The 56,864-nt window shown below is 71.2% G+C and carries 54 protein-coding genes and 2 tRNA genes (2 of these 56 cut by a window edge); 22 read left to right on the forward strand and 34 right to left on the reverse strand.

Translation table 11 applies throughout. The features are described 5' to 3' along the window. Nucleotides 1-74, forward strand: partial view of a hypothetical protein gene (locus FHX45_RS13055; RefSeq protein ID WP_167100599.1) — the final stretch only. The gene continues 355 nt to the left of window position 1, outside the view; 74 of the gene's 429 nt are visible here — the last part of the coding sequence; the start codon falls outside the window, past its left edge; the stop codon is at nt 72-74. A gap of 19 nt (nt 75-93) precedes the next feature. On the opposite strand, the gene rpmG is transcribed toward FHX45_RS13055, so the two are convergent. From rpmG to FHX45_RS13075, 4 genes are all read right to left on the reverse strand, one after another. Continuing rightward, complete coding sequence (rpmG, locus tag FHX45_RS13060; protein ID WP_005453176.1) at nt 94-258, reverse strand: 50S ribosomal protein L33; 165 nt, start codon at nt 256-258, stop codon at nt 94-96. A gap of 176 nt (nt 259-434) precedes the next feature. Continuing rightward, nucleotides 435-507 (reverse strand) — tRNA-Met (locus tag FHX45_RS13065). 54 nt (nt 508-561) lie between these two features. Beyond that, nucleotides 562-634, reverse strand: a tRNA-Thr gene (locus tag FHX45_RS13070). A gap of 76 nt (nt 635-710) precedes the next feature. Next, nucleotides 711-3,335: a putative bifunctional diguanylate cyclase/phosphodiesterase gene (locus FHX45_RS13075; RefSeq protein ID WP_167100602.1), complete on the reverse strand. Its 2,625-nt coding sequence runs from the start codon at nt 3,333-3,335 to the stop codon at nt 711-713. A 449-nt stretch (nt 3,336-3,784) separates the two neighbouring features. Here FHX45_RS13075 and lon point away from each other — a divergent pair, with 449 nt between their 5' ends. Then, entirely contained in the window at nt 3,785-6,196 is a 2,412-nt protein-coding gene (gene lon, locus FHX45_RS13080; protein ID WP_167100605.1) for an endopeptidase La, read from the forward strand. 299 nt (nt 6,197-6,495) lie between these two features. Here the strand turns inward: lon and FHX45_RS13085 are convergent, their stop codons facing one another. Continuing rightward, on the reverse strand, nt 6,496-7,134 hold the full coding sequence (locus FHX45_RS13085; RefSeq protein ID WP_167100608.1) for a TetR/AcrR family transcriptional regulator C-terminal ligand-binding domain-containing protein: 639 nt from the start codon (nt 7,132-7,134) through the stop codon (nt 6,496-6,498). Between the two features lie 53 nt (nt 7,135-7,187). On the opposite strand from FHX45_RS13085, the gene FHX45_RS13090 reads away from it, so the two are divergent. The 4 genes from FHX45_RS13090 to FHX45_RS13105 all read left to right on the forward strand — a co-directional run bounded on the left by FHX45_RS13090 (nt 7,188) and on the right by FHX45_RS13105 (nt 12,728). Then, a complete protein-coding gene (locus FHX45_RS13090; protein WP_167100611.1) occupies nt 7,188-8,528 on the forward strand; it encodes an MFS transporter in 1,341 nt (446 codons plus the stop codon). Between the two features lie 161 nt (nt 8,529-8,689). Continuing rightward, nucleotides 8,690-9,853, forward strand: a complete 1,164-nt coding sequence (locus FHX45_RS13095; protein ID WP_167100614.1) for a glycosyltransferase family 4 protein — start codon at nt 8,690-8,692, stop codon at nt 9,851-9,853. After that, complete coding sequence (locus FHX45_RS13100; protein WP_167100617.1) at nt 9,850-11,970, forward strand: glycogen debranching N-terminal domain-containing protein; 2,121 nt, start codon at nt 9,850-9,852, stop codon at nt 11,968-11,970. Before FHX45_RS13095 ends, FHX45_RS13100 begins: the two co-directional genes overlap by 4 nt. Before the next feature lie 185 nt (nt 11,971-12,155). After that, complete coding sequence (locus FHX45_RS13105; protein WP_167100620.1) at nt 12,156-12,728, forward strand: GNAT family N-acetyltransferase; 573 nt, start codon at nt 12,156-12,158, stop codon at nt 12,726-12,728. A gap of 146 nt (nt 12,729-12,874) precedes the next feature. Here the strand turns inward: FHX45_RS13105 and ligD are convergent, their stop codons facing one another. Both ligD and FHX45_RS13115 read right to left on the reverse strand, forming a co-directional pair. Beyond that, entirely contained in the window at nt 12,875-13,870 is a 996-nt protein-coding gene (ligD, locus tag FHX45_RS13110; protein ID WP_167100623.1) for a non-homologous end-joining DNA ligase, read from the reverse strand. Further along, a complete protein-coding gene (locus FHX45_RS13115; protein WP_341771446.1) occupies nt 13,867-14,940 on the reverse strand; it encodes an ATP-dependent DNA ligase in 1,074 nt (357 codons plus the stop codon). The genes ligD and FHX45_RS13115 overlap by 4 nt, the downstream gene beginning before the upstream one ends. Nucleotides 14,941-15,044: 104 nt before the next feature. On the opposite strand from FHX45_RS13115, the gene FHX45_RS13120 reads away from it, so the two are divergent. From FHX45_RS13120 to FHX45_RS13130, 3 genes are read left to right on the forward strand one after another with little or no spacing between them, the layout of a single operon-like run. After that, a complete protein-coding gene (locus FHX45_RS13120; RefSeq protein WP_167100626.1) occupies nt 15,045-15,395 on the forward strand; it encodes a YciI family protein in 351 nt (116 codons plus the stop codon). Beyond that, nucleotides 15,392-16,612: a sigma-70 family RNA polymerase sigma factor gene (locus tag FHX45_RS13125; RefSeq protein WP_167108868.1), complete on the forward strand. Its 1,221-nt coding sequence runs from the start codon at nt 15,392-15,394 to the stop codon at nt 16,610-16,612. Before FHX45_RS13120 ends, FHX45_RS13125 begins: the two co-directional genes overlap by 4 nt. Nucleotides 16,613-16,641: 29 nt before the next feature. Next, nucleotides 16,642-17,583, forward strand: coding sequence for a pyridoxal-phosphate dependent enzyme (locus tag FHX45_RS13130; RefSeq protein WP_167100629.1), 942 nt, complete (start codon nt 16,642-16,644; stop codon nt 17,581-17,583). 9 nt (nt 17,584-17,592) lie between these two features. On the opposite strand, the gene FHX45_RS13135 is transcribed toward FHX45_RS13130, so the two are convergent. Then, a complete protein-coding gene (locus tag FHX45_RS13135) occupies nt 17,593-18,732 on the reverse strand; it encodes an MFS transporter (RefSeq protein WP_167100631.1) in 1,140 nt (379 codons plus the stop codon). Nucleotides 18,733-18,896: 164 nt separating this feature from the next. Beyond that, nucleotides 18,897-19,508, reverse strand: coding sequence for a hypothetical protein (locus FHX45_RS13140; RefSeq protein WP_167100634.1), 612 nt, complete (start codon nt 19,506-19,508; stop codon nt 18,897-18,899). Nucleotides 19,509-19,725: 217 nt separating this feature from the next. Here FHX45_RS13140 and FHX45_RS13145 point away from each other — a divergent pair, with 217 nt between their 5' ends. From FHX45_RS13145 to FHX45_RS13160, 4 genes are all read left to right on the forward strand, one after another. Beyond that, nucleotides 19,726-20,382 (forward strand): hypothetical protein, encoded by a 657-nt coding sequence (locus tag FHX45_RS13145; protein WP_167100637.1) that lies wholly within the window; start codon nt 19,726-19,728, stop codon nt 20,380-20,382. After that, nucleotides 20,379-20,792, forward strand: coding sequence for a phage holin family protein (locus FHX45_RS13150; RefSeq protein ID WP_167100640.1), 414 nt, complete (start codon nt 20,379-20,381; stop codon nt 20,790-20,792). Before FHX45_RS13145 ends, FHX45_RS13150 begins: the two co-directional genes overlap by 4 nt. Beyond that, nucleotides 20,789-21,367 carry a DUF3618 domain-containing protein gene (locus FHX45_RS13155; RefSeq protein WP_167100643.1) on the forward strand — a complete coding sequence of 193 codons (579 nt, stop codon included), beginning with the start codon at nt 20,789-20,791 and terminating at the stop codon, nt 21,365-21,367. Before FHX45_RS13150 ends, FHX45_RS13155 begins: the two co-directional genes overlap by 4 nt. Before the next feature lie 303 nt (nt 21,368-21,670). Continuing rightward, complete coding sequence (locus FHX45_RS13160) at nt 21,671-22,297, forward strand: TetR/AcrR family transcriptional regulator (RefSeq protein WP_167100646.1); 627 nt, start codon at nt 21,671-21,673, stop codon at nt 22,295-22,297. On the opposite strand, the gene FHX45_RS13165 is transcribed toward FHX45_RS13160, so the two are convergent. From FHX45_RS13165 to FHX45_RS13185, 5 genes are read right to left on the reverse strand one after another with little or no spacing between them, the layout of a single operon-like run. Then, on the reverse strand, nt 22,269-23,852 hold the full coding sequence (locus FHX45_RS13165) for an AMP-binding protein (protein ID WP_208405910.1): 1,584 nt from the start codon (nt 23,850-23,852) through the stop codon (nt 22,269-22,271). The genes FHX45_RS13160 and FHX45_RS13165 overlap by 29 nt on opposite strands. A 1-nt stretch (nt 23,853) precedes the next feature. Next, the gene (locus tag FHX45_RS13170) at nt 23,854-24,624 is read right to left on the reverse strand and encodes an ABC transporter ATP-binding protein (protein WP_167100649.1); all 771 of its coding nucleotides are present in this window, start codon (nt 24,622-24,624) and stop codon (nt 23,854-23,856) included. Then, nucleotides 24,624-26,414, reverse strand: coding sequence for a branched-chain amino acid ABC transporter ATP-binding protein/permease (locus FHX45_RS13175; RefSeq protein WP_167100652.1), 1,791 nt, complete (start codon nt 26,412-26,414; stop codon nt 24,624-24,626). Before FHX45_RS13175 ends, FHX45_RS13170 begins: the two co-directional genes overlap by 1 nt. Continuing rightward, complete coding sequence (locus FHX45_RS13180; RefSeq protein WP_167100655.1) at nt 26,407-27,291, reverse strand: ABC transporter permease subunit; 885 nt, start codon at nt 27,289-27,291, stop codon at nt 26,407-26,409. Before FHX45_RS13180 ends, FHX45_RS13175 begins: the two co-directional genes overlap by 8 nt. Beyond that, nucleotides 27,288-28,523, reverse strand: coding sequence for an ABC transporter substrate-binding protein (locus tag FHX45_RS13185; RefSeq protein ID WP_167100658.1), 1,236 nt, complete (start codon nt 28,521-28,523; stop codon nt 27,288-27,290). Before FHX45_RS13185 ends, FHX45_RS13180 begins: the two co-directional genes overlap by 4 nt. 172 nt (nt 28,524-28,695) lie before the next feature. Here FHX45_RS13185 and FHX45_RS13190 point away from each other — a divergent pair, with 172 nt between their 5' ends. Beyond that, complete coding sequence (locus FHX45_RS13190) at nt 28,696-29,916, forward strand: acetyl-CoA acetyltransferase (RefSeq protein WP_167100661.1); 1,221 nt, start codon at nt 28,696-28,698, stop codon at nt 29,914-29,916. Between the two features lie 11 nt (nt 29,917-29,927). On the opposite strand, the gene FHX45_RS13195 is transcribed toward FHX45_RS13190, so the two are convergent. The 19 genes from FHX45_RS13195 to FHX45_RS13285 all read right to left on the reverse strand — a co-directional run bounded on the left by FHX45_RS13195 (nt 29,928) and on the right by FHX45_RS13285 (nt 50,899). Further along, complete coding sequence (locus tag FHX45_RS13195) at nt 29,928-31,415, reverse strand: SDR family NAD(P)-dependent oxidoreductase (protein WP_167100664.1); 1,488 nt, start codon at nt 31,413-31,415, stop codon at nt 29,928-29,930. Between the two features lie 112 nt (nt 31,416-31,527). Next, nucleotides 31,528-32,388, reverse strand: a complete 861-nt coding sequence (locus tag FHX45_RS13200) for an SDR family NAD(P)-dependent oxidoreductase (RefSeq protein ID WP_167100667.1) — start codon at nt 32,386-32,388, stop codon at nt 31,528-31,530. Between the two features lie 95 nt (nt 32,389-32,483). Continuing rightward, on the reverse strand, nt 32,484-33,227 hold the full coding sequence (locus FHX45_RS13205) for an SDR family NAD(P)-dependent oxidoreductase (RefSeq protein ID WP_167100670.1): 744 nt from the start codon (nt 33,225-33,227) through the stop codon (nt 32,484-32,486). An 80-nt stretch (nt 33,228-33,307) separates the two neighbouring features. Continuing rightward, complete coding sequence (locus FHX45_RS13210; protein ID WP_167100673.1) at nt 33,308-34,273, reverse strand: amidohydrolase family protein; 966 nt, start codon at nt 34,271-34,273, stop codon at nt 33,308-33,310. 40 nt (nt 34,274-34,313) lie between these two features. Beyond that, a complete protein-coding gene (locus FHX45_RS13215) occupies nt 34,314-34,931 on the reverse strand; it encodes a TetR/AcrR family transcriptional regulator (protein ID WP_167100676.1) in 618 nt (205 codons plus the stop codon). A 166-nt stretch (nt 34,932-35,097) separates the two neighbouring features. Then, on the reverse strand, nt 35,098-36,315 hold the full coding sequence (locus FHX45_RS13220) for a serine hydrolase domain-containing protein (protein ID WP_167100679.1): 1,218 nt from the start codon (nt 36,313-36,315) through the stop codon (nt 35,098-35,100). A gap of 43 nt (nt 36,316-36,358) precedes the next feature. Further along, on the reverse strand, nt 36,359-37,909 hold the full coding sequence (locus FHX45_RS13225) for a serine hydrolase domain-containing protein (RefSeq protein ID WP_167100682.1): 1,551 nt from the start codon (nt 37,907-37,909) through the stop codon (nt 36,359-36,361). A gap of 244 nt (nt 37,910-38,153) precedes the next feature. Beyond that, nucleotides 38,154-39,266 carry a CoA transferase gene (locus tag FHX45_RS13230; RefSeq protein WP_167100685.1) on the reverse strand — a complete coding sequence of 371 codons (1,113 nt, stop codon included), beginning with the start codon at nt 39,264-39,266 and terminating at the stop codon, nt 38,154-38,156. Between the two features lie 41 nt (nt 39,267-39,307). After that, complete coding sequence (locus FHX45_RS13235; RefSeq protein WP_167100689.1) at nt 39,308-40,585, reverse strand: beta-ketoacyl synthase N-terminal-like domain-containing protein; 1,278 nt, start codon at nt 40,583-40,585, stop codon at nt 39,308-39,310. Between the two features lie 29 nt (nt 40,586-40,614). Beyond that, nucleotides 40,615-41,460 (reverse strand): SDR family oxidoreductase, encoded by an 846-nt coding sequence (locus tag FHX45_RS13240; RefSeq protein WP_208405911.1) that lies wholly within the window; start codon nt 41,458-41,460, stop codon nt 40,615-40,617. Continuing rightward, a complete protein-coding gene (locus FHX45_RS13245; protein ID WP_167100695.1) occupies nt 41,435-42,250 on the reverse strand; it encodes an SDR family NAD(P)-dependent oxidoreductase in 816 nt (271 codons plus the stop codon). The genes FHX45_RS13240 and FHX45_RS13245 overlap by 26 nt, the downstream gene beginning before the upstream one ends. Then, complete coding sequence (locus FHX45_RS13250) at nt 42,250-43,230, reverse strand: ketoacyl-ACP synthase III (protein WP_167100698.1); 981 nt, start codon at nt 43,228-43,230, stop codon at nt 42,250-42,252. Before FHX45_RS13250 ends, FHX45_RS13245 begins: the two co-directional genes overlap by 1 nt. A 34-nt stretch (nt 43,231-43,264) precedes the next feature. Next, a complete protein-coding gene (locus tag FHX45_RS13255) occupies nt 43,265-44,278 on the reverse strand; it encodes a 3-oxoacyl-ACP synthase III family protein (RefSeq protein ID WP_167100701.1) in 1,014 nt (337 codons plus the stop codon). After that, nucleotides 44,275-45,927: a CoA-transferase gene (locus tag FHX45_RS13260; protein WP_167100704.1), complete on the reverse strand. Its 1,653-nt coding sequence runs from the start codon at nt 45,925-45,927 to the stop codon at nt 44,275-44,277. Before FHX45_RS13260 ends, FHX45_RS13255 begins: the two co-directional genes overlap by 4 nt. Continuing rightward, nucleotides 45,924-47,219: a beta-ketoacyl-[acyl-carrier-protein] synthase family protein gene (locus FHX45_RS13265; protein WP_167100706.1), complete on the reverse strand. Its 1,296-nt coding sequence runs from the start codon at nt 47,217-47,219 to the stop codon at nt 45,924-45,926. The genes FHX45_RS13260 and FHX45_RS13265 overlap by 4 nt, the downstream gene beginning before the upstream one ends. Nucleotides 47,220-47,282: 63 nt before the next feature. Beyond that, entirely contained in the window at nt 47,283-48,077 is a 795-nt protein-coding gene (locus FHX45_RS13270; RefSeq protein WP_167100709.1) for an enoyl-CoA hydratase/isomerase family protein, read from the reverse strand. Nucleotides 48,078-48,196: 119 nt separating this feature from the next. Beyond that, nucleotides 48,197-48,862: a response regulator gene (locus FHX45_RS13275; protein WP_167100712.1), complete on the reverse strand. Its 666-nt coding sequence runs from the start codon at nt 48,860-48,862 to the stop codon at nt 48,197-48,199. A 269-nt stretch (nt 48,863-49,131) separates the two neighbouring features. Further along, a complete protein-coding gene (locus FHX45_RS13280) occupies nt 49,132-50,043 on the reverse strand; it encodes an AraC family transcriptional regulator (protein ID WP_167100715.1) in 912 nt (303 codons plus the stop codon). A 343-nt stretch (nt 50,044-50,386) separates the two neighbouring features. Continuing rightward, a complete protein-coding gene (locus tag FHX45_RS13285; RefSeq protein WP_167108874.1) occupies nt 50,387-50,899 on the reverse strand; it encodes a F0F1 ATP synthase subunit B in 513 nt (170 codons plus the stop codon). Between the two features lie 406 nt (nt 50,900-51,305). Here FHX45_RS13285 and FHX45_RS28610 point away from each other — a divergent pair, with 406 nt between their 5' ends. Both FHX45_RS28610 and FHX45_RS13295 read left to right on the forward strand, forming a co-directional pair. Beyond that, entirely contained in the window at nt 51,306-52,736 is a 1,431-nt protein-coding gene (locus tag FHX45_RS28610) for a helix-turn-helix domain-containing protein (protein WP_167100718.1), read from the forward strand. Between the two features lie 4 nt (nt 52,737-52,740). Next, nucleotides 52,741-53,679 carry an NAD-dependent epimerase/dehydratase family protein gene (locus FHX45_RS13295; RefSeq protein ID WP_167100721.1) on the forward strand — a complete coding sequence of 313 codons (939 nt, stop codon included), beginning with the start codon at nt 52,741-52,743 and terminating at the stop codon, nt 53,677-53,679. 97 nt (nt 53,680-53,776) lie between these two features. Here the strand turns inward: FHX45_RS13295 and FHX45_RS13300 are convergent, their stop codons facing one another. Then, nucleotides 53,777-54,115 carry a GntR family transcriptional regulator gene (locus FHX45_RS13300; protein WP_167100724.1) on the reverse strand — a complete coding sequence of 113 codons (339 nt, stop codon included), beginning with the start codon at nt 54,113-54,115 and terminating at the stop codon, nt 53,777-53,779. Between the two features lie 120 nt (nt 54,116-54,235). Here FHX45_RS13300 and FHX45_RS13305 point away from each other — a divergent pair, with 120 nt between their 5' ends. The 6 genes from FHX45_RS13305 to FHX45_RS13330 form a co-directional block, all read left to right on the forward strand. Further along, nucleotides 54,236-54,553 carry a hypothetical protein gene (locus tag FHX45_RS13305; RefSeq protein WP_167100727.1) on the forward strand — a complete coding sequence of 106 codons (318 nt, stop codon included), beginning with the start codon at nt 54,236-54,238 and terminating at the stop codon, nt 54,551-54,553. After that, entirely contained in the window at nt 54,553-55,020 is a 468-nt protein-coding gene (locus tag FHX45_RS13310; RefSeq protein WP_167100730.1) for a Pycsar system effector family protein, read from the forward strand. The genes FHX45_RS13305 and FHX45_RS13310 overlap by 1 nt, the downstream gene beginning before the upstream one ends. Nucleotides 55,021-55,063: 43 nt before the next feature. After that, a complete protein-coding gene (locus FHX45_RS13315) occupies nt 55,064-55,903 on the forward strand; it encodes a hypothetical protein (protein ID WP_167100733.1) in 840 nt (279 codons plus the stop codon). A 123-nt stretch (nt 55,904-56,026) separates the two neighbouring features. Further along, complete coding sequence (locus FHX45_RS13320; RefSeq protein WP_167100736.1) at nt 56,027-56,410, forward strand: hypothetical protein; 384 nt, start codon at nt 56,027-56,029, stop codon at nt 56,408-56,410. After that, nucleotides 56,410-56,853, forward strand: a complete 444-nt coding sequence (locus FHX45_RS13325; protein WP_167100739.1) for an SsgA family sporulation/cell division regulator — start codon at nt 56,410-56,412, stop codon at nt 56,851-56,853. Before FHX45_RS13320 ends, FHX45_RS13325 begins: the two co-directional genes overlap by 1 nt. Beyond that, nucleotides 56,850-56,864: the beginning of an RRQRL motif-containing zinc-binding protein gene (locus FHX45_RS13330; RefSeq protein WP_341771447.1), read on the forward strand. Its footprint extends 549 nt past the window's final position; 15 of the gene's 564 nt are visible here — the first part of the coding sequence; the start codon lies at nt 56,850-56,852; the stop codon falls past the right edge of the window. The genes FHX45_RS13325 and FHX45_RS13330 overlap by 4 nt, the downstream gene beginning before the upstream one ends.

A 56,864-nucleotide genomic window follows, 5' to 3' on the forward strand; every position in this document is an offset into this window, starting at 1 on the left:
TGGAGCACCGCGGCTCGCGCCGGCCGCCGGAAACGCACGAAGGCCGTTCCGGCGAACCGGAACGGCCTTCGTGAAAACTGAGGGATGCTGGCGTCAGCGGGTTTCCTTGTGAACCCGGTGCGTACCGCAGTTCGGGCAGAACTTCTTCATCTCCAGGCGATCCGGGTCGTTGCGCCGGTTCTTCTTGGTGATGTAGTTGCGGTGCTTGCAGACCTCGCACGCCAGCGTGATCTTCGGTCGCACGTCGGTGGCAGCCACAGCAAAGCCTTTCTCTACACAACGAACCCCCCACAGGCGACTGTAACCTCATCAGCCGCCCCGCGTGGGGGTCCAGGGGGCTCGCCCCCTGGCGGGGGCCCGGGGGTCAGACCCCCGAGGAAATGGCGAAGCGGATCAGGCTCACGCAGTCCGTGAGCATAGTCCGCCCATCCGCGTAGCGGTGGCCGGACTTGAACCGGCGACACAGCGATTATGAGCCGCTTGCTCTACCGACTGAGCTACACCGCCTTGACCCGGCCGTCAGGCCCTCCCACCGGAGCGGGAGCGTCCTGCTGACCACCGAGCCCCAATACGGAATCGAACCGTAGACCTTCTCCTTACCATGGAGACGCTCTGCCGACTGAGCTATTGGGGCGAGTCCAACGCGTGAACGTTGAAGCCTCGAAGAGATTACATGGCCCGGTCCGGGGCTCCCGCAGGGGGGTCCCCTTTCACGTGAGCAGGGTCAGGACGGTCTCCATCTTCCGTCCCACCGACCGGGCGGTGCGCGCCTGCAGCCAGGCTTCCAGCCGGTCCTCGGCCAGCGGGCGGGAGATGAGGTAGCCCTGGGCCACGTCACACCCCATCGCCTCCAGCTGGTCCCGCGCGACGTCCTCCTCGACGCCTTCCGCGACCACCGCGAGGCCCAGCGAGTGGCCCAGCTCGACGATCGAGCGCACGACCGCCAGGTCGCCCAGATCGGTACCCATGCCGAGGACGAAACTCTTGTCGATCTTGACCTCGTCCACCGGCAGCTGCCGCAGGTAGGCCAGCGACGAATAGCCCGTGCCGAAGTCGTCGACCGCGAGCACGATGCCGAGGCCGTGCAGCTCACGCAGGATCGGCAGCGCCTTCTGCGGATCGGCCATGACACCGGACTCGGTCAGCTCGAACGTGAGCAGCTCCGGTGGCACGTCGAACCTGCGCAGCGCCCGCACGACCTTGGCCGGGAAGTCCTCGTCGGCCAGGTTGCGCACGGACAGGTTGACCGCGACGGAGATCCGCAGCCCCTCGTCCATCCACTTGCGCACCCGGATCAGCGACTGCTCCAGCACGAACCCGGTCAGCACGCCGACCAGCCCGGCCGCCTCGACGGCGGGCACGAACTCGTCCGGGTCGAGCCGGCCGAACTCGGGGTGCTGCCAGCGCACCAGCGCCTCCACGCCGAGGACCTGCTTGCTCGGCAGCGACACCTTCGGCTGGTAGTGGACGCTGACCTGACCCTCCTCGATGGCCTGCCGGAACTGGGTGACCATCTGGAACCGGCGCAGGAAGATCTGCCCCATGCTGGGCACGTACCCGCGGACCTCCTCGCCGCCGCGGGTGGCGCGGACGGCGACGTCGGCCCGCTGGAGCAGGGCGTCCACGTCGCCGGGGTCGACGGTGTCGTCGTCCGCGATGGCCGCGTAGCCGACCATCGCGTTCGCCTCGACGGTGAGCCGGTCGACGGGGTAGGGCACGGACAGCTGGGCGCGCAGCCTGCCGGCGGCGTCGTGCACGGCCTGTCCGCGCACGCCGGTGAGCAGCGCGGCGAAGGACGCGCCCTCCAGCCTGGCCAGCGGCACGTCCGGGCCGAGGGCGTCCCGCAGGCGGCGTCCGGCAGCCATCACCATGCGGTCGGCCCAGGCGTAGCCGAGGGCGTCGCTGACCGTCGAGAACACATCCAGGTCGATGCGCAGCACCGCGGCGTCGGCGGAGCCGGCGTGCTCGGCCAGCGGTTCACGCGCGACCTGCCGGAAACCGGGCCGGTTGAGCAGGCCGGTGAGCGGGTCGTGGTAGGCGTCGTGGCGCAGGGTGGCGAGCAGGCGGCGGTTGTCCAGCGCGGTCGCCAGGTGGCTGGCCATGGTGCCGAGCAGCTGGATGTCGTACTTGCCGAAGCCCCGCCAGCGGGACAGGCGGTCGTGCGCCTCGACGACGCCGAGCAGCTGGTTCGCGGTGCGCAGGGGCACCACCAGCGCTTCCTGCGCACCGCGGGTGATCAGGCCGGCGGCGATGTCGCCGTTCGCCTCGGTGACGCGGAAGTGCCGCACGTGCGACCCGGGCAACCGCAGCATCGGGTCGTCGGCGGGTGGGTCGGCCGAGGGCATCGGCTCCCCCGCGACGACGGTCCGCATGTCCGCGGTCGGTTCCAGCCGCAACCGCAGCACCACGCGACCGGCGGAGAGCTGGTCCTTGATGCGTTCGGCGATGGTCTGCCACTCGCTGACGTTGACGCCGGCCGCCAGGTCGTCGGCGCCGCTGGCCGGGCGGGCGGCGGCCTGCTGGCCGGACCGCGCGACCATCAGGCTCACGTCGGAGAGCGCTTCCATGTCCCGCTGCTCGCGCAGCAGGTCGGAGTAGGCCCAGTAGAGCGCGGACAGCCCGGCGAAGACGGCGAGCACCAGCGGCCAGGCGTTGGCGGTGCCCTCGATCACCAGGTAGCCGCTCAGGCCGACCGAGGCGTTGACGAACCCGACGACCAGGATGCGGCCGGTGAGCCGCAGCGCCGTGCCGATCCGCATGCGGCGGCGCAGCACCCGGACGGCGGCCAGGGCCAGCAAGGTGCTGGTCAGCGGCGCCGTCAGGGTGCCGGCGAGCGCGGCCGGCCAGCTCATCTCGGTGGTGCCCGCGATCAGCTGGACCAGGCCGGCCACGGCGAATGCGCTGGTGATCTCCAACAGGAACGCGCCGGCGTTGTAGAGGACGCGCCCGGAGACGCGACGGACCACGAGCGTGCTGATCCCGGCCACCAGGTGCGCGGCGAGCACGACCTCGAAAGGTGCCACGAAGAAACCGATGACCAGCGGGATCTCGGTGAAGGAAATGGTCCAGGAGATGCCCGACCGGACGTCGACGTTGATGCCGAGCTGCTCGGCGAGCAGGAAGGACAGGGCCAGCACCGGACCGATCCACCACAGCTCCGCCGAGCCGTGGAACGGCAGCCACAGCGCGACGGCCGCGGCGGTGAGCACACCGACGGAGAAGACGGTCAGCGTGTAAAGCCGGAAGCGGCGCTCGTCCGCCCGCGCCTCGGCACCACCAGAATTGGCGGCTGCCGCCGGGATGGGGCCGTCCGGCTTGCCATCGGAGTCCGGCATGCAACCTCCTTCCACCCACTCGCCCCAGTGCGCCCGCCGGTACCCATCGCACACGGAACCGTGATCCCGGTGCGAATGAGGGGATCACTGTACCCCGGAGGGCTTACTTGAGCCTCTTTCCGGCCACGATGAGATCAGCTCATGGTTAACAGCGTGCCAACTGCGGTGACCAGCGGAGACTTCCGGGTGACGGCAGCATTTCGCCGGTCGCTCCGGGTAGCCACCGTTCCGTACTAGTCGCCCACGCGATGACAGTGCGTAATTGGCCCAGCGGCATCGGGAAAAGATTCGCGGCAATGCGACGAGGCTCTCACTCCTGGGATCCGCAACGGCCACCGCTGCCCCGGTTTATTCCCGATTGCCGTCCGCTGCAAGCGAACTACCTGCGGAAACAAACCAGCCGTCGAGAAAGTTGAGCTATGCAGACTCAACCAGGTAGGGAGCAAACGATGACCGAAACCAGGCTCCTCCCCGTACTGCCCCTCGACGGCGACGTGGTGCTGCCCGGCATGATCGTCCCGCTCGAGCTCGACGGCGACTCCGGCGGCGAGACGCGCGCGGCGGTTGACTCCGCACAGGCGAAGGCACCGAGCACGTCGTCCTTCCCGGGCATCCGGTCGCTCCCGGCCGCGCAGGCCGAGGTCCTGATCGTCCCGCGGGTCCACGGGGAGTACGCCGAGCTGGGCGCGGTCGCGACCATCGAGCGCGTCGGCCGCATTCCCGGCGGCAAGGCCGCCGTCCTGCTGCGCGCCACGCGGCGCGCACGGGTCGGCCAGACCGGCGACGGCCCCGGCGCCGCGCGATGGGTGTACGCCGAGCCGGTGACCGAGCTCGCCGGCGAGCGCGCCCAGGCGCTGGCGGCCGAGTACAAGACCGTCGTGATCTCGATCCTCCAGCAACGCGGCGGCTGGCAGATGATCGACGCCGTGCAGCAGCTCGAGGACCCGTCGGCGATCGCGGACCTCGCCGGGAACTCGCCGTTCCTGAGCACCGGGCAGAAGCTGGAGCTGCTGAGCACGCTGGACGTCGCGGCGCGGCTGGAGAAATCACTGGAGTGGAGCCGGGAGTACCTGGCCGAGCTCGAGGTCACCGACACCATCCGCAAGGACGTCGCCGAAGGCATGGAGAAGCAGCAGAAGGAGTTCCTGCTGCGCCGCCAGCTGGAGGCCATCCGCAAGGAACTGGGCGAGCTGGACGGCACCGCCGACTCCGACGACTACCGCGCCCGGGTGGAGAAGGCCGACCTGCCGGAGCACGTCCGCACGGCCGCTCTGGCCGAGGTGGACAAGCTGGAGCGCACCTCCGACGCCTCGCCGGAGGGTGGCTGGATCCGCACCTGGCTGGACACGGTGCTGGAACTGCCGTGGCGGACCCGGACCGCCGACGTGCACGACATCACGGCGGCGCGGGCCGTGCTCGACGCCGACCACGCGGGCCTGGACGACGTGAAGGAGCGCATCATCGAGTACCTGGCCGTGCGGGCCCGCCGCGCGGGCGCGGGCAAGGGCCAGGTCGGCGGGCGCCACTCCGGGGCGGTGCTGGCGCTGGTCGGTCCGCCGGGCGTGGGCAAGACCTCGCTCGGCGAATCGGTCGCGAAGGCGATGGGCCGCGAGTTCGTCCGGGTCGCGCTGGGCGGGATCCGGGACGAGGCGGAGATCCGCGGCCACCGGCGCACGTACGTCGGCGCCCTGCCCGGCCGCATCGTCCGGGCGATCAAGGAGGCCGGCTCGATGAACCCGGTGGTCCTGCTCGACGAGGTGGACAAGGTGGGCGCCGACTACCGCGGCGACCCGACCGCGGCGCTGCTGGAGGTGCTCGACCCCGAGCAGAACCACACGTTCCGCGACCACTACCTCGAGGTCGAGCTGGACCTGTCCGACGTGGTGTTCCTCGCCACCGCCAACGCGCTGGAGACCATCCCCGGCCCGCTGCTGGACCGGATGGAACTGGTCACGCTGGACGGCTACACCGAGCACGAGAAGATCGTCATCGGCCGCGACCACCTGCTGCCGCGGGAGCTGGAGCGGGCCGGGCTGGGCCCCGACGACGTGCGGTTCACCGACGCGGCGCTGGGCCGGATCGCCGCCGAGTACACCCGCGAGGCGGGCGTGCGCAACGCGAACCGCACCATCGCGAAGGTGCTGCGCAAGATCGCGACCCGGGTCGCGCTGGACGAGGCGACGCTGCCGGTGACCGTCGACGCGGCCGACCTGGAGGGCTACCTCGGCCGACCGCGGCACCTGCCGGAGTCGGCGCTGCCCGCGTCGACCCAGCGGACCGCGATCCCCGGCGTCGCCACCGGTCTGGCCGTGACCGGCGCGGGCGGTGACGTCCTCTACATCGAGGCGTCGCTGGCCGACCCCGAATCGGGCAGCTCCGGGCTCACACTTACCGGTCAGCTGGGTGAGGTGATGAAGGAGTCGGTGCAAATCGCGCTGTCCTACCTGCGCTCGCACGGCGCCGAACTGGAACTGCCGGTCGGCGACCTGAAGGACCGTGGCGTGCACGTCCACGTCCCCGCGGGCGCGGTCCCCAAGGACGGCCCGTCCGCCGGCATCACGATGACCACCGCGCTGGCGTCGCTACTGTCCGGCCGGGTGGTGCGGGCCGACGTGGCGATGACCGGTGAGGTGTCGCTGACCGGCCGCGTGCTGCCGATCGGCGGGGTCAAGCAGAAGCTGCTCGCCGCCCACCGGGCCGGGATGAAGACGGTGATCATCCCGCAGCGCAACGAGCCGGACCTGGACGACGTCCCCGCGGACGTGCTGGCCCAGCTCGACGTGCACCCGGTGTCGAACGTCCGTGAGGTGCTCGACCTGGCGCTGGCGCCGGCCACCTCCCCGGTGGCACAGGCCGCCTGACGTGCTGCCGAGAGGCCGCCCTCCATCCCCCGGGAGGGCGGCCTCTTGTCATGCGACGGGTGCGTTTCGCGGCCGGATCGAGGACCGCGGACGCCCGGCACCACGCGGCCGGAGAACCCTGCGGTGCCGGGCGATGCGCGGTGATCACCAGGTGATTCCGGAGGTGGCGGGGCGCTCACGGGAGCGGCGGGTAGCGGGGCCGGCCCGGGAGCATTGCTTGTCGTCGCCGGCCCCGGGCGTGGTGCGGCGGGAGCGGTCCGCGCCGACCGTCCACAGTGTCCGGATCTCGCCGGTCTTCGTCATGGTCCGGGTCGCGCGCCGGCCTCGGCCTCGCCGCGCTGGTGGCACCGTCGCCATTCCACTGTCGCCACGCCACCGAGCACCACGTCCACCACCCGTTCCGCCAGATCGTCGGTGACCGGGAGGTGTCCGAACAGGACACGGTAGTAGGTGGTGGACGCGAGCATGTCCAGCACCAGATCGAGGTCGAGCTCCGGGTCGAGGTCACCGCGGTCGATGCCGCGCCGCAGCGCCGCCGCGGTGGACGACCGTCGCTTGTGGAAGTACTCGCGCAGGAACAGCTCGGCCAGTTCCGGGTCGTCGGCGAGGTCGGCCACCAGCGCGGGCAGCACGCGGCGCCCGATCCTGGTGGTGAACGCCTCCGTCAGCGAGTGGATGCCCGCGATCAGATCGCAGTGCGTGCAGCCGGTGTCGGGCGTCGGCGCGGCGCCGACCGTGGTCACCAGGGCGTCGACGACCAGGTGCTGACGGCCGCGCCAGCGCCGACGCAGCGCGGGCTTGCTGGTGCCGGCCCGTGCAGCCACCGCTTCCAGGGTGAGCCCCGCGTAGCCCACCTCGTTCAGCACGTCGACGGCGGCATCGCGCACGGCGACGTCGATGCGGTGGTCGCGCGGCCTGCCGGCGCGGCTGTTCGTCACGGCGCCCAGTCTACCACTTGCGTTCCGTTCCGGAACGGAACATAATCGCTTCCGTGTCCATCACCTCGACATCAGAAGGCGTGTTCTCGCCCCGCTACCGCGCCCGCACGGCCGGCATCGTGCTCACCGTCGGACTCGTCGCGCTCGAATCCCTGGGCGTGGCGACCATCCTGCCGGACATCGCGCGCGGGCTCGGTGGCCTCGGCTCCTACGGCTGGGGCCTGGCGGCGTTGATGCTGGCGAACATCGTCGGCACCGTGCTGGCCGGGCACGCCGCCGACCGCGGCGGTCCGGGCCGGCCGCTGGCGCTGGGGCTGGTGTCGTTCGCCGCCGGCAGCGTGGTGGCCGGGCTCGCCCCGACGTGGCCACTGTTCCTGGTCGGCCGGTTCGTGCAGGGGCTGGGCGTGGGCGCGGTGATGGCGATGGCCTACACGCTGATCGGCCTGGTCTACCCGGAACGGCTGCGCGCCCGGATGTTCGCGCTGCTGTCCTCGGCGTGGACCATTCCTTCCCTGGTCGGCCCGGTGATCGCCGCGACGGTCGCGAGCACGATCGGCTGGCGGTGGGTGTTCCTGTTCATGATCCCGCTGGCCGCGGTGGCCGCCTGGGGCACGCTGCCCGGCCTCGAGCGGCGGGAGCCCGGCCCCGCGGTCACGTCCCGGTGGCGCCCGCTGATCGGCAGCATCGCGCTCACCGCCGGCACCGGCCTGCTCCTGGCCGCGCTGGAGCTGCGCACGATCGCCCTGCTGGCCCCGCTCGCCGTGGCCGGGCTCGCGGTTGCCGTGGTCGCGCTCCGGCAGATCACCCCGGCCGGGACCCTCGCCGTCCGACGGGGCGTACCCGCCGGGGTGGTCGTCCGGTTCCTGCTGTGCGCGGTGTACTTCGGCACCGAGGCGTTCCTCCCACTGGGGCTGACCCAGCTGCGGCACCTCGACGCGTTCGAGGCGGGACTGGGCCTGTCGGCGGGTGCGCTCACGTGGGTGGCCGGTTCCGCGCTGCAGGCCAAGTGGGATCGCCACCGGCGGGTCACCGTGGCGCTGGGTTTCGCGGTTCTGGTCGCCGGAGTCGCGGTGCTGGCGTTCGGTGTGCTCGTGGGGCCGGGACTGCTCGCCGTGCTCGGCTGGGCGATCGGCGGCGTGGGCATGGGTGCCGCGTTCAACGCCGCCACCACCGAGACGCTCGGCCGCACGCCGGAGGAGCAGCAGGGGTCGGTCAGCGCGTCGCTCCAGCTGGCCCAGACACTCGCGACCGCCGTCGCGAGTGGACTCGGCGGCGCGCTGATCGCCCACCAGGGTCCGGTACCGGGCGCGTTCCTGGTGGTCTTCCTCGGCACCGCGGTCCTCGGTCTCGCCGGGGTCGTCGCGGCCCGGCGGCTCAGCGGAGCTGAGGTGTGATGCAAATCTCCCTCGTTCGCCGCTTGCCGCGATGATCCCTCCTGGGTTAGCACTCTTAGCAGGAGAGTGCTAACTGAAGAGAGGCCTTGACGGTCCGAGGAGGCAGCTTGAGCAGCGCGCATCGTCCTGCGTGGAAAGCCCGATCTGTTTCGCACCCCGCCGTGCACCGGGACAGCCATGATCGCCCGCTCCGGGTGGCGATGATCGTCCCGCCCTACTTCGACGTTCCGCCGAAGGCGTACGGCGGAGTCGAGGCGGTGGTGGCCGATCTCGCCGACGCCCTCGTCGACCGCGGGCACCGGGTCACCCTCATCGGCGCCGGCCACACCGGCACGAAGGCCGGGTTCGTCCCGGTGTGGGAGCGCACCGTCCCCGAACTGCTCGGCCAGCCGTACCCGGAAGTCATGCACGCGATCGCCGCGCGCCGGGCCGTGCAACGTCTCGCCGCGAGCGAGGGGGTCGACGTGGTGCACGACCACTCGCTGGCCGGACCGCTCAACGCACCCGCCTACGGGGTGCCGACGGTGGTCACCGTGCACGGGCCGGTGGGCGAGGACATGGCGCGCTACTACGGGGAACTGGGCGACGACGTGCACCTGGTGGCGATCAGCGACCGGCAGCGGGAGCTGGCGCCGGGTCTGAACTGGATCGGCACCGTCCACAACGCACTGCGCCTGGCGGACTGGCCCTACGAGTCCGAAAAGGACGACTACGCGCTGTTCCTCGGCCGGTTCCACCCGGACAAGGCGCCGCACCTCGCGCTCGAGGCCGCGCACCGCGCGGGGCTGCGGCTGGTGCTGGCCGGCAAGTGCGCCGAGCCGATCGAAAAGGAGTACTTCGAGCGGGAGGTCCGGCCACGCCTGACGGACAACGACCACGTGTTCGGCGTCGCCGACGCGAGCGCGAAGCGGGAACTGCTCGCCAAGGCCCGCTGCCTGCTCTTCCCGATCCAGTGGGAGGAGCCGTTCGGCATGGTCATGATCGAGGCGATGGCGTGCGGCACCCCGGTTGTCGCGCTGCGGTCCGGGGCGGTGCCGGAGGTCGTGGTGGACGGCGTCACCGGCCTGGTGCGCGACGATCCGGCCGACCTGGTGCAGGCCCTGCACGACGTCCGGCACCTCGACCCGGCCAAGTGCCGCACGCACGTCGCGGAGCACTTCGACGTCGGCGGGCTCGGCGCCGGCTACGAGACGGCGTACCGGCGGGCCGTCGAGGTCAGCAGTCTCCGCCGCGACTACGCCGCGCTGGACTCGGCGCTCGACCGCGCCTACGACCAGATGGACAACGGCGGCCCGGCGTTGCAGCCGTCCGGAGGCCGGTCGTGACCCCGGAAGCGTTCAACGCGGGCGAGCCGGTGCCGGTGACCAGCGCGGGCGGCACGGTCACGCTCGTCGAGGGCAGCACGTTCTGCCTGTCCGGGCCGGGCGGCGACATCCAGCCGGGCACCTCGCACGGCCTGTTCTTCCGGGACGCGCGGCTGATCTCGCGGTGGGAGCTGCGGCTGGACGGGCAGCCGCCGCACCCGCTGTCGGTCATCTCGCCGGAAGCGTTCGCGGCGCAGTTCGTGCTGCGCCGCAATCCCAAACCGGGGCAGGCGGACAGCACGCTGCTGCTGGTGCGCGAACGCCTCGTCGGCGACGGTCTCCGGGAAACGATCACCCTGCGGAACCTGGGCCGGGAGAACACGGTCGCGAACCTGACGCTGCACGTCGACGCGGACTTCTCGGACCTGTTCGCGGTGAAGGAGGGCCGGCCCGCGCACGGCGGGGCGGACGCCACGGTCGCCGGCTCGGAACTGCTGCTGCGGGACCGGTCCGACGGCTCCCGCGGCCTGTCGGTCAGTGCCACCGCCGATCCGCTGGCCGCGCCCGGAGTGCTGAACTGGCGGGTCGTCGTGCCCGCGCGCGGCGAGTGGTCGACCGAGATCGTGGTCCAGCCCACCGTCGGGAACCGGCGGGTGCGGCCGCAGTTCGATCGCGGCGAGGAGGTCGCGGCCAGCGGGCCGGCCCGCAAGATCCGGGCGTGGCGCGACGTGAGCACGATGATCGCGGCCGACGATCCGGTGCTCACCCAGGTGCTGCAGCGGACCGAGAGCGACCTCGGCGCACTGCAGATCCACGACACGAGCCAGGACGGACGGCCGTTCGTCGCCGCCGGCGCACCGTGGTTCATGACCCTGTTCGGGCGGGACAGCCTGCTCACCGCGTGGATGGCGCTGCCGCTGGACGTCGGCCTCGCGCTCGGCACCCTGGAGACCCTCGCCGAGTTGCAGGGCAAACGGGTCGACCCGCTGACCGAGGAGGAGCCCGGCCGGATCCTGCACGAGCTGCGCCTCGGCCCGGACAGCGACCAGGTGCTCGGCGGCAGCCACTACTACGGCACGGTGGACGCCTCGCCGCTGTTCGTCATGCTGCTGGCCGAATGCTGGCGCTGGGGGGCGGACGAGACCGCGGTGCGGGCTCTGCTCCCGGCCGCGGACGCGGCGCTGGACTGGCTGGAGCGCTACGGCGACCGCGACCGCGACGGGTTCGTCGAGTACCGGCGCGCAACCGACCGCGGCCTGCTCAACCAGGGGTGGAAGGACAGCTTCGACGGCATCAACGACGCGGCCGGGCGGCTGGCCACCACGCCGGTCGCGCTGTGCGAGGTCCAGGGGTATGCCTACGCGGCCTGGCTGGCGCGCGCCGAACTGGCCGACGCGTTCAACGACCCGGCCACCGCCACCCGCTGCCGGGAACGGGCCGATCAGTTGCGCGAGCGGTTCGCGGAGACGTTCTGGCTGCCCGAGCAGGGCTGGTACGCCGTGGCACTGGACGGGCGCAAGCAGCCGCTGGACGCGTTGACCAGCAACACCACTCACTGCCTGTGGTCGGGCATCGCCACCGACGAGCACGCCGCCGTGCTGATCGAGCGGCTCAGCCGGCCGGAGATGGACAGCGGGTTCGGGTTGCGCACGCTGTCCTCGGCGATGGGCGCCTACAACCCGATGAGCTACCACAACGGCTCGGTGTGGCCGCACGACACGGCGATCGCCGTGGCCGGCTTGCTGCGCTACGCGCACCTGCCGGGCGCGGTGGAGCTGGCGCAGCGCCTCGCGACCGGACTGCTGGACGCGGCGGCCGCGTTCGGCGGGCGGCTGCCCGAGCTGTTCTGCGGTTTCTCCCGGTCGGAGTTCAGCCCCCCGATCCCCTATCCGACGTCGTGTTCGCCGCAGGCGTGGGCGAGCGCGGCACCGCTGCTGCTCGTGCGGTCGTTCCTCGGGCTCGAACCGCACGTCCCGCAGCGGCGGCTGGCGGTTCGCCCGCACCTGCCCGAGCGGTGGGGCCGGCTGCGCCTGTCGGACCTGCGGCTGGGCGAGCTGACCGTGCACGTCGAGGCGGACCACGACGTGGCGAAGGTGCGGGGGCTGCCGGAAGGGTGGGACCTGCGGATCACCGGGTGATCCGGATCCCCACGGGCTCGTCGCCGGCATCACGGGCGGGAACTACCTGGTCGTCGACGTGGGGAGTCCGACGCATTGGACATCCCGTGGGGCTGGCGAAGCTGGAGCCGGGCCTGGCCAAGCTCCGACCGCGACCGGGAAACAGTCTTCCCCGTTCCGGCGGGGAAGGCTCTTTACTGGTGTGCATGCTGTCGCTGCCGGATCCCCTGCCCGAGTTCGGTGACGTGCGGTTGCGTCCGTTCGACGACGGTGACGCCGACATGCTGATCGACATGTCGTCGGATCCGTACGTGCCGTTGACCGGGACGCTGCCCGCCAACGCGACGCGGGACGAGGCGCTGGCCTACATCCGGCGGCAGCACGGCCGGTTGCGGACGGGGTACGGCTACTCGTTCTGCATCGCCGACCGGCGCAGCGGCGAGCCCTGGGGGCAGATCGGGCTGTGGCTGGCCGGGCTGGACCAGGGGCGGGCATCGGCCGGGTACTGCATCGCGCCACGCAGCCGGGGGCGCGGGCTCGCCGGACACGCCCTGCGCGCGCTGACGCGGTTCGCCTGGACGATCGGCGAGGTGCACCGGGTGGAGCTGTTCATCGAGCCGTGGAACGCGGCGTCGGTGCGCACGGCGGAGGCCGCCGGGTACGAGCGGGAGGGGTATCTGCGCAGTTACCGCGAAATCGGCGGGAAACGCGTGGACATGCTGTTGTACGCGGCGGTGCGCGGGCGGCACGCGGGCACCCGGCGGCAGGCGCCCGCGTAGCCGGGCGTCACAGCTGCGCGTTGATGTCCTCCTCGGACAGCGCGTCCACCTCCAGCTAGATCTGCTCCAGCGCGCCAGCAACGGCAAACACGGTGCCCGGGACGGCAGACACGGCGGCCGGAGCGGCGAACACGGCGCGCTGTGGGCTAGTCCTTCTTCGCCCGGCTGGGTGCGACCCGGGGCGGCTCGTTCGGCTGTTTCGGGTACACCGGTGGCCAGGGTGCGTCCATCAGGCCCGCCGCCATGTCCCGTTCGGACATCTCCAGCAGCGGCTCGATGGACTGCGGCCGCGAGTACATCCCGGCCCACGGGTCACCGCGCCGGGACACCAGCTCCGGTACCGTCGTGAGGGTCAGCTCACCGGGCTCCACAGTGGACAACTCGTCCCAGCCGATGGGTGCCGACACCTGCCCACCCGGCCGTGGTCGCACGCACCAGGCACCGAACACGGTCTTGTGCGGTGCGTTCTGGTTGAAGTCCACGAAGACCCGCGCCCCGCGTTCCTCCTTCCACCACTGCGCGGTGATCAGTTCCGGGTGCCGCCGCTCCAGCTCCCGCGCGAGCGCGACGGCGGCGGCACGCACCTGGTACGAGTCCCACCGGGACTCCAGCGCCACGTACACGTGCAGCCCGCGCGAGCCGGTGGTCTTCAGGAACGATGCGATGCCCAGCGAGTCGAGCCGGTCCTTGGCCAGCACCGCCGCTTCCCGGACCTGCGCGAAGCTCACCCCCGGCGACGGGTCCAGGTCGATCCGCAGCTCGTCGGTGTACGAGGGCTCCGACGCGCGGTAGGGCCACACGTGGAACCCGATGCACCCGAGGTTCACCGCCCACAGGATGTGCGCCAGGTCCGCCGCCACCAGCGCGTCTGAGGTCGTGCCGTTCGGCGTCGACACGACCGTCGTCCGCGCCCAGGACGGAGTGGACTTCGGCACCCGCTTCTGGAACCACGACTTGCCACTCGCACCGTCCGGGTACCGCTCCAGCAGCAGCGGCCGGTCCCGCAACGTGTTCATCAGCGGGCCCTCGACCGCCTGGTAGTACCGCACCAGGTCGAGTTTGGTCTCGCCGCGTTCGGCGAAGTACACCTTGTCCGGCGACGAGATGCTGACCTCGGTGCCCTCGATGGGAACGGCGCTCACGCTTTCACCTCGCTGAACAGGGCGGTCAACTCCGCCGGCGGTACCTCTTCCAGCTGGTCGTAGCGGCACGACCCGGGTGTCCGGTCGGGACGGAACCGCACCAGCCGGGTGGCGTGCCGGAACCGGGCGGCCTGCAGGTGGTCGTAGCGGACCTCGGCGACCAGCTCGATCCGCACCGGCTCCCAGGACAGGTCCTTGCCGGCGTTCCACCGGCTCTGCGCGCCCGGCATCCGGCGCCCGTCGGGAACGAACGACGCCCATTCGCGCCACGGGTGCTGCTCCATCGCGCCCTCGCGCAGCGGTGCCAGCTCGCCGGCCAGCTCACGGCGCCGGGCGGCGGTGAAGCTGCTGGCGACGCCCACGTGGTGCAGCCGCCCGCTGTCGTCGTAGAGACCGAGCAGCAGCGACCCGACACCGTTGCCGTCCTTGTGCCACCGGAACCCGGCGACCACGCAGTCGGCGGTGCGCTCGTGCTTGACCTTCCACATCACGCGCTTGTCCTGCTCATACGGCAGGTCGCCGGGTTTGGCCATCACCCCGTCGAACCCGGCGCCCTCGAACCGGGTGAACCAGTCCTGCGCCACGTCCGGGTCCAGCGTCATCGGGGTCAGGTGCACCCGGGCGAGGGAATCGTCGAGGACTCCGTCGAGGACGTGCCGGCGGCGGTGGAACGGCTCGCCGGTGAGGTCGCCGTGGTCGAGGGCGAGGATGTCGAACGCGACGAAGCTGGCCGGTGTCTCCCCCGCGAGCTTGCGCACCCGGGACGCGGCGGGGTGCAGGCGCAGCTGGAGGCTGTCGAAGTCGAGGCCGTCCCGGGTGACGATGACGATCTCGCCGTCGACCACGCAGCGCGGCGGCAACGCGGCCTTGAGCAGGTCAACCAGTTCGGGGAAGTACCTGGTCAGCGGCCGGTCGTTGCGCGAACCCAGCTCGACCTCGTCCCCGTCGCGGAACACCACGCAGCGGAACCCGTCCCACTTCGGCTCGTAGTGCAGGCCCGGTTCGCGGGGCATCTCGTGCACGGCCTTCGCCAGCATCGGCTTGACCGGTGGCATCACGGGCAGGTCCACACGCAAGACTCTAGGCCGGAAAAATCCCGCGCGCGCCATGTCGAAAACGGCGGATCCGCTCCGGACCTCCTTCCGAAACCAGCCCGACCAGGAAGGATGAGCCCATGAAGTACATGGCGATTCTCTACGGCAACCAGGAGTTGTGGGACTCGATCACGCCGGCGCAGTGGCAGGAGGCCATCGCCGCGCAGGATGAGTTCAACCGGAAGTACTTCGCCACCGGTGAGCTGCTCGGCGTCTACGGGCTCGGGGACGCGCCGAAGGTGGTCCGGGTGCGTGACGGCCAGCCGGCCGTGACCGACGGGCCGTACCTGGAAACCAAGGAGTACCTGGGCAGCGTGGCGATGCTGGAGGTGGACAGCGAGGAGCGGGCGCTGGAGATCGCGGCGGACAACCCGTTCGCCGCGTTCCGCCAGGTGGAGGTGTGGCCGGTGCTGCACGGCGGCGAAAAGTGATCGAGGACCTGCTGCGCGACCTGGCGCCGCAGGTCCTCGCCATCCTCATGCGCCGCTACGGCGGGCTCGACACGTGTGAGGACGCGGTGCAGGAGGCGCTGCTCGCGGCCGCGACGCAGTGGGCCGGGAGCGGGGTGCCGGACAACCCGCGCGGCTGGCTGCTGACGGTCGCGACGCGGCGCCTCACCGACTGGATGCGCAGCGACAGTGCCCGGCGCCGCCGGGAGGACGAGGACCTGATGGCCACCCCGGCGGCGCGGCTCGTCGCACCGGGCGCGGACGAGCGCGGCCCCGGCGACGAGGACGACACGCTGACGCTGCTGTTCCTGTGCTGTCACCCGGCGCTGTCGGTGCCGTCGCAGATCGCGCTGACGTTGCGGGCGGTCGGTGGCCTGACCACGGCGGAGATCGCGAAGGCGTTCTTCGTGCCGGAGGCGACGATGGCGCAGCGGATCAGCCGGGCCAAGCAGAAGGTGAAGGGCGCCCGGTTCGCGCTCCCACCCGCGGAGGAGCGGGATGAGCGGCTGGCCGCGGTGCTGCACGTGCTGTACCTGATGTTCAACGAGGGGTACACCGCCACGGCCGGACCGGAGTTGCAGCGCGAGGACCTGGCGGCGGAGGCGATCCGGCTGACGCGCCTGGTGCGGCGGCTGCTGCCGTCGGACTGGGAGGTCGCGGGCCTGCTGGCGCTGATGCTGCTGACCCATGCCCGGCGTACGGCCCGCACCGCCGCCGGCGAGCTCGTGCCGCTGTCCGAACAGGACCGCCGGTTGTGGGACCGGGCGCTGATCGAGGAGGGCACCGCGCTGGTGAGCGAGGCGCTGGCGCGGACCCGCCGCCTCGGCGCCTACCAGCTGCAGGCCGCGATCGCCGCGGTGCACGACGAGGCGGCGAGCGACGAGGAGACGGACTGGCCGCAGGTGCTGGCGCTGTACACGGTGCTGGAGCGGGTTGCCCCGAACCCGATGGTGACGCTGAACAAGGCGGTGGCGGTGGCGATGACGTCCGGACCGCACGCCGGGCTCGAGCTGGTGGACGCGCTGGCGTCGGACGACCGGCTGGCCAGGCACCACCGGTTGCACGCGGTGCGCGCTCATCTGCTGGAACGCGCGGGGCAGCCCGCGGCGGCGCGGGAGGAGTACCTGCTGGCCGCCAGGTACACGACGAGCCTCCCGGAGCAGCGGTACCTCCACCGGCGGGCGAGACGAACTGTCTAAGCGATGGACAGCTCGTATAAACTGCTGCCATGCTCGATCTCGAAGCCATCAGGAGCGCCGCCAAGCGGATCGACGGCGTGGCTCATCGGACGCCGGTCCTGACCTCCACCACCCTCGACCACCGCAGCGGCACGACAGCGTTCCTCAAGGCCGAGAACTTCCAGCGCATCGGCGCGTTCAAGTTCCGCGGCGCCTACAACGCGATCTCCCAGCTGACGCCGGAACAGCTCAGCAAGGGCGTCGCGGCGTACTCGTCCGGCAACCACGCCCAGGCGGTCGCACTGGCGGCCCGGCTGACGGGCACGACCGCGGTCATCCTGATGCCCGAGGACGCCCCGGCGTCGAAACTCCAGGCCACCCGCGAGTACGGCGCCGAGGTGGTCACCTACGACCGCTACACCGGCGACCGCGAGGCGATCGGCGCGGAGCTCGCGCGGGAACGCGGCCTGACCCTCATCCCGCCCTACGAGCACCCGCACATCATGGCCGGGCAGGGCACCGTCGCGCTCGAACTGCTCGAGGAGACCGGTTCGCTGGACACCCTGGTCGTGCCGATCGGCGGCGGCGGGCTGATGGCCGGGTGCGCGACCGCGGCCAAGGCCCTGCAGCCGGGTATCCGGGTGATCGGCGTGGAGCCCGAACAGGCCGACGACACCCGGCGGTCCCTGGCGGCCGGTGAACGCGTGCGCATCCCGGTGGCCCGCACCATCGCCGACGGGCTGGCCGCCGACGTCCCCGGCGAACTGACGTTCTCCGTCAACCAGCGACTGGTCGACGACGTCCTCGTGGTCGGGGAGGACGAGATCCGCGAGGCGATGCGGTTCGCGTTCGAGCGGCTGAAGATCGTCCTCGAACCGAGCGGGGCGACCTCGCTCGCCGCGGTGCTCCAGGGCACCCTGTCCGGCCGCGCCGGGGTGGTGCTCTCCGGCGGCAACATCGGGGTCGAGCGGTTCCGCGAGCTGCTGGCCTGATCCGCGGCGCTACCGCCGGTCCCGCAGCGCCGCCGCCGGCCCCGCCACCGCGGCGGTCACCAGCACGGCCGACAGCAGCGCCCAGCGCAGCCCGACCCACCCGGCCAGCACCCCGATGATCGCCGGCTCGATCAGGAACCCGGCGTATCCGCAGGCCGCCACCGCCGCGACGGCCCGGCCGGGCGCGTCGGCCCGCTCGCGTCCGGCCGCGCTCCAGGCGACCGGCACGATCCCCGCCACGCCGATGCCGACCACGGCGAACCCGAGCAGACCGGCGATCGGTACCGGCACCCCGATCACGATCACGAACCCGACCACCGCGACCGCGGACGCCAGCCGCAGGAAACGCACCGGCCCGGCCCGGGCGACGACCCGGTCGGTCCCCAGCCGCACCACGACCATCGTCAGCGAGAACGTGAAGTAGCCGAGCGACGCGACGGCGGGACCGGCCGCCGTGACGTCGGTCAGGTACACGGCACCCCAGCTGTTGACCGCACCCTCGGCCACGAACCCGCAGAACGCCACCACCCCGAGCGGCACCAGCGCCCGGCCGGGCCAGGCGAAGGCCGGGCCGCCCTGACCGCGATCGGGTCCGCGGAGGAACCCGGTGCGCACCGCCCACGACGCGACCGCCAGCAGAACCGCCCCCGCCACCGGGAAGTGCGTGGTCACTGGCACGTGCCAGGCCGCCATGAGGGCGTCGGCCCCGGATCCGGCGAGACCGCCGATGTTCCAGAACGCGTGGAACCCGGCGAAGATCGGCCGCCCGTAGCCGTCCTCGACGCGCGCGGCGTGGGCGTTCATCGCGACGTCGAGGGTGCTGTTGCCGATCCCCAGCACCACCAGCGCGGCGACGAACACCGGCACGCTCGGGGCGAACGCCACCAGCGGCAGCCCGCCGCAGAGCACGACCGCGCCGAGCAGGGTCGCCGCCCGGCTGCCCGTGCGGGTGATGAGCGCGCCGGCGAGGAGCAACGCCACCACCGACCCGGCGGCGAGCCCGAACAACCCGGCCGCGAGCTGTCCGGTGCTGAGCCCGAGCCGCTCCTGGACGGCCGGCACCCGCGCGAGCCAGGTCCCGAAGGCCGCGCCGCAGACCGCGAACACCACCGACACCGCCCGGCGGGCGCGCACGAGTTCCCCGTTCATGATCAAAACGTTAGTGCTCCAGCCGGAATTGGTTGTCCTGGCTGATGACGGCGCCGGAAGACGAGTGCGGATTCCACACGATCACCAGCAGTTGCGTGGGCCACTCAAGATCAGGTGGGAGCCATCGTGGGCGCACCGTTGCGGCACATTCCTGACCAAAGAGATCATGATGCAGGTGGAGTACTGGCCTCCAGGACGGAGGCGCTCCGCTTCGCCAGCTTTCTGATTCTCCTGCTGGAATCCCTCTTGGCCGTGGCCCTGAGCAGCTCAGCGAAGCATGGCCGGCCCGTGTGCATGATCGCCTCGATCCCGGCAGTTCGTACCTCCTCCGAGGGATGCTCGACGGCAGTGGAGAAGGCGTGCACCCACGGCTCGGTGATTTCCTCCGGTGCGCCGAGGCCGGCCCGGATCAGAGCGGTTGCGTGCTCGCCCGGGTCTGAGGCGGCGGACACGGCGCCGATCAGCTCCTCATCGGTCCACACGTCGAGCCCAGCGAACTCCAGGCTCACACGTGGCAATTCCAAGAAGGCGCCAGCGACTTCCCGGCCGAGGATGCTCAACACGGCCAGGTATGCGAGCTGACGCTCGGGGGATTGGAACAGTGTGACGAACACGCCCGCGGTGAGCTGCCACGACGACCGCCGCGGCGTGCCCGTCGAGGGCTCGGCGGGCAGTTCTCCAGCGACGGGCCAACCGACCTCGGCGGCATTCGCGGCGAACTGCTCCGCGGAGTCGTACTCCTTCAGGACCAGCCGGCGAGACCGGTACCACCTCATACCTAGCTCCTCGCTCACAGCCTGGGCACGCAGAGCGGTGATCTTCGCAGATCCTCGGTGGGCCGCGGTTACCGCCTCTTCGCCGGTCCGCACAACCGAAAATGATCAACAGCCGGAGATTCACTTTTGCCCGAGCCGCCGAGAAGGGGATTTGTTTTCCTCGTTTGCCGGGAATTGACCCGGGTAGTCGCGCGAAATCGGATTTGGAGGAGGACGGATGAGCCAGCAAACCAGCAGTTCGCCGCCGCAGGCCGTGCGTGATCAAGCCACGGAGTCCGGCAGCCACGTGGCCGGAACCGCGGCGGATCAAGCGAAAGAGGTCGCGTCGGAGGCGCAGCGGCAGGCGCGGAATCTGACCGAACAGGGTGCTGATCAATTACGCGAGCAGGCACGGAAAAGCCAGCAGAAAGCGGCTGGGAATCTGCATTCGATCGCCGACCAGCTGGGCCAGATGTCGGACCGTTCGGACTCGGGGATCGCGCAGGACGTCGTCCGCGAGGTCGCGCAGCGGGCGAAGAAGGTGGCGTCCTGGCTCGACTCGCGCGAGCCGGGTGATCTGGCCGACGAGGTGCGTGACTTCGCGCGGCGCAAGCCCGGCCTGTTCCTCGCCGGTGCGGCCGTCGCGGGCCTGCTCGCGGGCCGGCTGACCAGAGGCGTCGCGGCGGCGGTGAGCGACCAGGGCGGCGGCAGCGCGCCCCAGCCGCGCACGCCGGCGGACACCCCGGCGACCACCGGTACGCCGGCCCAGGCCGCCACACCCCCAGCGGCCGCACCCACACCGACCACACCGGCCACCGGCTACCCGGCGGAAGGCGCGTACGCCCCTCCGGGGACCGGTGAGTACGGCGGACAACACCGGGCGGAGCCCTCATGACCTACTCACAACCACCCGGGCAGGGCCCGGACGTCGGCGACGTGTCGGTCGGCCGCCTGATGAGCAACATTTCGCAGGACCTGTCGACGCTGGTGCGCCAGGAGCTGGAGCTGGCGAAGGCCGAGGTGAAGGCCGAAGCCAAGCAGGCGGGGAAGGGCGCGGGCATGCTCGGCGGCGCGGGTTTCGGCGGCTACATGGTGCTGCTGTTCCTGTCGATCGCGTTGTGGTGGGGCTTGTCGAACGTGATGGACCAGAGCTGGGCGGCGCTCATCGTCGCCGGGGTGTGGGCCGTGATCGCCGGTGTGCTGTACGCGCTGGGCCGCAACCGGATGCGCCGGGTGGAGCCGGTGCCGGAGCGGACCGTGGACAGCCTGAAGCAGATGCCGGACCAGTTGAGGAGGACGACGTGAGCACGGATCCGGATCGCCTTCGGCAGGAAATCGAAGGCACCCAGCAGAATCTCGGCAGGGACGTGGACGCGCTGGCCGAAAAGGTCACGCCGAGCCGCGTCGTGCAGCGGCGGGTGCACCACGCGCGCGGTCTGGCGCAGAACCTGAAGGAGCGGGTGATGGGCAGCACCTCCAGCGGCGTGCAGGCGGCCACCGACCGGATGCACCAGGCGGCGGACACCGCGACGTCCTCGGCTTCCGAGGGACTCCAGGAGGCACCGCGGGCCGTGCGGCGCCAGACCGAGGGCAACCCGCTGGCGGCGGGACTGATCGCGTTCGGCGCCGGGTGGCTCGTGTCGTCGTTGTTCCCGGCCAGTCGCCCGGAGCGGGAACTGGGCGGGCAGGTCAAGGACACGGCGCAGGGCATGGCGGGACCGCTCGGTTCCGTGGCGCAGGACATGAAGGAGAACCTGCGTGACCCGGCGCAGCAGGCGGTCGAGTCGGTGAAGTCCACTGCCGGTGACGCCGCCTCGACCGTGGCGGACGAGACCAAGTCCGCCGCGCAGGACGTCAAGGAGACGGCGCAGAACCGTTAGTGCGGCTGCGCGAACGGTGCCTGGTGGGCGAGGGCCACCAGGCACCGTTCGCGTCCGGACGGCGTCGGCCACCCGGCGCGTCGTCCCGCCACGAGGCAGGTCCGGCAGATGGTCGTCGTCGAAATGCCCGACCGGACATGCCTCCCCGCTGCCCCGGCCGGGTCAACGAGGACACCCCGACGGGCGTCGTGACCGCCGCCGGTTCGACCCTCCGCAAAACCGCTCCACACCGATCGGTCAGTCCTTGGTACCTCAGGTACTCAATCAGGCAACGAACGTTCATTTGCGCAGTACGCTCGGCTCATGGGGACCTCCACAGCGCGCACCACCGCGGCCGACCGCGTCCGTGCGGCGGCGGTCGACCTGTTCTTCGAGCAGGGCTACGGCCGCACCAGCGTCCGGCACATCACGGCGGCGCTGCGACTCACCTCGGGCGCGCTCTACAACCACTACCGTTCGAAGGAAGAGCTGCTCTACTCCATCGTTTCGCGCACCCACGCCGATGCGGAGCGCGTCACCGCCGACGCGATCCTGCGCGCCGGTGACGACCCGGCCCGTCAGCTCGCGGAAGTGGCCCGGGCGCTGACCACTTTCTCGGCCACCTACCGCAAGGAAACCTCGATCAGCCACGCGGAGTGGCGCAACCTGCCCGAGCCGCAGGCAGCCGAGATGCGGGGCAGCCGCCTGCGGCTCGGTCACCTCGTCGAGCGGCTGCTGGAACGCGGGATCCGCACCGGCGTGTTCCAGGGCACGGCCGACAACGCCCTGCTCGCGAAGATGCTGCTGAGCACGTGGACCGAGGTGGGCCGCTGGTACCACCCCGGCGGCCACCTCAGCGTGTCGAACCTCGCGGACGAATACGCCCTGCTCGCGCTGCGCACGGCCGGTGCGGCCGCGCCCATCAGTGTTGAGCGATTCGCTCCTGCTTGACGCGGAGACCGACGGCCTCCCGATCCCACGTGTCGGTGGTGACGCCGGCCGACCGCAACCGATGCTTCTCGATCTTGCTCGTGGGCGTCTTGGGCAGCTCGTCGAGCACCCGGATGTAGCGCGGCACCATGAAGTGCGCCATCCGGTCGGACAGGAACGCCAGTAGCTCGGCCGGATCGATCGTGGCCCCGTCGACCGGTGCGACGACGGCCAGCACGTCGTCCTCGCCGTGCGGGCTGGGCACCGCGACGACCGCCGCTTCGCGCACCGCCGGGTGGGCCAGGATCTCCGCCTCCACGTCGAACGAGGAGATGTTCTCGCCGCGCCGCCGGATCGCGTCCTTGACCCGGTCGACGAAGAAGTACTCGCCGTCGGGGCTGCGGCGGAAGGCGTCACCGGTGTGGAACCAGCCGTTCCGCCACGCTCGTGCCGTCGCCTCCGGCATGCCCCAGTAGCCGGAGTTCATCGCCCACGGCCGGTCGGTGCGCAGCACCAGCTCCCCCACCGCCCCGTCGGGGACCTCCCGGTCGAACTCGTCGACCAGCCGCGCCTGCACACCGCGTCGGACCCGGCCGCACGTCGCCGGAGTGGTCGGATCGTCCTCGGAAATGATCGGGATCGACGTCTCCGTCATGTTGAACAGGGCGGTCACCCGCACCCCGAAGCGCGCGGCGAAACCCGCCACGTCGTCGTTGAGCGGCACCATGTACACGTGCCGCAGCGGGTGGTCGCGGTCACCGGGCGCGGGCGGCTGCTTGGCGAGGAAGGTCGCCATCACGCCGAGCAGCGTCACGTGAGTGGTCCCGGTGGTGCGCACCACGTCCCAGAACCGGGCGGTGTCGAACCGGTCGACGATCGCGATCGACGCGCCCTTCAGCAGGGCGGCGTAGCAGCCGATCGTGCCGCCGGCGTGGAACAGCGGCAGGTTGATCATGTACCGGTCCTCGCTGCCGAACCGCTCGTCGAACGCCGCGGCCGCCGTCGTCGCGACGTGCGCGTAGGAGCACACCACGCCCTTCGACGGTCCGGTGGTGCCAGAGGTCAGGATGATCGCGTAGGGGTCCCACGGCTGGACCATCTCGACGGGCACCACGTCCGGGCCGTCGTCCGTCCAGTCCTTCTTGGTCAGCGGCACCACGTGGTCCAGCTGGCCACCCTCCAACGTGGCCAGACGCGGCACCAGGTCCGGGTGGGCGACCATCACGCGCGCACCGGACAACCGGATCGCGTGCTGGAGCAGACCACCCCGGTAGGCCGGGTTCAGCGGCATGTAGATGGCGCCGAGCAGGTTCACCCCGTACCAGACCCGCAGCGCGTCGGGTCCGTTCGGCAGCCAGGACAGGACGCGGTCACCGGGCTGGACGCCCAGCGCCGCCAGCTTCCGGGCCACCGCGTTCGCGGCGCGCCAGGTCTCGGCGTAGGTCCAGCGGCTGCCGTCCTGGAACACCGCGTGGACGGCGTCCCCGCGCTCCCGCGCGTGCCGCCGCAACAGCGGTCCCAGCACGCACTGCTCCGGCTCGGGCACGGTCGAACTCCACCAGTCCATCTCGTCCATGTCACTGCCTCACTTCCGTCGAATCAGCGGGGTCGCTGGACGAGCTCCCCCCAGCGAACGCGCCCAGGTACGCCTGGCGCAAGGCGGGTCCCCGGAGCAGGTCCGGTCCGGGTCCCTCGGCCACGATCCGGCCGTTCTGCATCACGAAGCCCCGGTCGGCGATGCTCAGCGCCCGCTCGACCACCTGCTCCACCAGCAGCAGGCTCAGCCCTTCGCCGCGCAGCACCTCGATCGTGTCGAAGACGCGGTCGACCATCACCGGTGCCAGCCCGAGGGAGGGTTCGTCGAGCAGCAACAGCCGCGGCTTGCGCATCAGCGCCTGCCCGATGACCAGCATCTGTTGCTCGCCGCCGCTGAGCACCTCCGCCTGCGCGGACATCCGGGCCCGCAGGAACGGGAACAGCCCGAGCACCCAGTCCAGCCGGTCCCGCTGGTCGGTCTTGCCGAGCCGGGACCGCCACAGGCCCAGGTCGAGGTTCTCCCGCACCGTCATCCCGCGGAAGATCCGCCGTCCCTGCGCGACGTGGCCGAGCCCGCGCCGCACCACGGTCTCCGGCGCGGCACGGCTGAGGTCGGTGCCGTCGAAGGTGATCCGGCCGCGATGGGCACGCCGCAGGCCGGAGATCGTGGCGAGCAAGGTGCTCTTGCCCGCCCCGTTCGCCCCGACGAGCGCGCAGACCTGGCCCGGTTCGACCGCGAGCGTGACGTCCTCGACCACGATCGCCGAGCCGTAACCCGCGGTGACGCCGGACAGTTCGAGGAGAGGATCCATCAGCGCCCCAGGTAGACGTCGAGAACACGGTCGTCGGACAGGGCCGCCGCCGGTGGCGCGGACAGCAGCGTCGCGCCCTCGTGCAGCACGGTGACCGCATCGGACACCTCGGCGACGAGTTCGATGTGGTGCTCGATGAGCACGACGGTCACGCCTTCCGCGCGGATCTCCCGCAGCAGCCGCCCGAGTGCGTCGAGCTCGGTCATCGACAGGCCGGCCGCCGGCTCGTCGAGGAGCAGCAGGCTCGGCCGGGCCATCAGCGCGCGGCCGATCTCCAGCAGCCGCTGCTTGCCGTGCGGGAGCGCGCCCGCCTGCTGCCCCGCGACGTCGCCGAGCCCGACGAACCGCAGGTAGGCCATGGCTTCGGCGGCGAGCGCGGCGGCCTCCCGGCGCGCCCACGGCAGGCCGGTGGCGACCACCACCGCCGGTGAGCGCTCCCGTGCGTAGGCGCCGAGGAGGACGTTGTCCAGGGCACTGAGCTCCGGGAGCAGGCGCGGGGTCTGGAAGGTGCGCCCGACCCCGGCGCGGGCCATCCGATGAGGTGACCGGCGGCCGGTGCCGCGCCCGCCGAGCTGCACGGTCCCGCCGTCCGCGCGGACGTAGCCGGTGATGGTGTTGAGCAGCGTGGTCTTCCCGGATCCATTCGGCCCGACGACCGCGTGGATGGTGCCCGCGGGCACCTCCAGATCGGCCGAGCGCAGCGCCCGCACCCCGCCGAAGCCCTTGGCCAGGCCCCGTGCCGACAGGCTCAGGGCCTCCCGCGGCGCCGCCCCGGTCGGTTCCGGCGGCGGTTCGCCCGGCGGTGGTGCCGGTGGCCGGCGCGAGCGCCACCAGCGGGACCAGGCGCCGGCGATCCCGTGCGGCGCGTAGACGGCGACCACGAGCAACACCGCGCCGTAGACCAGCAGGCGCCATTCCGCCAGCGCCCCCAGCAGCTCGGGCAGCACGAAGAACGCCAGTACACCGACGACCGGGCCGCCGAGCCGCCCCGCACCGCCGACGATCACCACGAGCAGGAAGAACACCGAGAAGTCGATCGTGAAGTCGTCCGGCGTCACCATGCCCTTGAACCCGGCGAGCAGGGCGCCCGCCGCCCCGGCGAGCACCGCGCTGAGGAAGAACGCGAACACCTTGAGGCGCACGATGTCCGCACCGGACGAGCGGGCCGCCTCCTCGGCGTCCCGGACGCTGATCAACGCGCGGCCGATCCGCGAGCGCACCAGGTTCCGCAGGACCACGTAGGTGACGACGACGAAAGCGAGGACCAGCCAGAAGAACCCCGGGTCGTCCAGCGGCAGCCCGCCGACCTCCGGCCGGGGCACGCCGAGGATCCCGGAGAAGCCGCCGGTGATCTCCCGCATCTCGACCAGCAGGCCGTTGACCACCATGCCGAACGCGAGCGTGATGAGCGCGAGGTACCACGCGGTCAGGCGCAGCGCCGGCAACGCCATCACGCTGCCCACCAGCCCCGCCGCCACCATCGCGGCCGGCAGGGCGGCCCAGAACGACCACCCGTACGTGGTGGTCAGGACCGCGGCGACGTAGGCGCCGACCGCGACCAGCGCGCCGTGGCCGAGCGAGACCTGCCCGGCGTAGCCGAACAGCAAGTTCAGGCCCATCGCGACGAGGGCGTAGATGCCGACCAGGGTCGCCAGGTAGACCACGTACGGGTCACCGGCGACCAGCGGCAGCGTGGCCACGGCCGCGGTGACGAGCACGATGCCGGCCGCTCTGGTCCGCGGCCCGCCGACGGCCCGCGGGCGGCGGGCGGTCAGGGTGGCGTCAGACATGCCGCAGCACCCCGCCCGAGCGCCGCAGCCCGGTGGGCCGGACCATCAGCACGACCACGACGACCCCGAACAGGACCGCGGTCTGCATGCCCGGCGAGACGTACCGCGCGCCCGCCGCTTCGACGACGCCGAGCAGCCAGCCGGCGACCAGCGCACCCCGGTGGTCCCCCACGCCGCCCACGATGGCCGCGAAGAACCCGCGGATGAGCAGGCCGAACCCCATGGTCACGGACGCCAGCAGCAGCGGCGCGGCGAGCACGCCGGCGAGCCCGGCCAGTCCTCCCCCGATCAGGAACGAAATGCGGCCGATGCGGTCCGGCCGGATGCCCTGCAGGCGCGCGCCGTCCCGGTCCGCGGCGACGGCCCGAACGGCGCACCCGAAGCGTGTCCGGTCGCCGAACTCGAGGCCGACGACGAGCACCACGACCACCCCGATCACCACGAGCTGGTAGCTGCTGATCTGCAACCCCCACAGGTCCATCGGCCGCAGGGACAGCGGCGCGGGAGGCGCCACCGACCTGGGTTCGGCCGTCCAGATCCGGCCCGCGACCTGACTCAGGATCAGCGAGAAGGCGAGCGTGGTGATGACCCAGCCGGCGGCGTGACCGGAGCGGCGCAGCACGGGCGTGACGGCCAGCCGTTCCTCGAGCAACGCGATCAAGCCGACGACCACGACGACGCAGACCAGCGCGAGCGGCCACGGCAGGCCGCCGAGACCGGTCGCGGCCATCAGCATCGCGCCCACCATCACCAGGTCGCCCTGGGCGAAGTTGAGCACGTTCGTCGGGCGGTAGAGCACGTTGAGCCCGATCGCGACGAGCGCGTACAGGCTGCCGAAGGTCAGCCCGGGAACGAGGATCTCGCTGACCGGATTCACGCGGCCAGCTCCCGGAAGATGCCGCCCGCGGACGCCTCGTCCTTGGCGGAGAGCAGCGTCGCGATCGCGATGGCGTCGTCACCGATTCCACAGTGGTCGGTCTCGGTGAACGAGATGGGCGCACGGACGCCCTGGTACCCGCGCACCCCGTTCATCGCCGCCCGCAGCCGGCCCGGGTCCGTCGTGCGCTCCTGCTCGACGACCACCGCGAGCAGCTTCAGGAAGTCGTAGTACGGGCTGTTGGCGGCGGAGAACGCGAGTTGGCCGGCCTGGGCGCGGATCTTGTTGGCGTAGTCCAGGGCGGGGCCGGACGGCGCGCCGCCCTTGGGGTAGGTCAGGGAGCGGTACGCGGTGCCGTAGAAGTTCCGCAGCAGCTCCACCGGGATCTCGTTGTAGGCGTCGATGTAGTTGAGGTCGTGCGCCACGATCAGCGGCGCGAAGCCGCTGTTGGCCATCGCGCGCAGGGACAGCACGGCCGCCTGCGGCTGCCCGCTGAACATGCCGAGCCCCTCGACCCCGGCGCGCGCCAGCTGGTTGAGGTAGGGCGCCATGTCCGGCGCGTTCGGTTCGAAGACCTGCACGCCGGCCAGTTCGGTGCGGTAGGTGTCCCGCAGGGTGCGGGTGAACGACTCCTGCATGGACTTGCCGAACTCGGAGTTCTCGGTGAGCAGCCCGATCCGGCGGATACCGCGGGTCTCGAAGAGGAACCTGGCGGCGGCCGCGCCCTGCCTGCTGGTGTTGAACACGAGCTGGTAGTGCGTGGGGAAGCGCCTCCCGTCGCCCAGGATGTCGGCGCCACCCCAGGCGGACTGGATCGCGTTGCCGCGCGCGAGCGCGGTGACCGACGCGACGGCCTGCGAGCTGCCGGTCGGGCCGACCACGAAGTCCGGCCGGGCGCTGAGCAGCCGCTGGGCGACCGTCGACTGCGTGGCCGGTGATCCCTCGTCGTCCTCCTCGTGCACCTGGATCGCGGCGCCGAGCAGGCCGCCCGCGGCGTTGATCTCCTGCAACGCCAGCTGCGCGCCGATGAAGGTCGGTGCGTAGGCGCTGGCGAGGCGCCCGGTCTTGGGCTGGATCCAGCCGAGCTCCGCCTGTCCGTCCGAGGAGCCCGCGCCGCGCCCGGCGCAGGCGGACAGCCCGGCGCCGAGGAGCGCGGTTCCCAGGGCCAGTGCCCCCGACAGGGTGGTCCGGCGGGACAAGCCGGGTCCACCGCGGCTCAGGTTGGTATCCATGTGCGCCTCCGTTGGCGTCGGATCACCCGAATCGGGCACGTGTATGAGCGTTTATATACATGGCTCTTCCCGCCCGTCAAGAGACGTGACGAACAGCCCTGAGCACTTGCTACCGCCGCTGGGGAGGGTCATATTGCATGTACGTTCATTCACCACGAGGAGGAGTGCAGCCATGGCCGACGCAGTCCATGTCCTGGGCGGCGCGCAGACCGACTTCGCCGTCAACTGGTCCAAACAGAGCGACAACCCGCTCTTCGACATGCTGGAACAGGCCGTGCGGGACTGCCTCGCCGCGACCGGGCTCGAACCGTCCGACATCGCGACCGCCCACGTGGGCAACTTCGGCGGCGAGCGCTTCGCCGGGCAGTCGCACCTGGGCGCGATGATCCCGATGCTGGACCCCGCCTGGGCCACGCTGCCCACCAGCCGGCACGAAGCCGCCTGCGCGTCCAGCAGCGCCGCCGCGCTGGCCGCGATGGCGGAGATCGAGGCCGGGCGGTACGACGTCGTCCTGGTCGCCGGAGTCGAGCTGATGCGCAACGTCGCCGGTGAGGAGGCGGCGCGCAACCTCGGGTCCGCGGCGTGGACGCCCGAGGAACTGGACACCGACGAGCTGCCCTGGCCCCACCTGTTCGACCGCATCAGCCAGGAGGTGGAGCGCCGGTACGGGCTCGACCAGAACCACCTCAACCGCATCGCCGAGCTCAACCGCACCAACGCCCGCCGCAACCCGCTGGCCCAGACCCGCGGCTGGACGGCCGAACCCGGCCACTTCGAGGCCGACGACCTCGCCAACCCCATCGTCACCGGCCGCACCCGCAAGAGCGACTGCGGCCGGATCACCGACGGGGCGAGCGCCATCGTGCTGGCCGGCAGCCGGTTCACCGAGTCCTGGCTGCGCGGCTCGCCGGACCGCACGGCCAGCCGGATCAGCGGATGGGGCCACCACACCGCGCCACTACCGCTGCGCGCCAAGTTCGCCAACGAGGGGCGCTACCTGTTCCCCAACATCCGGGAGGCGATCACCGACGCCTACGGCCGGGCCGGCGTGCGCGGGCCGGAGGACCTCGACGTGATCGAAACGCACGACTGCTTCACGATCACCGAGTACGTCGCGATCGACCACTTCGGACTGACCGCGCCCGGGGAAGCCTGGCGGGCCATCGAGAGCGGGTACATCGACTTCGACGGACGCCTGCCGGTGAACCCGTCGGGCGGCCTGATCGGCGCCGGGCACCCGGTGGGGGCCACCGGGGTGCGGATGCTGCTGGACGCCCACCGGCAGGTCACCGGGACCGCCGGTGACTACCAGGTGCCCGGGGCCCGCACCGCCGCGACCCTCAACGTCGGCGGCAGTTGCAGCACGGCGGTGAGCTTCGTGGTCACCGCCTGAGCGGGACTCCATCACGCGCCCACCGCCGGGACGGACTGCTCGGCCCCAGGGGTGAACGCGGGCAGTGATCGCAGGGTGGCCCAGCCGCCGCACACCCGCAGCTGGGCGCCGTCCACCATCGCGGACGCGGGGCTGATCAGGTATGTCACCGCCGCGGCGATGTCCTCCGGGTCGCACAGCCGTCCGGACGGGATCCGCCGCAGCGACGCGGTGACGAACGCGGGGTCGGCGGTGTCGGTCATCGGGGTGCGGACGATGCCCGGCAGCACCGAGTTGACCCGGATGCGGTGGCGCGCCAGCGTCACCGCCAGGTGGGAACTCAGCTGGGCGACCGCGGCCTTGCCCGAGCCGTAGCTGTACAAGCCCGGCACCGGCGCGGTCTGCGCGCTCGTGGACGAGACCGAGACGATGTTGCCGCGGTGGCCGGAGGAGATCCACCGCGGCGCGAGCCGTTCCACGGCGTCGGCGAAGGACAGGACGTTGATCCGGTAGGCCTCTTCGCGGTGCCGCCGCGCCTCGGGCTGGTCGTCGCGGGGCAGGATTCCCGCCGCGTGCACGAAGTCGTGCACCGCGCCGGCCTGGCGCACGGCGTCGTCGACCAGGTCGTCGGCGGCACCGGCACGGGACAGGTCGACGCGGACCGTCCAGGCCCGCCGCCCGAGGTGTTCCCGGATCGCGGCGGCCACCTCGTCCAGCTCGGGGAGCCGCCGTGCCGCGAGCACCACGTCGGCACCGCGCCGGGCCAGTTCGAGAGCGGTTTCCGCGCCGATCCCGCTGCTGGCCCCGGTGACCAGTACCGTTCGACCGTCGAGGGACCACGGTCGAGCCGGCAGCGCCGTGCTGCGGTCCACTTTGGCCGTTCCGGTGGCGCTGACCGGGACGATCCCGGTCTCCAGGCCGCCGTCGAGCGGCAGCACCTCACCGACCATCGCGTCCAGGCCACGGCTGAGCAGCAGGGTCAGGGCCGCCTGCAGGTCCGCCTCGGTCACCGGGCGTCGGACCACCTGGTGCGCGTAGAGCACCGCCTCGGCCGGCTGGGGCAGCGAATGGCCGAGGAACGGCGCGTAGCCGATGCGGATCGCGTTCATCCGCACCCCGTGCGGCGCCACCCGGGAGGCCAGCTGCTGCCACCAGTGCAGATCCGCGCTCTGCCGGGCCGAGCGCTCGACGTGGGCCGAACCGGCCGGCCACGGCAGGGCGTCGGTGACGAGCACCATCCGGCCACCACCCGACCGGGCCATCCGGGTCGCTGCCTCCAGAACCGCGGAACGACGCAGGCAGCCACCGCTGCCGTGCACGCCGAACGCGGCGTTCTCCACCTGGACCGCGCAGAACGCTTCCGCGCCGGTGCCACCGGTGGCGGTCCGGAAACCGGCTCGCTTCAGCAACGCGTTGACCGCGCCGAGTGCGGCGGTCTTGCGCGGCGCGTCGATCTCGACCGTCGCGGAACGGGGCCGCAGCGACACCGTCCTGGACGGTGCCGTGCTGGTACTCGTCATGGGACACCTCCGCAGTAGCGCACATCGCGAAACTACGGGCGTCCCGGCCCGCCGTCATCGCCCCGCGAGTACCCCTTGGGCACCGCGGGCCGTGACGGGAAGTACTGCCGGATCAGGCCTTTCCGGTGACCTGGACGGGCACCTGTTCGTGCCGGAGGATCCAGGACGCCTCGCCCCGCTGGCGGAAGTCGGTGCCGAACCAGCCCGGGTTGTAGGCGCTGCCACCGCCGTCGACGAGCAGCGCCGCGCCGTTGACGTAACCGCTGTCGTCGGACACGAGGTAGGCGATCGCGTTGGCGATGTCCTCGGGCTTGCCCAGCCTGCCCAGGGGCGACTCGGCCTCGTTGTAGCTGCGTGCCCCGGTGGCCAGCAGTCCACCGGTCATCGCGGTCTCCGTCACGCCCGGCATCACCGCGTTCACGCGGATGTCGAACTGCCCCAGTTCGTAGGCCATGATCTTCACCATCATGTTCAGCGCCGCCTTGGCCGAGCAGTACGCGCTGAACAGGGCGACCGGTTCGACGGCGCCGGACGACGAGGTCACCACCATCGCTCCCCCGTTGCCCAGCTCGGCCATCCGGCGCGCCGCGGCCTGGCACATGAGGAACGTCCCGGTCACGTTGATGTCGAACGTGCGGCGCCAGGTCTTCTCCGGGATCTCCAGGAACGGCCCGAACCGTCCCCAGCCGGCGTTGGCCACGCAGATGTCGAGCCGGTCGTGCTGCTCCAGCCGGTCGAACAACGCCGCCACCTGGTCGGGGTCGGTCTGGTCGCACGGCACCGCCTCGGCCCGGCCACCGGCGTTCTGGATGTCCTTGGCGACGGCTTCGGCACCCTCGCCGTCGATGTCCGCGATGACGACGGTCGCGCCGTCCTGGCTCAGGCGCCGTGCGGTCGCCTGCCCGATGCCGGACGCGCCGCCGGTCACCAGTGCGACCCGGCCGCCCAGCCGCGCAGCGTCAGCGTTTCCCATGTTCCTTGGTTCCTTCCCGAATTCCCGTGTCTGGGTTCTGTTTCTCAAGCGGCACCGCTACCCGCACCGCCACGCAAGTCACTTCGGAACACGCACTAGTTCCGGACCCAGCCGCCGTCGACGAAAAGCACCTGACCGGTGATGTACCGCGCCTCGTCCGACGCCAGCCAGACCGCGGCGCCCGCGACCTCGTCCGGCTGCCCGGTCCGGCTCAGCGGCAGGGTCGCGACGGTCTTCTCGCCGATCCGCCCGAGGTCGGCCGCGTGCCCGGTGTCGGTGTCGATGAAGCCGGGCGCGATCGCGTTGGCCCGGATCCCTTCCCGGCCGAGTTCGACGGCCAGCGACCGGGTCATGGTGAGCAGGCCGCCCTTGGAGGCGTCGTAGGCGATCTGGCGGAAGAACCCGATCACCGCGACCGAGCAGATGTTGACGATCGCGCCGTGCCCGGAGGCGGCGAGGTGGTCGACCGCGGCCTGGCTGAGCACGAACGGCGCCTTGAGGTTGACGTCGATGACCCGGTCCCAGTGCTGCTCGGTCTGCTCCCGCAGCGGCAGCCGGTTGACGATGCCCGCGTTGTTGACCAGGATCGCCAGGCCGTCCAGCCGATCCGCGGCGGTGGCGACCAGCTCACGGGCGAAGGAGGTGTCCGCGATGTCGCCGGCCAGCGCCACCCCGTCCCCACCCGCCGCCTGGATGCGCTTGAGCGTGGCCTGGGCGGCCTCCGCGTCCAGATCGTTCACCGCGACCCTGGCCCCGTCCGCGGCGAGGCGTTCGGCGATCGCCGCACCGATGCCGCGTCCGGCTCCGGTCACGAGCGCGGCACGTCCTGCGAGGTTCATGGGTTGCTCCACTTCGTTGTGTATGAACGTTCATTTTTATGGCGGCGGACCACGGGGTCAAGACGCGACACCCGGTGGGACTAGCTCGGGTCCAGGTTGAGCAGGCGCGCGCCGTTGCCGTGCAGCCACGCGCACTTCGTGCGCTCGTCGAGCGCCAGCGCGGAGACTTCGGCGGCGAGCGCGCCGGTGGTCATGCCGTGCACCCACTCGATCCCGCCGAAGAGGATCTTGTTGCGGACCGTGGAGGCCCCGTGCAGCAGCAACGGCTCCCAGCCGGATCCGGGCCGGGCCATGTGGCGCGGGCGGTGCGTGGAGAACTCCAGGTAGACGTTGCGGTGCCGCTGGCACAGCGTCATCATCTCCAGCACCCACGGCCAGCCGCCGTGCCCGGCGATCACCACCAGGTCCGGGTGCCGCCGCGCGATCTCGTCCAGCTCCCGCCAGGTGCACCAGTTCATCGGCACGCGCGTGGACAGGTTGTGCCCGGTGTGCATCCACAACGGCACGCCCAGCTCGCTCACCGTCCGGTAGAACTCGTGCGCCCCCTCCGACAACGGGTCGGCGACGTCCAGGAAGTGGGTCACCGACACCCCGCGCATGCCGAGTTCGAGCACACAGCGCCGCACCTCGGCGATGGCGGCATCGGGATCGGCGAGGTTCACGCTCCCCCACGCCTGGAGACGGTCGGGGTGGCGCGCGGCGAACTCGGCGATCCGGTCGCTCACCATCCGGCCGTCCGGCAGCGGCCGCATGCTCGAGTGCAGGACCTGGTGCCGCACGCCTTCCTCCGCCAGCCGGGCGACGTAGGCGTCCAGGTCGAAGTCGAACGCCGGGCTCGCCAGGAGCAGGTCGAGCGCGGCGGCGGGATCCTTGCTCGCCGCGGCGAAATCCCGCGGGTCGATGCCGGCGGTGATCGCGAGCCGCTGGCCGAACAGGCGGAAGTAGTCCGGCGCGTACTCGGCGAACCCGCCGAGGTAGGCGCGCCAGCAGTCGCGGTCGAGCACCATGCCCGACATGTCGACGATGGGGTGCGGGTGGACGGCCATGCATCACCTCTCCGGTTCGCGAAGAGGCCGGGGACCGGTCTCAGCGAACCTTGCTGATGGAACGGAGGACGAGATCGGCGTAGAAGGTCGCGAACGCGGCGTCGGACACCGGGCCGTCCGGGCTGAACCAGCCGGCCACCCGGAAGGACATGTCGAGCGCCGCCGTGGCGGCCATCCGCACCGGGTCGCCGTTGGGCACCTTGGGCAGTTCGAAGACACCGGCCGCCGCGCCGTCGCGGATGACGTCGGAGACCCTGGCCCGGATACCGAGCCGCAGCCGGCGCACTTCGTCACGGTGCTCCTCGTCGAGCGCGCGCCACTCGTCGCCCACCACGGCTTCCTTGCGGTAGCGCGTGTGGTGCAGCACGAACGCCTCGATCAACCCGTGCAGCCGCTCCGGCGGGGGCGCATCCGCCGGCACCGCGTCGAGCCGCCGGTCGAGCGTGTTGTGCCCGTCCATGATGATCGAGTACAGCAGCTCTTCCTTGGACCCGAAGTGGTTGTAGAGGGCGCCGGGCGTGAGCCCGCAGGCCTCCGTGATGTCCCGCACCGAGGTCGCGTGAAAACCCTTGTTGTAGAACAGGCGCGTGCCGGCTTCCTGCAGCCGGACCCGCGGGTGCTGCCCGTTCCTGCTCCGCGTCCTGACCGGCGTCCCCATCGCTTCCCACCGACTTCCGTGCGACCGAGCGGTGCGCCCGGTGGTCGCGCCCCCAGGGCACGACCACCGGGATGTATGATCGTTCATACATCGACCGCGCCGCCCACCTTACCGGAACGGGCGGACAGGCCGATCTGTGACCTGTCGCACGTCCCTGCCGGTACGCTCAGCACCACACCTCCGTACTGTCGTCGGTGTAGCCGAGCGAGCGGTAGACGGCGTCGACCAGGCTCTGCCCCCGGTCGTTGAGCAGCGTGCCCGGCCCCATGTTGTTCATGGTGTAGCCGAAGGACATGCGGTTGTCCGGCGAGGCGAAGCCCAGGCTGCCGCCGAAACCGGGGTGCCCGAAGGCGTCCGCGGACAGGATGATGCTGTCCCGCAGGCCGTAGGGCCGGTGCCGGTTGTCGATCGACCGGAAGTAGCCGGCAGAGAACCGGCTGCCGATCAGCAGCGTCTCGTCGTGGCCCGCGGAGATCGTCGTCATCATCCGCGCGAGGGCGCGCCGGTCCACCAGCTCCACTCCGGCGAGCCCGCCACCGCAGGCCAGCGGTGCGTACATCCCCGCCAGCCCGCGGGCGTTGCTGATCCCGCCCGCGGCGCCGATCTCGGCCGCGTGCGCGTTGCGCGAGTCGAACCCGGTCGGCCCGGGCAGCATGTACCCGCCGGAGTTGGCGAAGATCTGGCCGGGGATGGACTCCGGTTTGGTCGCCGCCATAGTCATGAACAGCGACGGCTCGTCGCCCTCACGGGGCTCGGGGAAGATCATCGGTGCGAGCCGCGGCTCGACCTCCTCCGGGCACCCGATCCAGAAGTCCAGGCCGAGCGGACCCGCGACCTCGTCCCGGAAGAACTCGCCGAGCGACTTCCCGGACACCCGGTGGACGACCTCACCGACCAGCCAGCCGAAGGTGAGGGCGTGGTAGCCGTGCCTGGTGCCCGGCTCCCACAACGGCTTCTCCACCTCGAGCGCTGCGATCATCCGGTCCCAGTCGAAGAAGGCGCTGTCCGGCAACGGGGTGCTGATCACCGGCAGTCCACTTTGGTGACTCAGCAGCATCCGGACGGTGATGTCCTCCTTGCCCGACTGGCCGAACTCCGGCCAGTAGCGCGCGACCGGCGCGGCCAGGTCCAGCTGCCCGCGGGACGCGAGCACGTGGGCGCACAGCGCGGTCGCACCCTTGGTGCAGGAGAAGATCACGCTCGCGGTGTCCTGCTCCCACGGGCGGCCGGTCTCCCGATCGGCGACGCCACCCCACAGGTCCACCACCGGTTCGCCGTCGATCATGACGCAGACCGACGCGCCCACCTCCCCGCGGTCGGCGAAGTTCCGCTCGAACTCCTCGCGGACGCGCGAGAACTCTTCCGCACAGCTACCACCGATCATCGGACTTCCTTTCCTCGGACGCACTCCGTCGTGCGCACCGTGTTCATCCCCCAACCGACTGCTGGAGGGATGCCAGCAGCGCGGGAAGCGCCGCCGGAAGCTGCTCACCCGTGATGCGGGCCGTCTGCTGCCAGCCGTCCAGCAGGCGCGGCAACAGATCGGGCACCTGCTGCGCCAGTTGCGCGGTCCCCGCCGGAAGCGCGGTCAGCGCCGCGAACCCGGTGCGCGGAACGTCCATCAAGGACCGGATGGTGCCGGCGGCGGCCAGCTTCCCGCCGCACCCGAAGATCGTGCAGCCCTTCGGCGCGTTCGGACCGAGCTGCGCCACGGCGAGGTTGTCGGGCACGCTGACGAACAGGCTCGGGTCGACCGCGCCCGGCTTCGGCGCGACGTACGGCGGCGCCGCCGGCTGCCGGGGCGTGACGACGGACTGCATCAGCAGGCGGAAGAACTCGTACTCGACGCGGCCGGTCTGCCCCGGCGCGACGGCGGTGAGCGGATCGCCCACGTCGACCCGGCTGGGCGGCCAGTTGAGCGTCCCGCTGGAGCGGGTCACCACCATGTCCAGGCTGGGGATCACGAAGATGTGCTGGCCGAAGAACCCGTACGAGAAGTACATGTCGGCCGGCGCGCTGGAGATCATCGGCGCCGGGTTGCGGGTGGCGGCGAAGGCGGACGGGGTGATCCAGTACGGGCCGGCGTTGAGCCAGGTCAGGTAACCGTAGCCGGGGTTGTTCGGGCTCGGCGTGCGCAGATCACGCAGGTAGCTCTCGGAGATCAGCCGCTTGCCGTGGAAGGTTCCGCCGTCGGCCAGCAGCTGACCGATCCGCCCGAAGTCGTCACCGGGCAGGAACAGGTTCGACCAGCCGTCGGTGTTGCCGTCGCGGTCGCGCAGCCAGAACCAGTGGTCCCGGGCGATGCCGACCGGACCGAAGAGCTCGCGCTGCGCGAAGTCCTGGAGGTCCTCGCCGACCGCGCGCTGCACCACGTAGGCCACCACGGACGGCCCGGTCTGCGAGTAGCGGTAGAAGGTCCCGGGCTGGTGGTCGAACGGCAGGGACAGGAACTCGCGGATGCGGTCGGGCATGGCGAGGTTCAGCTCGCGCGTCCAGTTCGCCCGGACGCCGCTGGTCTGGGTCAGCAGCTGGCGGACGGTGACGGCGCGGTGGGCCGCGTCGCCGAGGCCCGGTGGCAGGTACTTCCCGATCGGATCGTCGACGGAGAGGCGGCCGAGGGTGACGGCCCGGCCGGCGAGCAGGGCGGTGATCGTCTTGGTCTGGCTCCAGTTGTTGCCCGGGATGTGACCGAGCAGCGGGTCGAAGATCCCTGTCCCGACGAGACAGTCGTGCCGGTAGACCTGCACCGTCTCCGACCCGTTCACCGAGAGGAGGTTGAGCGCGTGGCCGAGGGTGACGGGATCGAGACCGACCTGCTCGGGGCGTGCGGTCTGGTACCGGTCACCGGCGTCCGCGCACCCGGTTCCGCCCGCGGCCGTGGCGCGCTCCGGTGCGACCGCCCCGAGGGTGGTTGCGACCAGCGCCGCGGCCAGCACGCCGGCGAGCGCGGCCCACCGGCGCGAGAGTGACAGCTTCATCGATGCCTCTCCGGTTCCTGACAGGTCGGCCTGGCCGGGTACTCAACCCGACCAGACCGACCGTTGTCAATGATCGTTCATATACGGCTGTTCAGACGAAGACCCGCGCGTGAAGTGGCGCGCTCAGGGTGCGCCGATGGACGCAACAGGTCCTAGCTGTATGAACGTTCATAATGGAACCGGCAGACGGCGGCAATGGCGTCCGCTCGAACAGGTGACGGCGCTCGTCCGTCTCAGAAAGGTTTCACCCAGCTGGGTGACGCACGCCCCAGGCACGCAACACGGCCTCGGTGTCGGAACCAGGCTCTCGTGGTGCGGCCGGCAGATCGGGCGCGCTGCGGGAGAACCGCGGCGCCGGAGCGGCCTGGCGGACCCCGCCCAGCTCGACGATCGTGTCGCGACCGGCGAGCTGTGGTTCGTCGACGGCTTCCGCGAAGTCGAGCACCGGGGTGACGCACGCGTCGGTGCCGGCGAACCGGTCGGCCCACTCGTCCCGGGTCCGGGTCTCGAACGCCCGCTGGAAGGCTTGCCGCACATGCGGCCACCCGGAGCGGTCGAGCTGCTCCGGGAGATCGGCATCGCCCAGGCCGAGGCCGTCGACGAGCTGGGCGTAGAACTGCGGTTCGATCGCGCCGACCGCGACGTACCGGCCGTCGCGGCAGCGGTAGGTGTCGTAGAAGGGGGCGCCGCTGTCGACGAGGTTCGACGCCGGCTCGTCCCGCCACTGGCCGACGCCGCGCAGCGCCCACACGCCCTGGGCCAGGGACGTCACGCCGTCCACGATCGCGGCGTCCACCACCTGCCCGAGTCCCGAGCGCGCGCGTTCCCACAGCGCCGACAGCACACCCAGGACGAGGTACAGCGATCCGCCGCCGAAGTCCCCGACCAGGTTCAGCGGCGGCGTGGGGCGCGCACCGGCCGTGCCGATGGCGTGCAACACGCCCGTGACGGCGAGGTAGTTGATGTCGTGCCCTGCCTGGGTGGCGCGCGGGCCGTCCTGGCCCCAGCCGGTCATGCGCCCGTAGACCAGGCCCGGGTTGCGGTCCAGGCACTCCTTCGGGCCGATGCCCAGCCGCTCGGTGACCCCGGGCCGGAACCCCTCGATCAGCACGTCGGCCTTCTCGACCAGCGCGAGCACCAGGTCGCGCCCCTCCGGCTGCTTCAGATCGGCCGAGATCGAGCGCCGGCCGCGCATCAGCCAGTCAGCGGCGTCCTCGGGCACCACCCGCAGGCCGCCCCTGGGCCGCTCGACGCGCACCACCTCGGCGCCCAGATCGGCCAGGAGCATGGCCGCATGAGGCCCCGGGCCGATCCCGCCCAGCTCCAGAACGCGCAACCCGTACAACGGTCCCGCCACGGCGGTCCTCCTCCTCGGTACGGCCGGCGGGAGCGCGCACCTCAGGCGAGCCGCAGCAGCAGCGACGTCGTGTCGCCACCGCCGGAAAGGCCCACCGTCATCGCCGTCCGCCGGCCACTGTCGGCAATCCGCTCGGGACTACCAGTCAGAGCGCGCGCGGGCAAGCGGGGATAGGGGTTCACCAGGTTCGCCGTGGGGGCCACCCGGTTCTCGGTCAGCATCACCAGACTCGCGAGCACCTTGAGCAGACCGGCCGCCCCCGGCAGGTGCCCGTAGCACGCTTCCTGCGAGGTCAGCGTGAGCGGCGCGTCGTCGCCGAGGTTCGCACGCAGGGTGGCCAGCGTCTCGCACAGGAAGTCCTCGAGCTGGCGGTTGCCCTCCGCGAAGTCGCAGAAGAAGGCCAGCTCGCCGAGGCTCACCCCACCGGCCGCGAGCAGCCGCTGGATGTCGGTCGCGCACCCGGTCGCATCGCCGAGGCCCATCGGGTTGCCGCCACCGTTGCGGGACGAGAACCCGATGAACTCGATGCCGGTGTCCACCCCGCCGCCGGGGTGCCGCGTGGAGCTCAGCACGGCGGCGGCCGCCCCTTCGGCCGGCGCGTTGCCGGTCTGCACCGCGTCGTGCGGCCGGATGTCCGCCGGATCGTCCGAAATGGACGAAGCGCGGTGGCCGGACCGGCCGGCGTACCCCGTCGCGGACAGGTACAGCGGCTCCAGGATCGTGTCGACCCCGACGACGACCGCGTGCTCGACCTCGCCGCGCGCGACCATGCTCGCGGCGAGCTCGAACCCCCGCAACGAGGTGCTGCACCCGCCGGTCACAGTCAGGGTGGGGATGTCGAGGCCGAGGTTGGTGCACAACCCGGACGCGATGCTGCCCGGCGCCACCTTGGACCAGTAGTCGAAGGCGACACCCGCCGGACCGGCGTCGGCGAACCGGTCCAGCAGCGCGGCCGTCTCCTGCAGGGCGAACTGGAACGACGTCACGATCAGCACCGCGTCCCCGCGGCTGATCTCGGCGGCCGTCAGCTCCGCGTGGTCCAGGGCACCGGCCACCGCGGTGTGCGCCAGCCTGCTCGCCCGCGGCAGCCTGGACAGCAGGCGATCGGGCAGGTCCAGGGTCTCCGCACCGGTCCCCGGCACCTGACCGGCGACCCGGATGGGCGTGCCCGGCAACTCGAACGGCGTGATGGCGCAGGTTCCGGCCATTACCGCGTCGGCGAACTCCTTGTAGTCGTGGCAGGGGCGGTCCGCGCCGGGCAACGCGAAACCGGCGCCCCGGACCGTGACGGGCTTCCAGGCGGCTTGGGCAGGCAACATCGGGACTCCAGTTCGTGAGTGCTCGCGGGTCAGGGCAGGCCACCGTCGATGGAGTACGACTGGCCGGTGATCGATCGGGCGTGGTCGCTGAGCAGGAAGGCCGTCATCTCGGCCACCTCCTCCGCGTCGATGAGGCGACGGAGGGCGGTGCTCTTCACCGTGCTGCGCCAGTAGCGTTCCCAGGTCAGGTCCGGCGGGCCGGCGTGCCGGCGAACGCTGTCCATGAAGTCCCCGCCGAACTGGCTTTCGTCGCGCACCATCTCGGTGTCGGTGAAGCCCGGGCACACGGCGTTGACCCGCACCTGCGCGGGCCCCACCTCCAGGGCCAGCGACCGGACCAGGCCGTTGATCCCCCACTTCGAGGCCGAGTACGAGGTGTTCGCGGGAACTCCGCGTTTGCCGGCCGCGCTCGAGATGAGGACGATCGAACCGCGCCGGCGGTGCATCATCCCCGGCACCACGGCCCGGCAGAACCGGAACGACCCGGCGAGGTTGGTGTCGATCGTGCGCAGCCACGACTCCTCGTCCTGGTCGCACAGGTACTTCTGCCCCTTCGCGGTCCCCGCCGCGTTGACCGCGAAGGTGACCGGCCCGTACCGCTCCTCCACCTCGGCGACGGCGGACTGCACCGAATCCAGGTCACGCACGTCACCGGGGCAGGCGAACGCCTCGCCACCGGCCGCGACGATCTTCTTCTCCGCCGTGCGCAGGCGCTCCAGGTTCCGGCCGAGCAACCCGACGGCCGCGCCGCCGGCCGCCAGCACCTCGGCGACCGCGAGGCCGATACCGCTGCCACCACCGGTGACGAACGCCACCTGCCCGTCGAAGCGCGCGCCGGCGCCGGGTTCTTCACGCGATGCGGCCGGGAAAGCCACCGCCATCCACCTCCAGGACGTTGCCGGTCAGGTACTCGTTGTCGATCGCGTGCACGATGGTCCGCGCGACCTCGGACTCCGTCGCGAACCGCCGCAACGGGATGTGCTCGCGCAGCCGCGCCATGTGGGCGGCGTGCGCGGGCTTGCGGGCGCACTTGTCCCGCAGCGCGGCACCGTCGATCACGCCCGGCGCCACGCACACCACCCGGATCCCGTGGTCGGCCAGTTCCAGGGCCAGGCTCCGGGTCAGGGACACGACCCCGGCCTTCGCGGCCGCGTACGCGGGCTGCCCCCAGGAGCCGCGCCAGGTCGAGCTGGCGATCGTGACGATGACGCCACCCCGCTGCTGCCTCGCGAACAGCAACGCCGCCGCCCGCGCCACCCGGAACGTGCCGGTCAGGTTGAGGTCGAGCGTGTCCTGCCAGTCCCGTTCCGAGTGGGCCAGCCACTGCCCGCCGTCGTCCCCGGGCGGGACGAGCAGCCTGCGGGACAGGTTGCGCCCGGCCGTGTTGACGCACGCGGTGACCGGCTCGCCGGCCTCGTCGAGCGCGGCGAAGAGCGCGTCCACGCTCCGCTCGCTCCGCACATCGGCGACCCGGGTCTCCAGGGGCAGCTTCTTGCGTTCGGCGATCTCCGCGACCTCGGCCAGGCGCTCGCCGCCCCGGGCCGCCACGAGCACGCGACGTCCCGCCTCGGCGAGCAGGAGCGCGGTCGCGAGACCGATCCCGCTGCTGCCGCCGACCACCAGCACGCTGCCGCTGGTGCCCGGCGGCACCGGAACGCCCGTCATCAGTAGATCCGGTAGAGCATGGCGCCGGAGTACCAGCCGGCGCCGATCGCGGGGCTGAGCACCAGATCACCCGGGCGGAAGCGGCCCGCCGCGATCTCCTCCGCCAGCACGATCGGGATGGACGCGCTGGAGGTGTTCCCCCTGGTCTCGAAGTTCACGATGAACTTCTCCTCCGGGACCTCCAGGGCGGCGCGGACCCGCCGGTGCACGACATCGGTTCCCGGGTGCGGAACCACCCAGTCGATCTCGTCCATGGTCACGCCGGTGCGCCGGAGGATCTCCGCGCAGGACTCGACGATGCTCGTGACCGCGTGGTCCGGCAGGCTGGACTGGCTGCGGATCCAGCCGCGGGGCGCCGCCACCCTGATCACGTCGGCACGCGAACCGTCGCTGTGCAGCACCACGTCGATCAGGCCGCCGCGGTCCGACTTGCTCAGCACCACCGCCCCCGCGGCATCGGAGGTCACCAGCTCGCCCTTGCTGCCCGGGCGGACCCGTCGGCTGAACTGCTCGCTGCACACGACCAGCGCGTGCCGCGCCTCCGGAACGCAATGCAGGTAGGCGGCCGCGGTCTGCACGCCGTGCAGGAAACCGACGCAGGCACCCGAGATGTCGAACGCCAGCGTCCGCGGACTGCCGATCAGTGCCGCCACCTCCGGCCCGTACTCCGGGGTGAACGGCGGTGTGGTCCAGTTCGACAGGACCAGCAGATCCAGCTCGGTCGGTTCCAGGCCCGCGTCCTTCACCGCGGCCTTGCCCGCCTCGGCCGCCATGAACTGGACCGTCTCGGTCTCGCTGCTGCGATGGCGGGAACGCACGGACACCGTGCCCAGCACCGAGGCGTCGATCGCGTTGCCGGGCACCGCTGCCACGTCCGAGTTGACGATCTGTTCTTCCGGGTAGTACAGACCGAAGCCCCGGAGCACCAGGCCGGCGGCCTCCCACCGGGGGCCGGCCGCACCGCCCTGTTCGTACGACATCGCTGACAGCACCTTTCCTTCGTGGCTTGTCCGATCAGGCACGCGACGGTTCCCCGTAGCGGAAGACCATGGCTCCCCAGCTGAACCCGCGGCCCACACTCATCGCGAGCACCCGCTGTCCTCTTCGGATGGTCCCGTCGTGCACGTGCTCGGAGAGGCAGCTGGGGACGCTCACGCTGGAGGTGTTGCCGCGGCGGTCGATGTTGACGAGCACCCGTTCCGGCGGCAGTCCGAGGATCTCGCCGACCTCGTCGATGATGTGGATGTTGCCCTGGTGCGGGATGATCCAGTCGATGTCGTCGAGCGTCAGCGAGCACTGGGCGAGCACGTCACGCGCGGCCTCCGACAGGAACCGGGACGCTACACCGTTGACGACCTTCCCCTTCATGATCATCTTGTCCTGGTCGTCGATGTCGAAGGCGTCGTAGAACTCCGCGTCCGATCGGAGCACGGCGCCCTCCAGCCCGCCCGGCGCGTCCGAGGCGCGCCACACACCGGCAGCCGCCCCGCCGCCGAACAACGCCGCGTTGCGGAACCCGAAGTTGAGGATGGGTCGCGGGTTCTCCGCCGCCACGACCAGCACCGTCCGGACCGCCGGGTTCGCGAGCAGGCCCTGCGCCACGACACTGCCGTGCAGGAACCCGGCGCACGCGACACCGGTGATGTCGAACGCGAACGCGTGGTCGGCCCCGATGCGTTTCTGCAGCGGCAGAGCCAGGTCCATGTACCGGTTCCCGCTGGTCGTCGGGTTGGTCCTCGGCCGCGCGGTCGCGGTCGTGCCGATGACGACGTCCACGTCCGCGGCGTCGACACCCGCGTCCTTGAGCGCCATCGCCACCGCGCGTTCCGCCATGTCGGCGTGGTGCTCGCCGGGGGGCGGCCAGTGCCGCGCGCCGACCCCGGTGTGCTCGCGGATCCACGCGTCGTCGATGCCCAGGCCGGGGTGCTCGGACTCGAAGTACTCGTTCGTGACCGGGGCGCCGGGGAAGTCGTGTCCCACCCCGGCCAGTTCGATCGGACGGCCGCCGGGCGGTTCGTGTGTGGTCATCGGTAGAAGCCCTCCGGGTCGAGAGTGCGGAGTGTGGACAGTTCCTCGTCCGTGATCGGCTTTTCCCACTCGGGAGAGCTGTCCGGAACGGGCCACGACGTGCGGTCGCGCAGCGTGGCAACCGGGTCCGCGCCGGTGTCGTCGTCCGGCGCCATCCACGTGGCGAGGTGGAACGGTGCCGCGGCGGACTCCCGCGCGAGGCGCCCGTACTGGGTCGCCACGGTCAGCACGTTCTGGCCGGGGCAGGTCACGAAATGCACCCGCGGCACCAGTTTGCGCGGAGACGCCGGTGCGACCACGAGCGTCTCCAGGTGGGTCGCGAAGTCGTTCGCCCCGCCCGACCCCACCAGGTACCGGCCGTCCGCGGTCCGGCTGCTGTTGATGCGGCCCGCCGGATCGATCTCACCGGCCGAGAGCACCGCCAGCGCCCGGCCGTACCCACCCGCGGTGAGTGCACCGAGGACGTCGAGGCTGTCGCCGTGCGCGCGGGACCGGGCCACGTGGGACTGGGCGAACAGGAACGCGTCACCGGCCGCCGGGCTCATGTCGATCAGTCCCAGCTCGGCGTGCACCTGCAGGGCGTGCCCGTCCCTGGCCAGCTGCGCCGCCGCCAGCCAGGACGCGATGTGCGCGGTACCGATGCCGGCCAGGAGCGTGCGGTAGCCGGCGGACCGCACGCGGTCCGCGATCGCCCGGGACGCCACCACGATGTGCCGTTCCCGCCAGGACGGCGCTACCCGCGCGACCGGCCGGCGGATCGGGTCCAGCCGCCGCAGCGCGGCCAGCCGGTCGGGGCCGAGCTCGGTGAGGTAGTCCAGGTGCCCGGCCGGGGCGAGCACCCAGCGGTCGAACCAGCTGTCCGGCCCGCCCGGCCGCGCGAAGGTGCCGGCGAGTTCGGCGAGGAAAGCGTAGTCGTCCCGGTAACCGGCGAAACCGCACTCCGGCCACGCGGGAAGCCCCTGCGGGTGCGCACCGAACTCGCAGCGCGCGATACCGAGCACCCGGTCGGCCGGGATGGACACCCCGCCGCGGGGCGGGGTGTCCACCACTCGCTCGACGGTGGCCAGGACACCGCGGCGCGCCGCCATCGCACCCCACCAGCCCTCGCCGCGCGGACCGTTGAGGTAGAGGTTTCCCCGCCGGTCCGCGCACGTGGCGTGCAGCAACGTGACGTCCGGGCGCAGGGCCGGAACGGTGAGACAGTCCCGGGCATCCGGCATCTCGGCGGGAAGCCGCGTGCCCCGGCTCTCCAGATCGGAACCGGCGAGCGACGTCGTGACCGCGACCGGGTTCCCGCACGCACCGGCGATCAACCGCTGGAGGAGCGCGAGCAGGCTCCACTCCTCCACGGTGAACGGCTTTCCCTCGGGCAGGTGCGCGTACAGCGGGTTCGGCCGCGGCGACGGATAGGTGTCCCCGGCGAAACAGGTGATCGCGTGCCGCACGACACCGGCGATCGCCAGCGCGTGCATGTTGGCGTGGAAGGCGTTGCTGCTGACGTCGAAGACCGCCCGGCCGCGGAACACCCGCGCCACGGCGAGCAGCAGAGCGTTGGGCCGCGACATGGTGGACGCCACGTGCACGTGCATTCCCGGCACCAGGTGGCGCCGGCACAGCGCGTCCGGGTCCTCGATGATCTGCGGTGTCATGCCACCTTCTCCAGCGCCACCGCCGAACTCTGGCTGCCGATGGCGAACGACAACGACAACGCCCGGCGCACGAGGGCCGGTCGCGCCCCCTCCTGCACGTGGTCGTGGTCGCACTCCGGATCGACCTCGACGCAGTTGATCGTCGGGACCAGGCACTGGTTGCGCAGCACCAGGGCGACGGCCGCGCAGTTCAGCAGCCCGGAGGCCCCCAGCAGGTGGCCGAAAACCGGCTTGATCGACCCGAGCGGCGGCCACCCGGCGCGGTCGTCGCCGTACACCAGCCGCAGGGCCCGGCTCTCCGCCACGTCGTTGTACCGGGTGGCGGTGCCGTGACCGCAGATGTAGTCCAGCTCCTCGGCGGGATGACCGGCGGCGGCCGTCGCCTTGCCGATGAGCTCGGCCGTGAACCGCCCGCTCAGGTCCATCCGCGTCGCGTGGCCGGCCTCGCTCAGGCTGACGGCGGACCCGACCGCGGCGTAGGGCTCCCGCTGCCGGCGCTCGGCGTGCGCCCGGGTCTCCAGGACCATGGCCACCGCGCCCTCGCCGAACGCGAACCCGTCCCGGCGGCGGTCGTAGGGCTTGATGGTCTGCCGGGGATCGCCCTGGGCGCGGGACAGCACACCGGCGCTCGGCGAGGAGTACAGCCGGAGCATCTCCGGCACGAACGGCGTCTCGTGGCCGACGAGGATCATCACGTCCGCCTGCCCGGCGCGCAGCGACTGGATGGCGAAGGCGATCGACTGATGACCGGCGACGCACGCGTTGCTGAGGGTCGTGACGGTGCCCTGCGCGCCGAGCCGGATCGCGCTGAGGGTCGCCGGGCTCCCCGGGAGCGAGGCGAAGATCGCCTGGTCGACGTCGATCGGCGGGTTCTCCGGATCGAGCGCGCGACCGCGGGCGGTCTGCGACCACCATTCGATCGGCCCGCGGGAACTCGATCCGATCACGCCCACGCGCTCGGGTTGGGTGACGGAGTCCCCGATGGTCAGATCCGCGTCGCGCCTGGCCTGCTCGACCGCGGAGAGGACCATCAGGATTTCCCGGCTGTACCGCTTCGTGAACGCGTCCGGCAGGTCCGGCACGTGCTTGGTGTGGTCGAAGTCGCGGACCCTGGCACCGACGCGGCTCACGCTCCCGGCGGGCGCCCCACCGGTGATCGTCTCCGGGAGGACGTCGATCTGGGAGACCCCGTCGCGCAGCGTCCGCCACACGTCGTCCCGGCTTTCCGCGCCGGGCAGCACGAATCCCAGTCCGGTGATGACAACTTGCTGGTCGTCGTTCGTCTGCTGCATGTCACATTTCTCCGATCACGGCGTCCGGCGCTGAACCGGAGAGCCGCGAGATGTGGGGACCGTTCAATGACCGGTGAAGTGCGGTTTCCTGCCTTGCAGTAGCGCGCGCAGGCCTTCGCCGCTGTCCGCGACCTCGGCGTGGCTGCGCCGGTGGAACCGGTCCTGCATCCGCAGAGCGGACAGCACCGGCTGCTCGACCGAGCGCTCGCGCAGTTCCTTGTACAGAGCGATGGCCTTCGTCGGGCCGTGGGCGAGGTCGTGGGCGAGCCGCAGTGCCTCGTCCACGACCTGCCCGTCCTCGGGAACCAGCCGGTCCAGCAGACCGATCCGGTGTGCTTCGTCCGCGCCGACGAGGCGTCCCGAGAGGAAGATCTCGGTCGCCCGGGCCGGGCCCACCACGCGCCGCAGCATCGCGCCGATGCCGACGTGCCCCACCCGGATCAGACCGCACCCGATCCGGCTCCCCGGGCCTCCGATGCGCAGGTCGGCGGCGCACGCGATCTCCGTGCCCGGTCCGATGGCCACGCCGGTCACCGCGGCGAGCACCGGTTTCGGTGCGAGCACGATTTCCTCGCAGAGCCGCACGTAGAACGCGTCCGCGGTGTCGGCGGACGCGGGCGCCGCCGCGACGTCACCGTCGGCGTACTTCCGCAACGAGTCCAGATCGTCGCCGGAACAGAAAAAGCCGCCGCTGCCCCGCAGCACCATCGCGCGGACCCGTTGATCGGCAGCACCGTCCGCCACCGCGGCGAGCAATGCCTTTCCCGTTTCGAAATCGAGCCCGTTACCACTTTCCGGCCGGTTCAGCGTGACGGTCAGCACCCCGTCCTGGCAGTCCAGCTGAACTGGTGCCGGCATTTGTGATCCCTTCTCCCGGCAGGTGGCGGCGACAATTCAAGGAAACCGTCTCACCGGCATCGGCGGCAGACCTTCCGAGTACCAATTCCCGGAGCACGGAAGGACCGCCGGTACCACCGTCAGGATGCGAGGGATGACGGACGGGCCGCTGGGAAGTCAGTCGACCGCGTCCGCGGGCGGGGAACCCGGTCGACGCGTGCTTCCACCGACCGGAAGAGCTCCTTCCTGCTGCCGAAGCCCAGCTTCTGCAGGACCTTGCTCACGTAGTTCTTGACCGTCTGCTGGGCGAGGCACAGTTCGTCGGCGATCTCCTCGTTCGACCGCCGCTTCAGCAGCAGGGAGAGCACCTCCTGCTCCCGGTTGGTCAGGTCGGTGCCGGGCAGCCGGGTGGACTCCGCGCTCCGCGGCGCGGTCTCGCCGAGCACCCACGCGCGGCGGCCCGAGCAGGTCGCTTCCACCACTTCCAGCACCTCGGCGCAGCTGGCGAACTTGTGGAGGAAGCTGTCCGCTCCGGCGTTGAGCGCCGCGGCGATGGCCGCCGGCGCGGCATCGCCGCTGATCACGATGGCCGGCACGTCCGGCCGCCGGTCCTTGACGAACCGGCACACCCGCAGCCCGGTTCCGCCGCCGGGCAGCGTGAGGTCGGTGATGACCAGGCCGGGGAGCTCCTCGGCGCAGTATCGCAGTGCCTCCTGCTCCGTGGCCGCCTCCACGACCTCGCCGACCGCGTCGAGTTGCTCGATCAGACTGCGCAGGCCGAACCTGAGCAGGGGCTGCTGCAGCACGACCAGAACCCTGAGTCGAGGTGCCATCATTCGGTCCCCCATCGTCGATTTGCGGATACCCTAGGTACCGAAATACCGCGCGCCCGCAATATCGACAGCAAGTCAGAAATCCGCGTGATCATGCGGAGAAGCATCGAACCGGGGACGCCGACACCGGTGTCGGGTACTTCAGCACACGCACTCCCATCATTGTTGCCACCGTCCCCCACGGCGGCAATACGGTAAACGTCAGGTTCTGTCCAATGGGCGCCTGGCCCCCTTTTTCGAGATCATTCGCGCAAAGTCGCGGACGGGCTCTCCCCGAACCTTTGGCGATAAATAACCGAAAACCGACCCGGATGCGGGAATCCCCAACGCGACGCGATCTCACCCACCGTCGCGTGCTCCGGCCGGTGCGCCCGGAGCTCATCCCGCACCCGCTGCAGCCGGACGTCGTTGAGGTACTCGCGCGGGGTCACGCCCAGCTGCTCCCGGAACCCGCGCTGGAGCGTGCGCACCCCCACCCCGGTGACCCTCGCCAGGCTGCCGGTGGTGTGCTCCCACTCCGGGTGGTTCTGCATGATGTCGACCGCGAGCCGCACCGGGCGCGAGGGCGCCGGCCGGGTGTTGCGGTCGAGGAGCTGGTGCTGGAACGGGTGCGGCTGAGCCAGCAGCAGCCCCGTCAGCAACCCGGACTCGAACTCCGCCGCGGCGAGCGGGTGCTCGATCATGCTGTCCGGCTGGTCCAGCAGGGTGACCAGGGTCCGGAAGCCGGCCGCCCAGGACCGGCCCGGTCCGGCATCGAGGGGCATGGTGGGCGCGAACCGCAGCGGCTGGTGCAGCGTACTGCCCAGAAGTTTTCCCAGATGCGCTTCCAATGCCACCCGCTCGATCCGGTACACGAGGTGCGCGCAATCCGCGGACCAGTTCATGACGAGCGAACGGTCCGGTGGCAGAACCGCCGCTGCCCCGGGATGCGTGCGGACCTGCTCGCCGGCGTATTCGATCCGGCATTCCCCGGCGAGGGGGAGGAGCACGGCGAAATACGTGCGTTCTTCCGGTTCGATGAGCACGTCCCCGCCGTAGGCCAGGTAGGAGACGCTGGTGCCGTTGCCGACCCGCTTGGTGTGCAGCCGGGCGTCGATACCGTTCGCGAGGTCGAGCGGCTCGAGGTTGTGCGCGCAGAAGGCGCGCGCGGTCATGTCACGGGTGTAGTCGACGTCTCTCGACTGGAACAACTCGAACCGGTGAAGTGGTAGCAGCGCCATCCCGTCAGTACCCGTTCCTCGTAGCCGGGCGGGGTGCGCGCCGCTGCGACACGTTCACTCCAGCGGATCCGGCCCGCGGGTCGCTGTTCGACCGGATGTCCCTGACTGCACATTGCTCACCCGAGGACTCGCGCCGAGCCCGATACCCACTGGACGCTAATGGCGCCGCGGCCGTGCGGGTAGCCGATACGCGAACCGTTTCAGCCGATTCGCGCAGGGCCGGCGCCGTGAGCTACCGGGCCACCGCCTGCCGGCACTCCACGCCGGGCCCGCGGAGCTACCGCCGGTCCAGCTCCGCGAGGAACCGGTCGACCGAGCCGCGCCGCCGGGCCTCGTCCGCCAGGGGCTCACCCACGATGCGCTCGGCCAGCTCCACCGCCAGCCGGCCGAGTTCGGGCCGCATCTCCGCCGCGATGCGGCTCCGCTGCCCGGCCAGCTCGGCCTCGCCCTGGGCGATCATCCGCCGGCTCTCCGCCTGGGCTTCCGCACGCAGCTCCGCACGCACGCGCTCACCCTCGGCGCGCGCCTCCTCGCGGATGCGCGCGGCCTCCGCACGGGCGTCGGCGAGCTGGGCGCGGAAGCGCTCGAGCGCCTCGGCAGCGGCGGCCTGAGCCTGCTCCGCCTTCTCGATCCCGCCCTCGATCTTGTCCGCCCGGGCCGCGAACAGCGCCTCGAACCGCGGCACCACGAACCTCGCGAGCACGTACAAGAGCAGGAGGAACGCCACGAGGCCCAGCGCGAGCTCGGCAAGATGCGGCTTGACGGGATTCTCCGCCGCCAGAACGATCATCTCCACCCCCAGGAGCGCAAGATCGATGCCACACCGTAGCGGAGGACCGGCCGCGACGGGAAGCCACCAGGCACCGCACTCGGGCGAGACCGCCCGGCGGAACGGGAAAAGCCCCGCGACCTGTTCGCGCAAGTCGGCGGGGCTTTCCCAGTGCTGGTGTGGCGGGTAGAGGATTCGAACCTCTGAAGGCAGTGCCGTCTGATTTACAGAGCGGTGAGCAAACCGCCTCTGACCTCGGCATATCTGCCTACGCCACTCCCACTCTGGGGCGAATTTGGGGCGTCACTACCAGCTCGTCTCAAGCAAAGGGGCCTGAAACACCGATCTGCCACACTGACATCCAAGCCAAAGGCAGAGGAGGAGCATCAGCGTGGCGGACACTGCGAACACCGGAAGGTGGCTACACGTGGCGCAAGCGGTTGCCGCTCCCCCAGATGGCTCCGACGCCGGCGAGGTCATCCGCTGGTACCGGCAGCACCACAACCTCACCCAGCAGGAAGCCGCTGACCTGCTCAACACCACGCAGTCCTGGGTGTCGAAGGTCGAGAAGGGCAAGCTCGTGCCCGGCCTGGCCGAGCTGCGGTCGATCGCGTCGAAGCTGCACATCCCGCCGGAGCGGCTGGGCATCCTGCCGGACCACTCGGCGGACGCCATCCCCAAGCCGGGGCAGGTGAGTGAGGCCGGCGCCCCGCACGAGAGCCAGGAGCACTGGAAGGTCGTCCGGCGCGAGCTCAACGCCAACCGCGCCCGGCTCGGCGACCTCGCCTCCGAGCTGTACCCGCACGCCCACTGCATCCCCGGCACCACCGTTCTGACCCAGCCGGGCTGGCTGCCCTCTGAGCCAGTCGAGCTGTCCGACATCGAGCTGTACTGGCTCGCCGAGGCGCTGCCCAAGCCCGCCATTACGGGCGGTATCGAGCAGACCGAGAGCGTCCGGCCGCTCGCCGCGGACGGCGAGCACTTCCGGCTCTACTCGCGTGCGCTGCGGGACCTCGCCCGGCCGAAGTTGCTGGACAACCGGGTCAGCTACCGGCTGGCTGAGGTCGACTGGACCGGCGACAAGGGTCGCCTCGGGTTCAGCTACACCACGTACTTCGACGTCCTGGACGTCTGCGAAGCCGCAGCCCACGAGTTCGCCGACGCGTGGCTCCGCGCCGGCCGGAAGCGGCCCAGCCTCGCTCACCTGCCGCTCCGCCGCCACATCACGGACCCGTTCGACCTGCTCGCCCGCCCGATGCTGCCCAGCATCAACACCCTGACCATCCGGCGCGACCCGATCGACGGGCACCGGATGTACCTGCACCGCCGCGACGCCAAGGCCACCGCGGTCGCGGGCGGCATGTTCCATGTCATCCCGGCCGGGGTGTTCCAGCCCGCGGCCCTCGCGCCGGCGCACCAGGCCAACGACTTCTCCGTGTGGCGCAACATCCAGCGCGAGTACTCCGAAGAGTTCCTCGGCAACCCTGAGCACGACGGCAACTCCCTCGACCCTATCGACTACGAGCACGACGAGCCCTTCCGTTCGTTCACCGCTGCTCGCGCGGCCGGCGACTTCCGCGTCTTCACCTGCGCGGTGGTGCTCGAACCGCTGACGCTGTGGGTGGAGCTGCTGACCGTCGCCGTGATCGAGGGACCCGTGTTCGACCAGCTCTTCGCCGACATGGTCGAGGTCAACGAAGAGGGCGCTGCGGTCAGCACCGACGCGGCCCGGCCCACAGTCGGTATCCCCTTCAACACCGAGTCCCGCGAGCGGCTCAAGTCCGAGCCGCTCTCGCCGATCTCGCGCGCCTGCATCGAGCTGGCTTGGCAGCACCGGAACACGCTTCTGGCAGGCTGAACACGTGCGCGTTCTCGTCACCGGCGCCGCCGGGTACCTCGGATACGCCGTCGTCGCTGCCCTCGCCGAGCGGGGACACGAGCCGGTGGCGTTCGTCCGCGATGCCGCCAAGGCCCCAAGGCACTCGGCGCGCACGGCGGTAGGGGACCTCGAGGACGTCGCGAGCGTCCGCGCTGCTGTCCGCGACGTTGACGGCGTATGCCATCTCGCGGCCCGTGCGCGCGTCCGCGAATCCCTGTCGGACCCTCTCCCCTACTGGCGAACCAACGTCGGCGGCACGCTCAACCTGCTCGAAGCCCTCACCGACGGGGATGCGCCGGCCAAGCTCGTGCTTGCATCGACGGCTGCCGTCTACGGCACGCCGGAAACCCAGCCCATCGATGAAGACTCTCCGATCGCCCCCGCCAACGCGTACGGCGCGACCAAAGCCGCAGCCGACCTCGCCGCTGCCAACGTCGCTGCGTCTGGTCAGCTCGGAGCGATCAGCTTGCGCGCCTTCAACGTCGCCGGCGCAGTAGACGACTGCACGGATCGTGACGTCACCCGCCTGATCCCCAAGGTGCTCGCCGTCCAAGCCGGACTCGCCGACGTGCTGGCCGTCAACGGCGACGGCACGACAGTCCGCGACTTCGTGCACGTCGCCGACATGGCACACGCCTTCGTTCTCGCCGTCGAAGCGTGCACCCCCGGGCGCTGGCGCGCCTACAACGTCGGCAGCGGCCGGGAAACGTCCATTAACGACGTTCTCACGGCCGCCGAGCAGATCACCGGACGTCCGGTCCCGATCAAGCGGAACCCGCCCGCGAACGAGCCGCGTGTGCTGCTCGCAGACAGCCGACGCATCCGCGATGAGCTGGGCTGGCAAGCCCCGAACTCGGATTTGTCGCAGATTCTTTCGGACGGCTGGAAGGCCCTGACCAGCGCGTATGCCGCCCCGGAATAGTCCTTTCCGGAATAGCGCGGACGCGACTGCGGATCGCCTACCAGCGCGGCCGTTCCTGCGGTGTTCTTAGGTCATGACAGCGAACACGAACACCGGGTCAGCGCGACCGGCGCTCCTTCTCCAGGGCCTCGACTCGCTCCCGGAGGTCCGCGACCTCAGCTCGGAGGGCTTCCATGGCGTCGGCGTTCGAGGCTGCCTCGTCCGGCAGAGCACGGACGAAAGTGCCGCGGCCCGTGGAGGACTCCAGAACGCCCGCGTGCTGAAGCTCCCGAATCGCGCCGTGCACCGTCAGCTCGGCAACGCCGTAGTCCGTGGCGAGCGCCCGAAGCGACGGAATCTTCTCCCCCACGTTGAACTCCCCCGCGCGGATGCGGCGGGCGAGGTCGTCCCTGATCTGAGTGCTTAGCGGCTGAGCGCCGTGCTGATCGATAGGCACTGACCGAGGGTACCTCGGAACAAACATCACCCTAAAGCACCACATGTACGACCTTGACGCACCTCAGCACCATGTAGTGCACTAGTGCACATTAAGGCATTGACTCGGAAGGGAGACCCGATGAGGTCCGCACACATCAGTCGTCGGCAAGCCGAGGCCAAGTTCGACGTTCTGGACATCGACTACGACGAGGTGTTCGCGGTGCAGGCGCAGGCTGCTTGCGCGGCGGATGCCGACGAGTTGGCCGGCGCGCTGGACCTGCTCGACGAGATCGACCCCGAGTTGGAGGCCGCCGCGCTCGCGGCGCTGGCTCGGGTGCCGCGGTTCACCGATCCGCGCCGGGCGGGGCGGGAGCTGCGCCGGGCGGAGGCGACCGTGATGCGGTCGCTGCCGGCCCGGCTGGACGTGGCCGACCTGATCGAGGGGGAGGCCGCCTGATGGACGCCTTCGGAATGGACGCGCCGCCGTTGGTGCTGCGGGCGCACGAGCAGGTTCGGGACGAGTTGCGCCGAGCGGACGCGAAGGCCACGACGTTGTTGTCGGTGGTTGGGGTGGCGCTGGCTGGGGTGGTGGCGCTGGCCAAGACCGGGATGCCGGTGCCGGCGCTGGCGGCGTTGTGGTTGTCCGCGCTGCCGATCTTCGGTGCGGTGCTGGTGCTGCTGGCCACGATCCGGCCGAAGCTCTCGCAGTTCCCGACGCCGGGTTCGTGGCTGGACGCTACGTTGCACGGTCCGAGTGTGCTGCTGGAGGCCGGGAGCTACGCCGCCGAGGCCGCCGCGCACGACGTGTGCGTGCTGGGGCACCTCGCCGTGGACAAGCACACCCGCGTCAAGCACGCGGTGAACCTGCTCATCATCGGCGCCGGCGCGCTCGCAGTCGCGCTCGTCCTGTCCGTCCTCGCCTGAGGGGGTCGGGGTGTTCCGGTTGGACGCGGACTTCGAGGGCTCGGTGGACCTCTACATCCCCGGTGGCACGAGCGCAGGCTCGGAGAGGCTGACGCTCACCGCAGGGCAGATCGGCCCGCAGGAGGAGGAGTTCTTCGGGCAGAGCCAGTGTCACTGGCTGGCGGCGGCGATGAGCTGCATGACCGGCTGGGACCTGGTGGGCGTCAAGCTTCGCTACCCCGACCGGGGATGGACCGCCGTGCACACCGCGGTAATCACACCGGATGGGGCAGTGCTGGACATCTACGGCCGCCACCACTCGCTGGACGCCTTCGCCGAGTGGTACCGGAAGTTGACCGTGCTCGATGTGGCGGTGCGTCGGATGCCCCGTGAGGAGCTGTTCCACGGCCACCTCACCAGCACCGATCCGAGCCTGATCGACGACCCGTTGTGGTGGACCCGCACCAGCTCCGACCGCGGGATGACCGCCGTGTACCAGCACTACGCCCGGCTGGTGCTCACCAAGGCCGGACACCAGGTGCCCGAACACTGCCGCCCCGCCGCAAAACCGGCCGCCAACGAGAAGCGCACACCCCCACCGACGAGCAGCACGACAACCACCACCACAGGAGGAACACCCGCCATGTCCAGCATCGATGAGATCCGCGCAGTCCTGGCCAGCAGCAACGAGCAGGCCGAGGGCGTGCTCGCCGCGCTCGCGCAGGCATCCCAGACCACGACCGAGATTCAGGGCCGCCTGCACCAGGTTGCAGCGGCCAGCAGCCAAGCGCCCGTCCACGAAGCGATGGGTCTCTACGCCCAGATCACCGAGAACGTCTCGCAGCTCATGGGCCTGGTGTCCGCCGCTCGCTCGGCCGTCGAGAGCTACGCCGCGAACTTGTAGGAGGTCGTTCCGATGACCCGCTTTGTGATCACGGACCCCGGCACGGCGGCCCACTCCGCCAAGAACGTGCACGCCGCGCCGGGACTCCCCAACCAGTCGCGAAACCACTCGGGAAGGAACCCCATGGTAGGCACCAACCGCACCCCGGAGGAGTCCGGCGGCATGCTGGCACAGCGGCAGGCCGAAGGCTTGCGAGCGCTGGCCACGCTGATCGAGCAGAACCCCGCCCTAGCCGACAAGCTGAGCTACGCGCTGAACATGCTCGCGCCGCTGGTCAACCACGAGCCGGACCCGCGCGTCACGTTGACCGCGTTCCACGCGGCTGCCGTCACGCACGGCACCGAGGTGAGCGTCATCAACGAACCGCACGGCTGCATCGTCGCTGCCAAATTCGGCCCGGTCGTTGTCCGGATGCACGCCCGTGCCGACCTGATGGCGGGCGGGCGCACGCGCTACCCGCACTACGAGCCCCTGGTCATCGACGACGCGGACGGGGGTGCGCGCTGATGCTGCCGAAGAGCCTGAACCTGCCGATGTGGGCCGAGCTGGAGGACCGCTCCGGCGAGGTGATCGAGCTGGTGCCGCTGAAGGTGAAGTTCCGCTACCGCATCGATGACCCGCTCGCGGTGGTACTGGACTTCGCGGTCGGCGCCGAGCAGTGGGTGCGCTGGCACATCGCCCGGGACCTGCTCGCCGAGGGCCTGGCGCTGCCGCCGCGCACGCCCACCAGAGTCGGTGAGGGAGACGTGGCAGTCGCCCCGGACCTGGACGTGCCGTGGCGGGTGTGGGTCACCCTGTCCTCTCCGACTGGGGTGGCGGACTTCGCGTTCAAACGCGCCAGCCTGATCGACGCGCTGGCCAAGACCGAGGCCCTGGTGCCGATCGGCAGCGAGTCCGACCGGATCGACTGGGACCGCGAGTTCGCGGCGCTGGGTGGTGAGGCCGCGTGAGCCGCCGTCAG

It is taken from the genome of Amycolatopsis granulosa (genome assembly GCF_011758745.1).
Taxonomy (GTDB): domain Bacteria; phylum Actinomycetota; class Actinomycetes; order Mycobacteriales; family Pseudonocardiaceae; genus Amycolatopsis_E; species Amycolatopsis_E granulosa.

Coding starts and splice junctions, on each gene's coding strand:
- FHX45_RS13075 (WP_167100602.1), bottom strand. CDS start 3,335: ATGCCGGACTCCGATGGCAAGCCGGACGGCCCCATCCCGGCGGCAGCC.
- lon (WP_167100605.1), top strand. CDS start 3,785: ATGACCGAAACCAGGCTCCTCCCCGTACTGCCCCTCGACGGCGACGTG.
- FHX45_RS13105 (WP_167100620.1), top strand. CDS start 12,156: ATGCTGTCGCTGCCGGATCCCCTGCCCGAGTTCGGTGACGTGCGGTTG.
- FHX45_RS13120 (WP_167100626.1), top strand. CDS start 15,045: ATGAAGTACATGGCGATTCTCTACGGCAACCAGGAGTTGTGGGACTCG.
- FHX45_RS13130 (WP_167100629.1), top strand. CDS start 16,642: ATGCTCGATCTCGAAGCCATCAGGAGCGCCGCCAAGCGGATCGACGGC.
- FHX45_RS13135 (WP_167100631.1), bottom strand. CDS start 18,732: ATGAACGGGGAACTCGTGCGCGCCCGCCGGGCGGTGTCGGTGGTGTTC.
- FHX45_RS13140 (WP_167100634.1), bottom strand. CDS start 19,508: ATGAGGTGGTACCGGTCTCGCCGGCTGGTCCTGAAGGAGTACGACTCC.
- FHX45_RS13145 (WP_167100637.1), top strand. CDS start 19,726: ATGAGCCAGCAAACCAGCAGTTCGCCGCCGCAGGCCGTGCGTGATCAA.
- FHX45_RS13150 (WP_167100640.1), top strand. CDS start 20,379: ATGACCTACTCACAACCACCCGGGCAGGGCCCGGACGTCGGCGACGTG.
- FHX45_RS13160 (WP_167100646.1), top strand. CDS start 21,671: ATGGGGACCTCCACAGCGCGCACCACCGCGGCCGACCGCGTCCGTGCG.
- FHX45_RS13165 (WP_208405910.1), bottom strand. CDS start 23,852: ATGGACGAGATGGACTGGTGGAGTTCGACCGTGCCCGAGCCGGAGCAG.
- FHX45_RS13170 (WP_167100649.1), bottom strand. CDS start 24,624: ATGGATCCTCTCCTCGAACTGTCCGGCGTCACCGCGGGTTACGGCTCG.
- FHX45_RS13175 (WP_167100652.1), bottom strand. CDS start 26,414: ATGTCTGACGCCACCCTGACCGCCCGCCGCCCGCGGGCCGTCGGCGGG.
- FHX45_RS13185 (WP_167100658.1), bottom strand. CDS start 28,523: ATGGATACCAACCTGAGCCGCGGTGGACCCGGCTTGTCCCGCCGGACC.
- FHX45_RS13190 (WP_167100661.1), top strand. CDS start 28,696: ATGGCCGACGCAGTCCATGTCCTGGGCGGCGCGCAGACCGACTTCGCC.
- FHX45_RS13195 (WP_167100664.1), bottom strand. CDS start 31,415: ATGACGAGTACCAGCACGGCACCGTCCAGGACGGTGTCGCTGCGGCCC.
- FHX45_RS13200 (WP_167100667.1), bottom strand. CDS start 32,388: ATGGGAAACGCTGACGCTGCGCGGCTGGGCGGCCGGGTCGCACTGGTG.
- FHX45_RS13205 (WP_167100670.1), bottom strand. CDS start 33,227: ATGAACCTCGCAGGACGTGCCGCGCTCGTGACCGGAGCCGGACGCGGC.
- FHX45_RS13210 (WP_167100673.1), bottom strand. CDS start 34,273: ATGGCCGTCCACCCGCACCCCATCGTCGACATGTCGGGCATGGTGCTC.
- FHX45_RS13215 (WP_167100676.1), bottom strand. CDS start 34,931: ATGGGGACGCCGGTCAGGACGCGGAGCAGGAACGGGCAGCACCCGCGG.
- FHX45_RS13220 (WP_167100679.1), bottom strand. CDS start 36,315: ATGATCGGTGGTAGCTGTGCGGAAGAGTTCTCGCGCGTCCGCGAGGAG.
- FHX45_RS13225 (WP_167100682.1), bottom strand. CDS start 37,909: ATGAAGCTGTCACTCTCGCGCCGGTGGGCCGCGCTCGCCGGCGTGCTG.
- FHX45_RS13235 (WP_167100689.1), bottom strand. CDS start 40,585: ATGTTGCCTGCCCAAGCCGCCTGGAAGCCCGTCACGGTCCGGGGCGCC.
- FHX45_RS13245 (WP_167100695.1), bottom strand. CDS start 42,250: ATGACGGGCGTTCCGGTGCCGCCGGGCACCAGCGGCAGCGTGCTGGTG.
- FHX45_RS13250 (WP_167100698.1), bottom strand. CDS start 43,230: ATGTCGTACGAACAGGGCGGTGCGGCCGGCCCCCGGTGGGAGGCCGCC.
- FHX45_RS13255 (WP_167100701.1), bottom strand. CDS start 44,278: ATGACCACACACGAACCGCCCGGCGGCCGTCCGATCGAACTGGCCGGG.
- FHX45_RS13260 (WP_167100704.1), bottom strand. CDS start 45,927: ATGACACCGCAGATCATCGAGGACCCGGACGCGCTGTGCCGGCGCCAC.
- FHX45_RS13265 (WP_167100706.1), bottom strand. CDS start 47,219: ATGCAGCAGACGAACGACGACCAGCAAGTTGTCATCACCGGACTGGGA.
- FHX45_RS13270 (WP_167100709.1), bottom strand. CDS start 48,077: ATGCCGGCACCAGTTCAGCTGGACTGCCAGGACGGGGTGCTGACCGTC.
- FHX45_RS13280 (WP_167100715.1), bottom strand. CDS start 50,043: ATGACCGCGCGCGCCTTCTGCGCGCACAACCTCGAGCCGCTCGACCTC.
- FHX45_RS13285 (WP_167108874.1), bottom strand. CDS start 50,899: ATGATCGTTCTGGCGGCGGAGAATCCCGTCAAGCCGCATCTTGCCGAG.
- FHX45_RS13305 (WP_167100727.1), top strand. CDS start 54,236: ATGAGGTCCGCACACATCAGTCGTCGGCAAGCCGAGGCCAAGTTCGAC.
- FHX45_RS13310 (WP_167100730.1), top strand. CDS start 54,553: ATGGACGCCTTCGGAATGGACGCGCCGCCGTTGGTGCTGCGGGCGCAC.
- FHX45_RS13320 (WP_167100736.1), top strand. CDS start 56,027: ATGGTAGGCACCAACCGCACCCCGGAGGAGTCCGGCGGCATGCTGGCA.
- FHX45_RS13325 (WP_167100739.1), top strand. CDS start 56,410: ATGCTGCCGAAGAGCCTGAACCTGCCGATGTGGGCCGAGCTGGAGGAC.